The sequence below is a fragment of the Fundidesulfovibrio putealis DSM 16056 genome (assembly GCF_000429325.1).
Taxonomy (GTDB): Bacteria; Desulfobacterota; Desulfovibrionia; order Desulfovibrionales; family Desulfovibrionaceae; genus Fundidesulfovibrio; species Fundidesulfovibrio putealis.
The window spans coordinates 1-56735 of record NZ_AUBQ01000012.1 but is presented as its reverse complement, the minus strand read 5'-3'; the positions used below and the strand labels follow the sequence as shown (position 1 = coordinate 56735).

53 protein-coding genes, 2 tRNA genes and 3 pseudogenes are annotated in these 56735 nt (G+C 62.6%); 38 read left to right on the top strand and 20 right to left on the bottom strand.

Going from position 1 to position 56735, the window contains the following annotated elements:
- Positions 1 to 627 precede the first annotated feature (627 nt).
- The 7 genes from G453_RS0109100 to secD all read left to right on the top strand — a co-directional run bounded on the left by G453_RS0109100 (position 628) and on the right by secD (position 7874).
- The gene (locus G453_RS0109100) at positions 628 to 2151 is read left to right on the top strand and encodes a glutamate synthase-related protein (RefSeq protein WP_027190811.1); all 1524 of its coding nucleotides are present in this window, start codon (positions 628 to 630) and stop codon (positions 2149 to 2151) included.
- Between the two features lie 3 nt (positions 2152 to 2154).
- Positions 2155 to 2607 (top strand): 4Fe-4S dicluster domain-containing protein, encoded by a 453-nt coding sequence (locus tag G453_RS0109095; RefSeq protein ID WP_027190810.1) that lies wholly within the window; start codon positions 2155 to 2157, stop codon positions 2605 to 2607.
- A 13-nt stretch (positions 2608 to 2620) separates the two neighbouring features.
- A complete protein-coding gene (locus G453_RS0109090; protein WP_027190809.1) occupies positions 2621 to 3910 on the top strand; it encodes an NAD(P)/FAD-dependent oxidoreductase in 1290 nt (429 codons plus the stop codon).
- A 16-nt stretch (positions 3911 to 3926) separates the two neighbouring features.
- The gene (locus G453_RS0109085) at positions 3927 to 5024 is read left to right on the top strand and encodes a class II glutamine amidotransferase (RefSeq protein WP_027190808.1); all 1098 of its coding nucleotides are present in this window, start codon (positions 3927 to 3929) and stop codon (positions 5022 to 5024) included.
- An 11-nt stretch (positions 5025 to 5035) separates the two neighbouring features.
- A complete protein-coding gene (locus G453_RS0109080) occupies positions 5036 to 5776 on the top strand; it encodes a GltB/FmdC/FwdC-like GXGXG domain-containing protein (protein ID WP_027190807.1) in 741 nt (246 codons plus the stop codon).
- 36 nt (positions 5777 to 5812) lie between these two features.
- Positions 5813 to 6193: a preprotein translocase subunit YajC gene (yajC, locus tag G453_RS0109075; protein WP_027190806.1), complete on the top strand. Its 381-nt coding sequence runs from the start codon at positions 5813 to 5815 to the stop codon at positions 6191 to 6193.
- A 79-nt stretch (positions 6194 to 6272) separates the two neighbouring features.
- Complete coding sequence (secD, locus tag G453_RS0109070; protein WP_027190805.1) at positions 6273 to 7874, top strand: protein translocase subunit SecD; 1602 nt, start codon at positions 6273 to 6275, stop codon at positions 7872 to 7874.
- Positions 7875 to 8035: 161 nt separating this feature from the next.
- On the opposite strand, the gene nadB is transcribed toward secD, so the two are convergent.
- From nadB to G453_RS0109020, 10 genes are all read right to left on the bottom strand, one after another.
- Entirely contained in the window at positions 8036 to 9616 is a 1581-nt protein-coding gene (nadB, locus tag G453_RS0109065) for an L-aspartate oxidase (RefSeq protein ID WP_027190804.1), read from the bottom strand.
- A gap of 18 nt (positions 9617 to 9634) precedes the next feature.
- Positions 9635 to 10111: an aminoacyl-tRNA deacylase gene (locus G453_RS0109060; protein WP_027190803.1), complete on the bottom strand. Its 477-nt coding sequence runs from the start codon at positions 10109 to 10111 to the stop codon at positions 9635 to 9637.
- Complete coding sequence (nadA, locus tag G453_RS0109055) at positions 10108 to 11145, bottom strand: quinolinate synthase NadA (protein ID WP_027190802.1); 1038 nt, start codon at positions 11143 to 11145, stop codon at positions 10108 to 10110. The genes G453_RS0109060 and nadA overlap by 4 nt, the downstream gene beginning before the upstream one ends.
- Positions 11146 to 11148: 3 nt before the next feature.
- On the bottom strand, positions 11149 to 12042 hold the full coding sequence (nadC, locus tag G453_RS0109050) for a carboxylating nicotinate-nucleotide diphosphorylase (RefSeq protein WP_051272135.1): 894 nt from the start codon (positions 12040 to 12042) through the stop codon (positions 11149 to 11151).
- 53 nt (positions 12043 to 12095) lie between these two features.
- Complete coding sequence (locus tag G453_RS23180; protein ID WP_051272133.1) at positions 12096 to 12914, bottom strand: potassium channel family protein; 819 nt, start codon at positions 12912 to 12914, stop codon at positions 12096 to 12098.
- A 96-nt stretch (positions 12915 to 13010) separates the two neighbouring features.
- The gene (locus G453_RS0109040) at positions 13011 to 14213 is read right to left on the bottom strand and encodes a replication-associated recombination protein A (RefSeq protein WP_027190800.1); all 1203 of its coding nucleotides are present in this window, start codon (positions 14211 to 14213) and stop codon (positions 13011 to 13013) included.
- A 45-nt stretch (positions 14214 to 14258) separates the two neighbouring features.
- Positions 14259 to 15923, bottom strand: coding sequence for a sensor domain-containing diguanylate cyclase (locus G453_RS26205; RefSeq protein WP_051272130.1), 1665 nt, complete (start codon positions 15921 to 15923; stop codon positions 14259 to 14261).
- A 15-nt stretch (positions 15924 to 15938) separates the two neighbouring features.
- Positions 15939 to 16664, bottom strand: a complete 726-nt coding sequence (locus G453_RS0109030) for a 16S rRNA (uracil(1498)-N(3))-methyltransferase (RefSeq protein WP_027190799.1) — start codon at positions 16662 to 16664, stop codon at positions 15939 to 15941.
- A 493-nt stretch (positions 16665 to 17157) separates the two neighbouring features.
- Positions 17158 to 18243 carry a glycine cleavage system aminomethyltransferase GcvT gene (gene gcvT / locus G453_RS0109025; protein ID WP_027190798.1) on the bottom strand — a complete coding sequence of 362 codons (1086 nt, stop codon included), beginning with the start codon at positions 18241 to 18243 and terminating at the stop codon, positions 17158 to 17160.
- Between the two features lie 17 nt (positions 18244 to 18260).
- A complete protein-coding gene (locus G453_RS0109020) occupies positions 18261 to 20000 on the bottom strand; it encodes a hypothetical protein (protein ID WP_027190797.1) in 1740 nt (579 codons plus the stop codon).
- A gap of 229 nt (positions 20001 to 20229) precedes the next feature.
- Here G453_RS0109020 and G453_RS23165 point away from each other — a divergent pair, with 229 nt between their 5' ends.
- The 4 genes from G453_RS23165 to G453_RS0109000 all read left to right on the top strand — a co-directional run bounded on the left by G453_RS23165 (position 20230) and on the right by G453_RS0109000 (position 23300).
- On the top strand, positions 20230 to 20433 hold the full coding sequence (locus G453_RS23165) for a hypothetical protein (protein WP_043645239.1): 204 nt from the start codon (positions 20230 to 20232) through the stop codon (positions 20431 to 20433).
- 1 nt (position 20434) lies between these two features.
- Positions 20435 to 21400: a GAF domain-containing protein gene (locus tag G453_RS0109010; protein WP_027190796.1), complete on the top strand. Its 966-nt coding sequence runs from the start codon at positions 20435 to 20437 to the stop codon at positions 21398 to 21400.
- A 74-nt stretch (positions 21401 to 21474) separates the two neighbouring features.
- A complete protein-coding gene (mreB, locus tag G453_RS0109005) occupies positions 21475 to 22500 on the top strand; it encodes a rod shape-determining protein (protein WP_027190795.1) in 1026 nt (341 codons plus the stop codon).
- Positions 22501 to 22502: 2 nt separating this feature from the next.
- Positions 22503 to 23300 (top strand): inositol monophosphatase family protein, encoded by a 798-nt coding sequence (locus G453_RS0109000; RefSeq protein ID WP_084502206.1) that lies wholly within the window; start codon positions 22503 to 22505, stop codon positions 23298 to 23300.
- A gap of 256 nt (positions 23301 to 23556) precedes the next feature.
- Here the strand turns inward: G453_RS0109000 and G453_RS0108995 are convergent, their stop codons facing one another.
- A complete protein-coding gene (locus G453_RS0108995; RefSeq protein WP_169725310.1) occupies positions 23557 to 24075 on the bottom strand; it encodes an NUDIX domain-containing protein in 519 nt (172 codons plus the stop codon).
- A gap of 101 nt (positions 24076 to 24176) precedes the next feature.
- Between G453_RS0108995 and rimI the strand changes: the two genes are divergently transcribed.
- The 12 genes and pseudogenes from rimI to G453_RS0108935 all read left to right on the top strand — a co-directional run bounded on the left by rimI (position 24177) and on the right by G453_RS0108935 (position 33201).
- Positions 24177 to 24689 (top strand): ribosomal protein S18-alanine N-acetyltransferase, encoded by a 513-nt coding sequence (gene rimI / locus G453_RS0108990; protein WP_043645236.1) that lies wholly within the window; start codon positions 24177 to 24179, stop codon positions 24687 to 24689.
- A gap of 163 nt (positions 24690 to 24852) precedes the next feature.
- The gene (locus G453_RS0108985; protein WP_043645307.1) at positions 24853 to 26055 is read left to right on the top strand and encodes a phosphoglycerate kinase; all 1203 of its coding nucleotides are present in this window, start codon (positions 24853 to 24855) and stop codon (positions 26053 to 26055) included.
- The gene (gene tpiA, locus G453_RS0108980) at positions 26052 to 26807 is read left to right on the top strand and encodes a triose-phosphate isomerase (RefSeq protein WP_027190790.1); all 756 of its coding nucleotides are present in this window, start codon (positions 26052 to 26054) and stop codon (positions 26805 to 26807) included. The genes G453_RS0108985 and tpiA overlap by 4 nt, the downstream gene beginning before the upstream one ends.
- A gap of 33 nt (positions 26808 to 26840) precedes the next feature.
- Positions 26841 to 27191, top strand: a complete 351-nt coding sequence (gene secG, locus G453_RS0108975; protein ID WP_027190789.1) for a preprotein translocase subunit SecG — start codon at positions 26841 to 26843, stop codon at positions 27189 to 27191.
- A 17-nt stretch (positions 27192 to 27208) separates the two neighbouring features.
- A tRNA-Leu gene (locus G453_RS0108970) sits at positions 27209 to 27295 on the top strand.
- 224 nt (positions 27296 to 27519) lie between these two features.
- A pseudogene (locus tag G453_RS27885) lies at positions 27520 to 27651 on the top strand (Arm DNA-binding domain-containing protein); the annotation flags it as partial.
- A 58-nt stretch (positions 27652 to 27709) separates the two neighbouring features.
- Positions 27710 to 27850, top strand: a pseudogene (locus G453_RS27880) (IS1595 family transposase); the annotation flags it as partial.
- A gap of 363 nt (positions 27851 to 28213) precedes the next feature.
- A complete protein-coding gene (locus tag G453_RS27140; protein WP_084502202.1) occupies positions 28214 to 28555 on the top strand; it encodes a primase C-terminal domain-containing protein in 342 nt (113 codons plus the stop codon).
- A gap of 463 nt (positions 28556 to 29018) precedes the next feature.
- Entirely contained in the window at positions 29019 to 30473 is a 1455-nt protein-coding gene (locus tag G453_RS0108950) for a sensor histidine kinase (protein WP_043645234.1), read from the top strand.
- Positions 30470 to 31825 carry a sigma-54-dependent transcriptional regulator gene (locus G453_RS0108945; protein WP_027190786.1) on the top strand — a complete coding sequence of 452 codons (1356 nt, stop codon included), beginning with the start codon at positions 30470 to 30472 and terminating at the stop codon, positions 31823 to 31825. The genes G453_RS0108950 and G453_RS0108945 overlap by 4 nt, the downstream gene beginning before the upstream one ends.
- Positions 31826 to 31939: 114 nt before the next feature.
- Positions 31940 to 32509: a hypothetical protein gene (locus G453_RS0108940; protein ID WP_027190785.1), complete on the top strand. Its 570-nt coding sequence runs from the start codon at positions 31940 to 31942 to the stop codon at positions 32507 to 32509.
- A gap of 239 nt (positions 32510 to 32748) precedes the next feature.
- Positions 32749 to 33201 (top strand): DsrE/DsrF/DrsH-like family protein, encoded by a 453-nt coding sequence (locus G453_RS0108935; RefSeq protein WP_027190784.1) that lies wholly within the window; start codon positions 32749 to 32751, stop codon positions 33199 to 33201.
- Here the strand turns inward: G453_RS0108935 and G453_RS27135 are convergent.
- The gene (locus G453_RS27135; RefSeq protein ID WP_268870774.1) at positions 33160 to 33375 is read right to left on the bottom strand and encodes a type II toxin-antitoxin system HicB family antitoxin; all 216 of its coding nucleotides are present in this window, start codon (positions 33373 to 33375) and stop codon (positions 33160 to 33162) included. The genes G453_RS0108935 and G453_RS27135 overlap by 42 nt on opposite strands.
- A gap of 36 nt (positions 33376 to 33411) precedes the next feature.
- The gene (locus G453_RS0108925; protein ID WP_027190783.1) at positions 33412 to 35421 is read right to left on the bottom strand and encodes a S16 family serine protease; all 2010 of its coding nucleotides are present in this window, start codon (positions 35419 to 35421) and stop codon (positions 33412 to 33414) included.
- A 248-nt stretch (positions 35422 to 35669) separates the two neighbouring features.
- On the opposite strand from G453_RS0108925, the gene G453_RS27875 reads away from it, so the two are divergent.
- The 5 genes from G453_RS27875 to G453_RS0108900 are packed head-to-tail and all read left to right on the top strand — an operon-like array spanning position 35670 to position 38677.
- The gene (locus tag G453_RS27875) at positions 35670 to 35831 is read left to right on the top strand and encodes a hypothetical protein (protein WP_156920862.1); all 162 of its coding nucleotides are present in this window, start codon (positions 35670 to 35672) and stop codon (positions 35829 to 35831) included.
- Positions 35832 to 35837: 6 nt separating this feature from the next.
- Positions 35838 to 36377 (top strand): universal stress protein, encoded by a 540-nt coding sequence (locus G453_RS0108915; RefSeq protein WP_027190782.1) that lies wholly within the window; start codon positions 35838 to 35840, stop codon positions 36375 to 36377.
- A gap of 55 nt (positions 36378 to 36432) precedes the next feature.
- On the top strand, positions 36433 to 36732 hold the full coding sequence (locus tag G453_RS0108910; protein WP_027190781.1) for a hypothetical protein: 300 nt from the start codon (positions 36433 to 36435) through the stop codon (positions 36730 to 36732).
- A 30-nt stretch (positions 36733 to 36762) separates the two neighbouring features.
- Complete coding sequence (locus G453_RS0108905) at positions 36763 to 37824, top strand: sulfite exporter TauE/SafE family protein (protein ID WP_027190780.1); 1062 nt, start codon at positions 36763 to 36765, stop codon at positions 37822 to 37824.
- Position 37825: 1 nt separating this feature from the next.
- A complete protein-coding gene (locus G453_RS0108900) occupies positions 37826 to 38677 on the top strand; it encodes a universal stress protein (RefSeq protein WP_027190779.1) in 852 nt (283 codons plus the stop codon).
- Between the two features lie 547 nt (positions 38678 to 39224).
- Here the strand turns inward: G453_RS0108900 and G453_RS28765 are convergent.
- The 4 genes from G453_RS28765 to G453_RS23150 all read right to left on the bottom strand — a co-directional run bounded on the left by G453_RS28765 (position 39225) and on the right by G453_RS23150 (position 41855).
- Positions 39225 to 40412, bottom strand: a complete 1188-nt coding sequence (locus G453_RS28765) for a cobalamin-independent methionine synthase II family protein (protein WP_268870772.1) — start codon at positions 40410 to 40412, stop codon at positions 39225 to 39227.
- Positions 40413 to 40414: 2 nt separating this feature from the next.
- The gene (locus tag G453_RS0108890) at positions 40415 to 41164 is read right to left on the bottom strand and encodes a sulfurtransferase TusA family protein (RefSeq protein ID WP_027190778.1); all 750 of its coding nucleotides are present in this window, start codon (positions 41162 to 41164) and stop codon (positions 40415 to 40417) included.
- 63 nt (positions 41165 to 41227) lie between these two features.
- Entirely contained in the window at positions 41228 to 41593 is a 366-nt protein-coding gene (locus G453_RS0108885) for a DsrE family protein (RefSeq protein ID WP_027190777.1), read from the bottom strand.
- Between the two features lie 4 nt (positions 41594 to 41597).
- Complete coding sequence (locus G453_RS23150) at positions 41598 to 41855, bottom strand: sulfurtransferase TusA family protein (RefSeq protein WP_043645230.1); 258 nt, start codon at positions 41853 to 41855, stop codon at positions 41598 to 41600.
- A 452-nt stretch (positions 41856 to 42307) separates the two neighbouring features.
- Between G453_RS23150 and G453_RS23145 the strand changes: the two genes are divergently transcribed.
- Both G453_RS23145 and G453_RS0108870 read left to right on the top strand, forming a co-directional pair.
- Complete coding sequence (locus G453_RS23145) at positions 42308 to 44362, top strand: methyl-accepting chemotaxis protein (RefSeq protein WP_084502200.1); 2055 nt, start codon at positions 42308 to 42310, stop codon at positions 44360 to 44362.
- Between the two features lie 166 nt (positions 44363 to 44528).
- A complete protein-coding gene (locus G453_RS0108870) occupies positions 44529 to 44783 on the top strand; it encodes a hypothetical protein (protein ID WP_027190776.1) in 255 nt (84 codons plus the stop codon).
- Between the two features lie 207 nt (positions 44784 to 44990).
- Here G453_RS0108870 and G453_RS0108865 read toward each other — a convergent pair whose 3' ends face one another.
- Both G453_RS0108865 and G453_RS0108860 read right to left on the bottom strand, forming a co-directional pair.
- Positions 44991 to 48596, bottom strand: coding sequence for a TonB-dependent receptor domain-containing protein (locus tag G453_RS0108865; RefSeq protein WP_043645229.1), 3606 nt, complete (start codon positions 48594 to 48596; stop codon positions 44991 to 44993).
- A 149-nt stretch (positions 48597 to 48745) separates the two neighbouring features.
- Entirely contained in the window at positions 48746 to 50659 is a 1914-nt protein-coding gene (locus G453_RS0108860) for an adenylate/guanylate cyclase domain-containing protein (protein ID WP_051272115.1), read from the bottom strand.
- A 487-nt stretch (positions 50660 to 51146) separates the two neighbouring features.
- On the opposite strand from G453_RS0108860, the gene G453_RS0108855 reads away from it, so the two are divergent.
- The 8 genes and pseudogenes from G453_RS0108855 (at position 51147) to G453_RS0108830 (ending at position 55007) form a co-directional block, all read left to right on the top strand.
- A tRNA-Thr gene (locus G453_RS0108855) sits at positions 51147 to 51222 on the top strand.
- A 234-nt stretch (positions 51223 to 51456) separates the two neighbouring features.
- Positions 51457 to 52170 carry a hypothetical protein gene (locus G453_RS0108850; RefSeq protein WP_235731729.1) on the top strand — a complete coding sequence of 238 codons (714 nt, stop codon included), beginning with the start codon at positions 51457 to 51459 and terminating at the stop codon, positions 52168 to 52170.
- A 717-nt stretch (positions 52171 to 52887) separates the two neighbouring features.
- On the top strand, positions 52888 to 53217 hold the full coding sequence (locus G453_RS0108845; protein WP_027190772.1) for a plasmid mobilization protein: 330 nt from the start codon (positions 52888 to 52890) through the stop codon (positions 53215 to 53217).
- A 16-nt stretch (positions 53218 to 53233) separates the two neighbouring features.
- Positions 53234 to 53365, top strand: coding sequence for a hypothetical protein (locus G453_RS29010; RefSeq protein WP_268870771.1), 132 nt, complete (start codon positions 53234 to 53236; stop codon positions 53363 to 53365).
- Positions 53334 to 53414: pseudogene (locus G453_RS29175) on the top strand (TraI/MobA(P) family conjugative relaxase); the annotation flags it as partial. The gene G453_RS29010 and the pseudogene G453_RS29175, both read left to right, overlap by 32 nt.
- A 77-nt stretch (positions 53415 to 53491) precedes the next feature.
- A complete protein-coding gene (locus G453_RS28760) occupies positions 53492 to 53698 on the top strand; it encodes a relaxase/mobilization nuclease domain-containing protein (RefSeq protein ID WP_235731728.1) in 207 nt (68 codons plus the stop codon).
- A gap of 8 nt (positions 53699 to 53706) precedes the next feature.
- On the top strand, positions 53707 to 53865 hold the full coding sequence (locus tag G453_RS28395) for a hypothetical protein (protein WP_169725309.1): 159 nt from the start codon (positions 53707 to 53709) through the stop codon (positions 53863 to 53865).
- A gap of 350 nt (positions 53866 to 54215) precedes the next feature.
- A complete protein-coding gene (locus tag G453_RS0108830) occupies positions 54216 to 55007 on the top strand; it encodes a chemotaxis protein CheB (RefSeq protein WP_205620060.1) in 792 nt (263 codons plus the stop codon).
- 256 nt (positions 55008 to 55263) lie between these two features.
- Here G453_RS0108830 and G453_RS0108825 read toward each other — a convergent pair whose 3' ends face one another.
- Positions 55264 to 56634 carry an IS1182 family transposase gene (locus tag G453_RS0108825; protein ID WP_027189837.1) on the bottom strand — a complete coding sequence of 457 codons (1371 nt, stop codon included), beginning with the start codon at positions 56632 to 56634 and terminating at the stop codon, positions 55264 to 55266.
- Between the last annotated feature and the right edge of the window lie 101 nt (positions 56635 to 56735).

The following is a 56735-nucleotide window of genomic DNA, read 5'->3' as shown; positions in this document are numbered from 1 at the left end:
CCTTGGTCGCCTGGGGACATGCCGGAGACTTGGGAGATTCGCGTCAGGCTGTTGACGGATTCCGGCTGCCGGAGAGCGAGGCAAGATGCAGGCCAACAGGGTGACGCCGGGGCGTTTTGCGCGCTTTGGAGGAATAGATTAATTCGACGCCTGATCGAACTTCGGGTCAAGGCAAATGCCTTGAATTCATACTGACAAAGTATGATATATTTCCTCAATCTTCAAAAACGTAACACTATCCCCCCATTCACCCCAAAACCCCGCCAACCCGCCGCCCAGGCCAGTTCTGCCGGGAATTTCCGCCATCGGCGCACTCTCTCCCAATATGACAACTCTGGTGCGCCCAGAGGAACGCCGCGAAAAAAGTTTCCATAATGTAAATACCCCGGAAGCCGCGAAAAACGCCGGATTCCGTTGACTCGCCTTGTTTCCGGGGCTATTGTGACCCTCTTTTTTGCTTGACGAATCACAATATAATACACATTCTCCATTTCCCACTTTTAAGCCCCGGCCACCCATGCCGCAGGGGCATCTCGGCCCGCCGTCTTGCAGGGGAAGCGGGCCGGGGACGCCGCACCAACGGCCCCCTCATACCCCCGCTAAAACGTTTCGAAAGAGGTGACCGTCTTGGCCTTCGCTCCCATCAACAAGAACTACCACGACTTCTTCGTCGTCCGGGACAAGGACGCCTGCATCAATTGCCAGGTGTGCGTGCGCCAGTGTTCATATGGTGTCCACTTCTGGGATGAAGCCCGGCAGTGCGTCCGCCACGACAACACGAAATGCATCGGTTGCCACCGTTGCGAGGCGCTGTGTCCCACGCAGGCTCTCCTCATCCAGGAGAAGCCCTCAAACTTCAAAGCGAACGCCTTGTGGCGGCCGGTGTTCATCAAGAACATCTACAAGCAGGCCGACACCGGCGGCGTGTTGCTGTCCGGCATGGGTTCCCCGGCGGACATTCCCGTCTACTGGGACAACCTGCTGCTTGACGCCAGCCAGGTGACCAACCCCTCCATCGACCCCCTGCGCGAGCCCATGGAGCTTCGGACCTTCCTCGGTTCCAAGCCCACCCGCCTGGAGTTCGAGGAGACCCCCGAGGGACCCAAGCTCAAAACCAAGTTGAAACCCAACATCGCCCTGAACTTCCCCATCATGTTCTCGGCCATGAGCTTCGGGTCTATCAACTTCAACCTGCACATCGCCATGGCGCGTGCGGCGTCGGAGCTCGGGACCTACTACAACACCGGTGAAGGCGGCTTGCACCAGTCGCTGTACAAATACGGCAAGAACACCATCGTGCAGGTTGCGTCGGGCCGCTTCGGCGTCCACCGCGACTACCTGAACGCTGGCGCCGCCATCGAGATCAAGATCGGCCAGGGCGCCAAGCCCGGCATCGGCGGACACCTGCCCGGCGAGAAGATCAACGCTAAGGTCTCCGAGACGCGCATGGTGCCCATCGGCTCCGACGCCATCTCCCCGGCCCCGCACCACGACATCTACTCCATCGAGGACCTGCACCAGCTGATCTATGCCCTCAAGGAAGCCAGCGAGTACAAGGTTCCCGTGTCGGTGAAGATCGCGGCCGTGCATAACGTCGCGGCCATCGCCTCGGGCGTTGTTCGCGCCGGCGCGGACATCGTGGCCATCGACGGCATGCGCGGCGGCACGGGCGCGGCTCCGGCCATGATCCGCGACAACGTGGGCATCCCCATTGAGCTTGCGCTCGCCGCCGTTGACCAGCGCCTGCGCGACGAGGGCATCCGCAACGACGCCTCCATCGTGGCGGCGGGCGGCACGCGCTGCTCCGCCGACGTGGTCAAGGCCATCGCCCTGGGCGCGGACGCCGTGTACATCGGCACCGCCGCGCTGCTGGCCGTGGGCTGCACCCTGTGCGCCCGCTGCTACACCGGCAAGTGCCCCTGGGGCATCGCCACCAACGACCCTTACCTGGCCAAGCGCCAGAACCCCGATATCGCCGCCAAGAAGATGGCCAACCTGATGAAGGCCTGGGCGCACGAGATCGAGGAAATGCTTGGCGGCATGGGCCTCAACTCCATCGAGAGCCTGCGCGGCAACCGCGACAAGCTGCGCGCCGTGGGCCTGAACCAGATCGAGCTGGACACCCTGGGCGTCAAGGCAGCCGGGAGGTAAGCCATGAAAAAGATATACCCCAACAAGGAAGTCTGCATCGGCTGCCACCTGTGCGAGGTCGCCTGCGTGACGGCCCACTCCAAGACCAAGGACCACATCCTGGCCCACAACGTGGAGAAGGCCCAGGAAGGCCTGGCTCCGCGCCGCAACGTCGCCCAGGAGGGAGCCGTGTGCGTGGCCCTGTCCTGCCGCCACTGCCAGGAACCCATGTGCGTGGCCGCCTGCATCTCGGGCGCGCTCACCAAGAACACGGAGACCGGTCGCTGCGAATACAACGAAGAGCAGTGCGTGGGCTGCTGGTCCTGCCTGATGGCCTGCCCCTTCGGCTCCATCCGCAGGCACCCGTTCAAGGAAAAGATCGTCAAGTGCGACATGTGCGCGGGCCGCGACACGCCCGCCTGCGTGGAAGCCTGTCCCAACGCTGGCCTGGTCTTCGAAGATCGCGGCTCGGACTAAACGGAGAATCACGATGAAATATGTTATCGTGGGCAACGGCGTGGCCAGCGTGGGCGCGATCGAGGGCATCCGCAGGGTTGACCCGGACGGCGAGATCACGGTCATCTCCGAGGAAAGCAGCCCCACTTACGGCCGTCCGCTCATCTCCTACCTGCTGGCCGGGAAGATCGGGCCGGAGCGCATGCAGCTTCGCCCCGTCACCTTCTACGACAAGTTCAAGGTCAAGATGATGCTGGGCACCAAGGTGACCGGCGTCGACGCCAAGGCCAAGACCGTGGCCACGGCGGACGGACACAACTATCCCTACGACAAACTGCTGATCGCCACCGGCGGCGTGCCTTTCATTCCGCCCCTGCCCGGCAAGGACGGCTCTGGCGTGTACAGCTTCACCACCCTGGCGCACGCCGAGACGCTGATCGACGTGGCCAAGAACTGCAAGAACGTGGTGGTGATCGGCGGCGGACTCATCGGCCTGAAGGCTGCGGAGTCCCTGCATGATCGCGGCGTGAAGGTTTCCATCGTGGAACTGGCCCCCCGCGTGCTGTCGGCAGCCTTCGACGACAAGGCCGGAAGCCTCGTGGCCAAGCGCCTGGACGAAGTGGGCATCGCGGTGCACTGCGGCACCCAGGCCACCGAGATCAAGCGCGACGCGGGCGGCGCCGTCCAGGGCGTGACGCTGAAAGACGGCACCTTCCTGCCCGCCCAGGCCGTGGTCATCGCCATCGGCGTGGTCCCGGCGTCCAGCCTTGCCAAGGACGCGGGCATCACCGTGGACCGGGGCATCCTGGTGGACGACTCCCTGGCTTCCTCCGACCCCGACGTGTACGCGGCGGGCGACGTGGCCCAGGCCAAGGACCTCATCCTGGACGAAAACCGCGTGGTGCCCATCTGGCCCAACGCCTTCAACCAGGGCTTCTACGCCGGCAAGAACATGGCCGGAGCGGCCAGCCCCTATTCCGGCGGCCTGGCCATGAACGCCATCGCCTTCTACGGCCTGCCCACGGTCTCCGTCGGCGTGGTCAACCCCGCTCCCGGCGAGCAGGGCATAGAAGTGGCCGACTACCTGGACGAGGAGCACGGCTCCTACCGCAAGCTGGTCTTCAAGGACGGCAAGCTGGTGGGCTACGTGCTCCTGGGCGAGATCGACATCGCCGGTCTGTACACCGGCTTCATCCGCTTCAAATTCCCTCTGGACGCCGAGACCAAGGAAAAGCTCGTCAGCGGCAGGCCCTCCATCCTGCAATGGCCGGAAGGTTTCTTCGACGAGCAGTTCAACCCTGTCGGCGCGCAAGAGATCGTGTAAGGAGACGTGAAAGCCAATGAAGGCTCCAGAAAGATATTACGACTTCCAGAAGGACATTTCGGGCTGCGGCGTCTTCGGTGTCATCAACACCAAGCGTGAGCTGATCCCCGGGTCCATGCCCATCCAGGCCATGTGCACCATGCACGACCGAGGCAACGGCCTGGGCGGCGGCTTTGCGGCGTACGGCATCTACCCCGACCACGCCGACAAGTACGCCTTCCACATCATGTGCGAAACCCAGGAAGGCCTGGACTCCGCCGAGGAGCTCATCAAGAAGTTCTTCGTGATCCACGAGTCCCAGCCTATCCCGACCAAGCCCACCCTGGCCATCAAGAACCCGCCCATCGTGTGGCGCTTCTTCCTGTCGGCCAAGCAGGGCGGCGACCGCCCCACGTGGCGCACCAACGACGAGAAAGACTACGTCGTCAACGTCATCATGCACATCAACAAGAAGACTCCGGCCTTCGTCTTCTCCTCGGGCAAGAACATGGGCGCTTTCAAGGGCGTCGGCTTCCCCGAGGACATCGCCGAGTTCTTCCGCCTGGACGAATACCAGGGCTACATCTGGACCGGGCACAACCGCTTCCCGACCAACACCCCCGGCTGGTGGGGCGGGGCGCACCCGTTCACCCTGCTGGACTGGTCCATCGTGCACAACGGCGAGATCAGCTCCTACGGCATCAACCGCCGCTACCTGTGCGAGCACGACTACGAGTGCACGCTCATGACCGACACCGAGGTCGTGGCCTACGAGATCGACATGCTCATCCGCAAGCACGGGTTGTCCCTGCGCATGGCGAGCTGGGTCTTCGCGCCCCCGTTCTGGGACGAGATCGACCGCATGCCCGAAGAGCAGCGCAAGGCCTTCGAGGCCCTGCGCATGGTGTACGGCCCGGCGCTCCTGAACGGCCCCTTCGCCATCCTGGTCTCCGACGGCACCTGCCTCATGGGCCTGAACGACCGCATCAAACTGCGGCCCCTGATCGTGGCCGAGAGCGGTTCCAACGTGTTCATGTCCAGCGAGGAGTCCTCCATCCGCGACGTCTGCCGCGAGCTGGACACCGTCTGGGCTCCCAAGGCGGGCGAACCCGTCATCGTGAAGCTGGAAGATTAAGAGGAAGCGACATGCTGCTCGATGCCGACAATGTCTATTATCGTGAGTTGAACCAGCAGATCCGCGAACTGGTCGCCAAGGGCGAAACCGAGTTCGAGATCGTGAACGTGCGCGGCCAGCGCTATATCGCCGACGGCCTGGACGGGGACCTCAAGTTCCTCATCCACGGCGTGCCCGGCCAGGACATGGCCGCCTTCATGCGCGGACCCACCATCCGCGTGGAAGGCAACGTCCAGGACGGCGTGGCCAACACAATGGACGAAGGCCTGATCGTCATCAACGGCATGGCCGGCGACGTGGTGGGCTACGCCATGCGCGGCGGCAAGGTGCTGATCAAGGGCGACGTGGGCTACCGCGTGGGCATTCACATGAAGGCCTACAAGGAGAAGTTCCCCGTGCTGGTGGTCGGCGGCAAGGCCGGCGACTTCCTTGGCGAGTACATGGCCGGCGGGGCGATCATCCTGCTCGGCATGATCACCGGGAAACCCGACGCTCCCATCTGCGGCCGCTCCATGGGAACCGGCATGCACGGCGGCGTCATCTACGTGCGCGGCGAGATTCCCGCCGAACAGCTCGGCCCGAACCTGAAGGTCGAGCCTGTCGACGAGGAAGACATGAAGCTCATCACCGAGAACCTTGAGCAGTTCTGCAAGGAATTCGGGGTTGACTTGAAGGCCGTTTTAACAGAACCCTTCCAGCGCGTGAAACCGTTCTCCCATCGTCCCTACGGCAACCTGTACGTTGCCTGCTAGGCTGGAAGAACCCGCAACCTTTCACTGGAGGATTTCATGTTCCTGACCAGCATGGCCTACGCCATGGGCCAGCCGCCCGCAGGCGCCGAAGGCGGAAACCAGTTGATGTCGTTTCTGCCCCTCGTCCTGATGTTCGTGGTCTTCTACTTCCTGCTGATCCGTCCCCAGCAGAAGAAGCAGAAGGAAATGCGTGAGATGCTCAAGAATCTCAAGCGCGGAGACAAAGTCATCACCGGCGGCGGCATCGAAGGCCGCATCGACGCCGTGACCGACGAAAAGGTGAAGGTCGAGATCGCCCCGGGCGTGGTCATCACCGTTCTTCGTGCCTATGTGGCCGGTCTGGCCGACGCGGCCCAGGCCAAGAAGCCCGAAAAGACTGACGAGAAGAAGGCAGACAAGCCGGAAGAAAAGAAGTAAGCCGGTTCTGCCTGACCTTTTGACCATTTGCGAGGGGGAAACCGGCGGTTTCCCCTTTTCGCGCGTGTAAGGAGCGTGCATGTCCAGCTTGTCCTGGCGTTTGATCGTGGTGGCTATCGCCCTGGTTTTGGGGCTTGCGTTCACACTGCCTTCCGTCGAGTCCGTGCGGCAGTCGCCGCTGGGCAAGATGCTGCCTTCGAATCAGGTCGGCCTCGGCCTGGACCTGAAGGGCGGCATCCATCTGACGCTCGGCGTTGATGTGGACAAGGCCATGGGTAACTCCCTGGCCCAGGCCGGGCAGGACATCAAGTCCTTCGCCCAGGAAAAAGAGATGACCATCATCCGGCAGAACCTGCTGGATTCCCGTCGTCTCGAATTCGTGCTGGCCACTCCGGAGAAGCGGGCCGAATTCGAGGAGCTGCTGCGCAAGCAGGCCTCCGGCGTCAAGGTCGGCAAGTCCGAGATCATCGACGACGGCAAGGTCAAATACACCGTCTCCTTCACTCCGGAATACGCCAAGAACCTGGAGACCCTTACCGTCGATCAGGCGGTCAAGACCATCCGCAACCGCATCGACCAGTTCGGCGTGGCCGAGCCCGACATCCGCAAGCAGGCAGGCGACCGCATCCAGATCCAGCTGCCCGGCCTCAAGGACCCCGACCGGGCCATCGCCCTGGTGGGCAAGACCGCGCATCTGGAATTCAAGATCGTGGACGACACCGTGGACATGACCAAGGCCGCCAAGGGGCAGCTGCCCCCGGGCCGCGAACTGGTGATGGAGCGCGTGGCCGGACCCGGCGGCGAGTTCTCCGAGCGCGCCATCGCGGTCAAGTCCGACGCGGTGATGACCGGCGAACACATCGCCGACGCCCGCATCAACTTCGATCCGCAGAACAACCAGCCCTACGTGGGACTGACCTTCACCTCGCGCGGCGGCAGGATCTTCGAGCGCATCACCGGCGAGAACATCAAGAAGCGCATGGCCATCATCCTGGACGGAAAGGCCTATTCCGCGCCGGTCATCCAGGACAAGATCGTGGGCGGAAAGGCCCAGATCACCGGCCGCTACACCGAGAGCGAAGCCCGCGACTTGGCCGTGGTGCTGCGCGCCGGCGCGCTGCCCGCCCCGGTCAACGTGCTGGAACAGCGCACCGTCGGCCCCTCCCTGGGACAGGAATCCATCGACAACGGCATGATGAGCGTCATGGTGGCCTGCGGAGCCATCGCACTGTTCATGCTGGTGTACTACGGCTTCTCCGGCGTGGTGGCCAACATCGCCCTGGTGTTCAACATCGTGCTCATCCTGGCCGGGCTGTCCCTGTTCGGCGCGACGCTGACGCTGCCGGGCATCGCGGGCATCATCCTGACCATGGCGCTGTCGGTGGACGCCAACATCATCATCTTCGAGCGCATCCGCGAGGAGATACGGCGCGGCCTGCCGTCGCGCGCGTCCATCAAGGAAGGCTTCCAGCGCGGAGCGCTGACCATCCTGGACGCCAACGCCACCACCGGCCTTACGGCCATCGTGCTCTACGAGTTCGGCACCGGCCCGATTCGCGGCTTTGCCGTAACCCTGCTGCTGGGCATCGTGGCCTCCATGTTCACGGCCATCTTCGTCAGCCGCACGCTGATGGAGCTGTGGCTGGTGGGCAAGCCCTCCGAGACCAGACTGTCCATCTAGCGAAACGCACGCCTTGATACGCAAAGGGCGCGGCTTCGGTCGCGCCCTTTTTTTTCGTCTGTCCTGCACGTTCAGTCGGGAGCGCTGCCGGGTACAAACGAAGCCCCCGGAGCTGTCGGTCATGAACGGCTCCGGGGGCTTCGAGGCGTGGCAAGGTCAGGCTAGTTTATCCGGTAGTGGCAGCCCAGGCTCTTGGTGTTGCGCATGGCGGACAGGGTGATGATGTAGGCGGCCTGGCAGCCGTGGAACAGGTCCACGATGGGCTTGGAGAGCGGCGTCTCGCGGTAGAAGTCGTGCAGGTGGACGTTCAAGTCCCGCAGGTCCTCGAAGGCCCTCTTCAGGCGCGAGGCCGTGCGGTTGATGCCCACGTAGTTCCACATGGTGCTCTTGATGGTGGACCAGTCCTGACTGATGAGGGCCGGGTCCTCGTTGCGCTCCTGGCCGGGGCTGACCCAGTCCGGTATGGATTCCGCCAGCTTGCGCGTGATGGCGGGCTTGGAACCGAAGCGCGAGCCGATATAGCTGCCAGCGCTCACGCCCCAGACCAGGCATTCCAGAAGCGAGGTGGAGGCCATGCGGTTGGCTCCGTGCACGCCGGTGCAGCTGCACTCGCCCACGGCGTAGAGGCGGTCCACGGTGGTGCGCCCGTGCACGTCCACCAGCACGCCGCCGCAGGAATAGTGCTCGGCGGGCACCACCGGGATGGGCTGTTTTGCGATGTCGATGCCGATCTCGGCGCACTTCTTGGCGATGCCGGGAAAACGGCGGGTCACTTCGTCAACGTTGTTGGCGGCGTCCAGGAAGACGCAGTCCTCGCCGGTCTTCAGGAGCTCTTCCATGATGGCGCGGGTGACGATGTCTCGCGGGGCAAGGTCTGCGCGGGTGTCGTAGCGGGCCATGAAGGCTTCGCCGCTGGTGTTTATGAGTTTCGCTCCCTCGCCGCGCATGGCCTCGGTGATCAGGAAGCGGCGTTCGGCGCGGTGGAAGAGGGCGGTTGGGTGGAACTGGATGAACTCCATGTTCAGGTAGCGCGCGCCGCAGCGGTAGGCCATGGCCACGGCGGAGCCAACACAGGCGCGGGTGTTGGTGGTGTGCAGGTAGACCTGCCCAACGCCGCCCGTGGCCAGGATGGTGTAGTCCGCCAGGATGGTCTCCACCACGCCCCCGGCCTCGTTGAACACGTACGCGCCCATGCACTGGTTCACCAGATTGTACTTGTACTCCAGGAGCGAGGCGTGGTGGTGCGAGGTGAGCACGTCGATGGCCGTGCGCCGGGTGAGCACGGTGATGTTGGGGTGCGCCTCCACGGCCCTGACCATATGCTGCATGATGGAGTAGCCGGTGGAGTCGGCGCAGTGCAGGATGCGCGGCAAACTGTGTCCGCCCTCGCGGGTGAGGTGGAAGTCGCCGCTGGCTGTGCGCTCGAAAGGTACCTCCAGACGGTCGATGAGCATGTCCTTGACCACCTGCGGCCCTTTGCGGGCCAGGTAACGCACGGCGGCCAGGTGGTTGTGCTTCCAGCCGCAGGTGAGGATGTCGCGCTCCAGGAGCTTGGGGTTGTCCTCGGGGCTGGTGTAGACGATGCCGCCCTGGGCCAGGGAGGAGTTGCCGTCGGTGAGGCGCTCTCCGGCGCACAAAAGCACGACCTCGCGCCCCTGGTCGGCCAGGGAGAGGGCGGCTGAGCATCCGGCAGCGCCGGAGCCGATGACCAGGACCTGGGTTTTCGTGCGGTATGGATACATGCGCCTCTCCCTTGAGTCTTATCTTCCCGCAGCGACTTCCGTCACGGGAAGGAGGTCCCGAAGTTTCGCGGGGTCGAGAACGGCCAGGGCTCCGCGCTTGCCCGCGTTGACCAGAATGACGGGCAGATCGAAAATCGTCTTTTCCACGTAGACAGGCAAGGCCTTGCGCGTCCCCAGGGGCGATATTCCCCCCACCTGATAGCCGGTGTGGCGCTGGGCGGCCTCGGGCGTGCAGGGCGCGACCGTCTTGACCCCGATCCCGCGGGCCAGCTCCTTGAGCGACACTTCCCTGTCGCCGTGCATCAGCACCAGAAACGGGCGCTTGGCGTCGTCCTCGAAGACCAGGGTCTTCACCACGGCGTGCTCGTCCACGCCCAGTTCCTGGGCGGCGCGTGCGGTTCCTCCATGGTCCACGTAGTCGTACAGGCGCACCTCCACCGGCACGCCCTTCTGTTTGAGGAGCCGCGTGGCTGCTGTGGCGGGGGCCTTGCTCATTTGGCGCAGGCCTTAAGCATGCGCGTAAGCGCCAGTTTGGCGGGGTCCTTCAGGGCCTCGTCCACCTGAACCGTGGGCGCGTTGTCCAGATTGGCGATCAGCCGGGCCAGATTGGGCTCCGTGACTTTCTCCATGTTGGAGCAGGTGGAGTACTTGAGCGCCCGCACCACCTTGACGCCCTGGTACTTCGCCGCCAGCCGGTTCACAAGGTTGTACTCGGTGCCGATGTAGATGACGGAACCCTCCGGGGCCTCGGCCACGTACTTGATGATGAGCGATGTGGAGCCGCAGGCGTCGGCCAGGGCCACGGTGTTGGGGTGGCACTCGGGGTGCACCACCACCAGACAGCCCGGAGACTCCTGGCGGGCCTTGCGGATGGTCTCGGGCTTGAACCGCGAGTGGATGACGCACTGCCCCGGCCACAAGAGCAGCCGCGCCTTTTTGGCCTTTTCCAGGAGCACCGCCTTGCCGTGGTCGCGCACATCCAGGATGTGGCGCTGCTCCTTGGGGAGGTCGATCCAGTCTGCCGCGTTCAGGCCCAGGCGCACGTCCGGCAGGAAAAGCGTGTGCGGTCCCTGGTCCAAGGCCCAGGTGAGCATGGTCTTGGCGTTGGCCGAGGTGCACACCGAACCGCCGCGCGCGCCCACCAGGGCTTTCACCGCCGCCGAGGAGTTCACGTAGGTCAGCGGCGTGACCGACAGCCCGCCTTCGGCCAGATGGTCCAGGGTGGCCTTCACCAGCCAGTCCGGGGCCATGTCGGACATCACGCAGCGCGAGTTCATCTCCGGGATGAACACCTTCTGGCCGGGCTTGGCCAGGATGGCCGCCGTCTCGGCCATGAAGAACACGCCGCAGAAGATGATGTACTCGGCGTCCAGGTCCGGGATGCGGCGCGACAGCTCCAGGGAGTCGCCGGTGTAGTCCGCATGGCGGGCCACTGCGTCGGACATGTAGTGGTGGGCCAGGATCACCAGCCGTTTGCCCAGTCGGGCGCGTGCTTCCTCTATCGTTCCGAAGTCGTTGGAAATGTTCATATGCTACTCCACTTGGGCCAGCTGCATGCTGAAGTCCGCGTAGGGCGCGGAGTGGGTGATGCGGCCGACCGATATGAAATCCGCTCCGAGCGCGCCCAATGCGGGCAGGGCGTCCAGGGTGACGCCGCCGCTCAGTTCAGTCTCGATGGACGAGGGGATGAGGGCCAGGGCCTCGCGCATCTGGTCCGGGGTCATGTTGTCGAGCATTATGCGCTCGGGCGCTTCGGTCACGGCCTGGCGGACTTCCTCCAGGGTGCGGCATTCCACCTCAAGGGGCGGGCGCGAGTCCGGGAAGGCCCGGCGCACTGCTGCCACGGCCTGGGGGATGCCACCGGCCCTGTCGATGTGGTTGTCTTTGAGCATGAGCATCTCGGCCAGATCGCGCCGGTGATTGCACCCGCCGCCCATGAGCACGGCGTACTTCTCGGGGTAGCGAAGGCCCGGCAGGGTCTTGCGGGTGTCGAGCAGCCGCGTGCGCGAGCCGGACAGTGCCGCCACGTACCGGGCCGTCAGGTTGGCGATGCCCGAGAGATGGCACAGGAAGTTGAGGATGACGCGTTCGGCCTTGAGAAGCCCCACGGCCGGCCCGGTGAACAGGGCGACCACGGCGCCCGGCGCGACGCGCTGGCCGTCTGCGGCGCGGTAGTCGCACTGGGTCACGCTCAGGATGCCCATGCGCTCAAGCACGATGTCCGCGATGGGGAGCCCCGCCACCAGGGTGTCCTCCTTGGCCACGATGCGCGCGGTGAGGCGGTCGCCGCGAACGAAAACCGCTTTGGCCGTAAGGTCCGGGCCGTCCTCTTCCAGGGCCAGGTCCACGGCGCGGACCAGGAAGTCGCGCGCGGGGCCTGTGAAGTATTGCGTGAAGGAAGTCATTGTGGTTGTGGGCAGTACCATCAATTGTTTCGGACATGAAGAGGAGTGAACGAAATCACAAACCTTTTCGCGTCTTAGTTCTCTACAATAACGCTGGCGGCGGGGTTGAAGGGGTTGGTGCGCACCGCCAGATAGAAGAGGTACGGGTAGGATTCCTTCAGGTACAGGGAGTAGGCCAGCCACTGCCTGCTGATGAGCCCGTAGACGCGGGTCATGTCGCCGCCCAGGTGCTTCAGGTCGCTCTCCGGCAGGCTGGAGAGGTCCTCCGGGCGGTTCATGAGCTCGTCGCGCAGGTGGTAGATGGCCCGCAGGGTGTCGGAGAATATCTCGTGCTCGCCGATGCTGGGGTTTTCCAGCAGGCGCAGCAGCAGGTCGGATTTATCGCGCAGCATGGCGCGCATGCCCACCAGGTCGACGCGGGCGGCGTTCAGGGCGAAGGCGTGTCCGTCCAGCAGGCGTTCGGCGGCCTTGAAGCGCTTGCGGTCCCAGGAGGCGGCCACGTCCAGCTTGCCGTAGAGCTCGAGAACGTCCGGGTCCGCCGGGACGACGCGCGCCAAAAGGTCGAGCCCCACGTCCGAGAAGAAAATGCCACGGATCATGTTGCGCTTCTCGCGCTTTGTTTTCTCTTCCTTCACCGACAGCACCGACTCGGCCACGGTCTCCACCACGCCAACGAAGGTGCCGATGCCCGCGAACACCAGGGCGATGGAGATGATTTTACCCGGCACGGTCCAGGGGTGGATGTCGCCATAGCCAACCGTGCCCATGGTGATGATGGTAAAATAGAAGGAATCGAACAGGCCGAGGCCCTCGACCAAGTGGAATCCGATGGTTCCCCCGGCCAGGGACAGCAGGAAGAGGCTTCCGAAAAATATCAGGCGGGTGTTTTTCATTGCTTCGTGCTTCCGAAGGGGACGCTGGCCGGGTCAGGGCAGGACCACGTTGAATGGTTGCGGTTCGGTTTAACGATCCCTGTCGCCAACCGATACTCAGTGTTTCTTCTTGAGTCCCTTCAGGCGTGCGGCCAGCTTGGGCTCCTCGCCCTGGTCCTTCTCCTGGTAGAAGCGCACGCCCACGAGTTCGGGGGGCATGTAGTCCTGCTCCACCCAGGAGCCGGGGTAGGCGTGGGGGTACTTGTACCCTTCGCCGAAACCCCACTGTCGCTGGAGTTTGGCCGAGGGGTTTCGCAGGTGCATGGGCACCGGCTTAAGCCCCTGCGTGGCGATCTCCTTGCGGGCGGCCAGATAGGCGGCATAGGCCGAGTTGCTCTTGGGCGCCAGGGCCAGATAGACCGTGGTCTCGGCCAGCGGGATGAACCCTTCGGGCATGCCCACCATCTCCACGGCCTGCTGGCAGGCCACGGCCAGGGGCAGGGCGCGGGGATCGGCCAGCCCCACGTCCTCGGACGCTGAAAGAATCAGGCGGCGGCACACGAAGCGCGGGTCCTCGCCGGATTCCAGCATCCCGGCCAGATAATACAGGGCGGCGTCCGGGTCCGAGCCGCGTATGGATTTGATGAAGGCCGAGGCCAGCTCGTAGTGCTGGTCCGCGTCGCGGTCGCCGCGCATCACCTGCTCGGGCAGGTTCTGCTTCAGCTCCTTGGCCTCGCGTTTTTCGGGCGCGAGCTGGGCCGTGTATTCCAGCAGGTTCAGGAAGGTGCGGGCGTCGCCGCCGGACATGAAGCACAGCATGTCCAGGCTTTCCGGGGAGAGCGTCAGGTTCAGCGTCGCCAGGGCGCGCTTGGACACCTGGAGCATCTCCGCGTGGGACAGGGCGCGCAGGCGCATGACGTGCAGCCTGGAGAGCAACTGCTTGGTCACGGAGAAGGACGGATTCTCGGTGGTGGTGGCCAGCAGGGTGATGTCGCCGTGCTCCAGAAGCGGCAGGAAGAAATCCTGCTGGGCCTTGGAGAAGCGGTGCAACTCGTCCAGGATCAGGATTTCCTTTCCCTCGATGAGGGTGCGCAGCGTGGCCAGCCCCGCTTCCGGCGCGCTCACCCGGACATAGGGGACGTTCTTGGTCTGGGCCAGCAGCAGGGCCAGGGTGGATTTTCCGCAGCCGGGCGGGCCGTAAAACAGCAGGCTCGGCAGGCGCTTGGCCTTGAGCATGGCTTGAAGCCGGGTGATGACGTGGCCCTGGCCGGTGAAATCCTCGAAGGTTTCCGGTCTGATGGCATGTGCTAGGGGTGGCATGGATAAATCCTAAGTGCTTGGCGTCGCCTTGTCACGCCCGGCGTTTCAGGCGGACCGGATCTGGTTCTTCCCCTGGCGTTTGGCATCCAAGAGGGCCTTGTCCGCCCTGTGCAGCAGGTCAAGCGGAGACAGGGGTTCGCCGTACGGGGCGTGCGCGATGCCGATGCTCACTGTGGCCAGCGTGTGGATGCCGGTGATGGTTTCGCACGTGGCGGCGACGCTTTGCAGAATGCGCCGGGACACGGCCTCGGCCTCCGCGTTGTCAGCGCCCGCCAGCAGCACGGCGAACTCGTCGCCGCCCATCCGCCCGATGACGTCACCCTCGCGCACGTGGGAGCGGATGGCCGTCGCCACGGACTGCAGGACCATGTCGCCCGCCAGATGGCCGTGGGTGTCGTTGATCTCCTTGAACTGGTCCACATCCAGGTACAGCATGCAGCAGTCGCGCCCCTGGCGGTGCATGTGCTCGGCCAGAGCCTCGAAGCGTTCGGTGAAGCCACGGCGGTTGAGCACGCGGGTCAGTTCGTCGCTGTTGGCCTCGGCGATGAGCCTGCGCTCCACGCAGAGCCGCGCGGTGTTGTCGTGCAGGAAGGCCAGGATTGCTCCGGCTCCGTCCCAGTCGATGCCCACCACGTTGGCCTGGATGTCGATGACGCCCCCTTCGGCGGTAACACCCCGAAACTCCAGCGAGTGGGGTACGCCGTTCTCTCGCCCGGCCTCGTCCAACATGCGGTCCACGGTGTCGCGGTCAGCGGGATGCACGAAGTCTGAGAAACTTGCGGCCTGGATATCGGTTTCGTTCAGGCCGGTCAGCTCCAGGAACTGCGCGTTGTGCAGCAGATACAGGCCGTTTTTCACGACGGCTATGGGCTCGCTGGCGTTCAGCACCAGTTGGCGGTAGCGCTGTTCGCTTCGTTGGAGCAGCGCCTCGGCCACCTTGCGCCGCTGGATTTCCTCCTGGGCGGTCTGAAGCTCCACCCGCAGCTCGGAGAGCTCCTGCAGGATGGCGAATACCGGGCGGTGGGGCATGTCCACGCCTTTTATGCTGCGCTGCCAGCTCAGGTATCCCCAGAGGATCGGCGCGGCGAAGGCCGTGATGATCAGGCGGCTCAGCAGGGTGCCGCTCATGATGGAAAGGTAGTCGGGCTGGCCCAGGAACGCGCCGGTGTTGAACAGCACAACGTCCAGCCACATGACCCCGAGAAACGTCAGGAACGCCTTTGCGAGCAGCGGCACGCTGCGCAGCCTGCCGTGCAGGTACTCCCAGGAGATTGCCAGGAACAGGAGGTCTGCAAGCGTGGTGAGCACCGAGGCGATGTTTATGCGCAGGCTCGGTATGGGCACATAGGACAGTGGGGTGGTGCTGGAGAGGTGCATCTGGAGGTGCAGCACCACCGAGACCAGCGGCACCAGGGCCGAGACGCCCACGATGGTCAGTATGGCCACCCGCGTGGCGCGCGGGCCATCGAACACGTACACCACGAACACGCCCAGCAACAGCGACGTATAGAAGACCGTGGAGCCCACCAGGAACGTGGTTTCTCCAAGTTTTACGGCTACTCCCGCGTCCGTGACCCAGGACATGATGGCCGTGAGGCAGCCGATGAGCGAATAGAAAAAAGCCAGCCCGTATTTGTGGCGAAGAGAGTGCGACCACAGCACAAGGCCGTATGTCGTGAAGGCTTCAGCAGCGAGAATCCAGGCTTTCATACAACTCCACCCGGTTCAGTTGGTATCGGCTCCAAGCCAGGCCAAGCCCAGGCACAGGAGCGCGGCAGTTTCCCAGCGCAGGGGCCTGGACCCCAGGGTAGCCGCAGGATAGCCAGCGTTTTGGAACAATCCGGCCTCGGAATCGGTCAGCCCGCCTTCCGGGCCGACGACAAAAACACGCCGCCCCGTTGGGGTCAAGTCTCTGGCGGTCAGCGACCGCTTCACGTCACGCGATTCCCACAAAAGCCAGCGCTGTTCGAAATCCGCGCAGCGGGCAATGACGCCCGCCGCTCCACCCGAGACCATCTCGATCACCGGCAGCCACGGGTTGCCGCATTGCTTGGCCCCCGCCACCAGCTGCGCCTGCCAGGTCTCCTTGGGGACGCCGGGCATGCCTCCCTGGCTGCGGGAGGCCTCCCAGAACAGGATGCCCGCCGCGCCAAGCTCCACGGCCTTCTCCAGCAGCCAGCCGCGCCGCGTGGACTTGTTCCAGCCAAGCGCCAGCCAGGTCTCGCTGGCCGGTGGCTCGTGGATGGTCTCCGAGTCCAGGCGAAGCGTCACGCCGCCTTTGGCCGACTCCACGGTGAACAGGCCCTCGCGCCCCTGGCCGTCGAAGCAGCGCACGACAGCCCCCGGCCCCAGGCGCAGGACCTTTGAGAGATGGCGGGCCTCGTCGCCCTCCAGCCGGAACGGGGCGTGCCAGGACTGGGGCGGAAGATAGAAAGAGTCGAGTCGTGCCATATGGGGTGTCTCCGAGGGGCAGGGGAGGGGGAAGAGATGCCTCCGGCGGCCAGAGAGGAAACTTTTTGGAATAAAGATTGACTCGGGCCGTCCTGGCCCTCGCCCTTCGGGCGCTGCTTCGCAGCGTCCAACTTTTCTTCCTGAAAAGTTGTCCTCTCTGGACTCTCCTTCAAAAACTTTTACTGGGCTTCGCGGTCTAGCGCGGCAGGGTGTCGTTTGGGCAGGGGATGGGGGCTGCCACGTTCACGCCATGCGCGGCGGGCTCGAACCGATTGGAAGACGATTCGTCGCCCGCCGCGCATGGCGCGTCCGTTACAACCCCCACCCCCTGCCAGAAGGTCCAGGCACTCAGGCGGCCCAAGCAAGAGCACGCCTGCGTTTCTCGAGAATGTCAGAGCCTGCGCGCACCCACGCGAAGCCCACTGAGGGTCCAGGGGGATCATCCCCCTGGCGGGTCTGGGCGGAGCCCAGCTCTTTTCTTCTCTCTCTTCTCTTACGACAGCTTGGTACGCGCCGTGCCGCCAGCGTAGAAGGGCAGGTCGACCTTCCTGGCGGGCAGGTCCACCTTGGCGGCCTTGACCACGAACTCGGCGGCGTCGGCGGCGTCGGCCTTCACGTAGGCCAGCGCGACGCTGTGACCCAGCGTGGGTGAGAACGATCCACTGGTGACCATGCCGACCTCTTCGCCGCCGGGCAGGCAGACCTTGTCGTAATGGCGGGCGCTGCGGCGGCCTTCGATGGAGAGGGCCACCAGCTTCTCGCGCACGTCGGCCACATGGGCCTTGCCCACGTAGTCGGCTGCGGAGGTGAGCATCCCGGCGTATCCGGCCTCGGTGGGGGTGTGCTCGGTGTCCAGGTCCTGGCCGTAGAGGGGGTAGCCCATCTCCAGGCGCAGGGTGTCGCGCGCGCCGAGCCCGGCGGGGATCACTTCGGGGTCGGCGGCCAGCTTCTCCCACAGGGCCTGGGCCTTGTCCGCCGGGAGGTAGAACTCGTAGCCCAGCTCGCCGGTGTAGCCGGTGCGGCTGACGATGATGTCCACGCCCTCGAAGGCGGCTTTGACGAAGCTGAAGTAGCCGAGCTTGGTCCAGTCGCCGGGCAGGGCGCGGGTGAGAACCTCGAAGGACTTGGGGCCTTGCAGGTCGATCTTGGCGGTCTGCTCGGAGATGTCGGTGAAAGAGAGGGCTTCGGGCAGGCGGCTCTTGATGGCTGCGAAGTCGGTCTCGACGCACGCGCCGTTGACCACCAGCATGAACTCGTCCTCGGCCACGCGGTAGACGATCAGGTCGTCCATTACTCCGCCAGCGGGGTTGAGCAGGAAGCCGTAGCGGCACTTGCCGGGGGCCAGGGTCTCCAGATTCTGGGTGACGGCTTTGGCCAGCGCGTCCTTGGAACCGGGGCCTTTCAGGCTGAACTCACCCATGTGGCAGATGTCGAAGATGCAGGCCTTGGTGCGGCAGTGCTGGTGCTCGGCCAGGATGCCGGAATATTGGACGGGCATTTCCCAGCCCGCGAAAGGAACCATTTTGGCCCCGTGGGCCTTGTGCCAGGCGTTGAGGGGCGTGATGAGGAGCTTTTCCACGAATCGTCTCCGTCTGATTAGAGTGTGGCGGGCGGTTGGGGCCTGGGCTGCTCGCTGCGCAGCTTGCGGATGCGGGTGAACTCGTCGAAGAGCGAGACGAGCCTGCCGTACATCTTCTTGAGCGCGAGGCCGTATTCGGAGAGTTCCTCGTCTTTGCGGCCCACGAAATTCTTGTGCAGGTAGCGGTCCTGGAGGATAGTCTCGGTCATCTTGATGACGCGTTCCACCAGCTCCTCGAAATAGTTGACCATCTCGAACTTCAGGTCGGAGACGATCTCCGTGAAGCTTGCGAGCATGGACAGATAGGAGAGCTTCTTGCCCTTCTGCTGGCGGTTCAACAGGTCTTCCAGGGTCTTCACCTTGCGGGCCTGCTGTATGTAGCTGTATTTGCTCCATACTTCCTGGTGCAGGCCGCGCATGGGCGTGAAACGCTCGTAGTTGTCGGGCGAGAGCAGGTAGCTGTCCAGCACCTTGACCACGTTGGCGTAGAAGTCTTCGGAATAGCTGATGATCCTGCGTTGGTGCTTGGTGAGCCAGCTGTGCAGGAACTTGAGGCGCTTGTCGTCGGTCTCGGTGCCCTGCACGATCTCGTGGCGCTTGAACACGATGCGGCCATGGAACTCCCCGCGCACGATGTCGTTCAAGCGCAGGAACATGGAGTAGGAGTCCTTGATGATGTTCAAGCCCGAGAGCGCCTTGCCGGTGAGGGGGTGGATGACCTCCTGGCGCACCACGGAGAGGGCGCGGTCCTGGCGGACGTTGTCCGGGTCGTACTTGTGCTGGAGGTAGCCCACGCGAAGGATCACCACGCGCCTGGCCGGGTCCACGAAGTAGCCGCCCTCGGTGAGGAGCTTCACTGTGTCCTTGAAGTGTTCGTGCACGCTCACCAGGGCCAGCTTCTCCACGCGGGGATAGTGCTTGGCGTCTGGGTGCGAGAAGATGCTGGTGATGGTGCGGTCGGATTGGCCCAGAACGCGCACCATGAAATGCTCGCCGGAGCGGAACAGACGGCGTCCGAACATGGCCGCCGAGGTGCGCCGCTCGCTGACTATGGGGAAGCCGTAGAGCTCCATGAGGAACTGGTACACGAAGAGGCGGTTCTTCTCGTACTTCTGGTCGTCGCCAGCGCTGAACTTGCCGATGCGCAGGCCGAACTGCTTGAGTTCGGTGTCCAGGTAGGACGGGAACGAGCTGTACACCCCGGACAGGTGGAACTTGCCGCGCGAGTTGAGCGACAGCACGTGGGCGCGCTCCATGTGCAAAAGTGTGCCGAGCAGCTCCGGATAGTTGGCCAGGGCGGTGATGTCCGTGGCGGAGAAACGCTGGCGGAGCTGGTCCTGGCTGTGCTTGGGGATGCGCAGCGTCAGGGAGTTCAGGTTGGCCTGGCGGATGCGCTCGGTCAGCGTCGGGTTGGCCTTGCGGTCCGTTATGGAGACGTCCTCGGGGGAGTGCAGGATGTCGTACTGGAAGATCTCCTGGAAGTACGAGAGCCTGCGCGGAAGCACCACCATGGAGAAGCCCGGCAGTTCCTTGTGCTCGAACAGGTCCATCTCGAACGACGGGAGCAGCTCGCGGTTTTCCACCACGGGGTAATTGGCTGTCTCGAAGTAGGGCTGGAGCAGGGCGTACTTGATGTGCGCGAGATCCAGGAATTCCTTGAGGGCGGGCAGGCCGCCGTCCTTCACCGCCCGAGCCCGAGCGGCCAGACCGCGAGGTCCGGCGGCTTTGCTGAAGGCTTGTTCCCAGGTGAAAGACATGTGGACCGGCTCCGGATGCTTGAGGCTTGGTGCGCCGGGAGGGCCTTGGATCCATCCCTGGCTGCTTTCCAAACGGGGTTGTTTGGGCTAATAGGGAAAAACGGTGGTCAGGACAGCACTTTTCTGTCCGAGGTTCCCGTCCCCAAAGTCCTCTATCAAAAGAGCATTTCCCCTGTTCTGTCAAGGTAGGAAAACCCGACGCAACAGGGCCATAACGGAGCCGAGAACAATGAGCGAAGCCTGCGCCCGCCAATCCTCAGGAGCGGGAGACTGCCCCTGCACCTATCCCGGCTGTTCGCGGCACGGCAACTGCTGCCAGTGCGTGAGCCATCACTGCGCCAAAGACCAGTTGCCCGCCTGCTATTTCACGCCCGAGCAGGAGAAGAGCTACGACCGTTCCGTCGCCTATTTCATCTCCTGCCGCAACGGATGACATGACCCGTCCCGACGTGTTCGACAGGGTCCTACAGCTGGTCTGCAACGTCTTCGACAGCTATTCGGCCGTTTTGTTCCTGCCTGCGCCAAACGGCGACGGCTGCCGCCTCGCCGCGTCCTTCAGCCTGGGCGACGACGTGCGTCAGGGCATGACGCTGGCTCCGGGCCAGGGGCTGGCCGGGTGGATAGTCCGCGAGAAAAAGCCGCTTCTTATCAGCAACTTCGACCAGAAACGCGGCGTGCTGGGATATTATTCCGGCAGGGCCGAGGACGAGATACGGGCCTTCCTGGGCGTTCCCCTGGACGGCGTGGCCGGTGTCCTGTGCCTGGATTCCAAGAAGGTGCACAGCTTCGCGGACAAGGACCAGAAGATCCTGGGCGAGTTCGCGCGGCTGGTGTCCGCGCTGTATTGCGAGCGCGACTCCCTGGCCGAAGGCCACCTGGAGACACGGCTCTGCCAATGCCTGCGCGTCACTTCGCTGCTGCCCCGCCAGCATCCCAAGTGGAACGCCTATCTCTCGGAGCTTCTGGGGCATGTGTCGCGGTCCATGGCCTTTGGCCACTGCTTCCTGGCCGTTCGCGACGATTCGGCCTGCGTGTTCACCGTGGAGGGCGCAAGCCAGGTGCTCTTCTCGCCCAACCAGTCGAGCCCCGGCAGCTTCCCTCTGGGCGGCGGTATGATCGGCTGGGTGTTCAAGAACGACGCCCCGGTCTATTCCGTTGACGGAGACACCACCGCGCTCAGGCTGTTCGGCGCGCAGGCCAGCTCTCCGGTGTTCAAGACCGTCATCTGCCAGCCGGTCCATTTCTCCAAGCGGACCCGGGCGGTGCTGGTGCTTGCCAGCCAGGACCAGGACGTGCTCTACGACATCCACAAGGACTTCGCCCGCACCGTGGCGGACCAGCTGGCCTTGTTCTTGGAAAACCTGCATCTGAAATCCCGGCTGGCCAAACGCAAAGCATAGACTTTTTTGCGGCCTGCTCGTAGACAAAAGCGGTTTTGACAAGAACCAACCTTAAATCAAAACGGGCCGCGCACATGATATTCGACAGACTCTTCCGCTTTCTGGGCAAGGACCTGGCCATGGACCTGGGCACCGCGAACACCCTGCTGTACACGCCGGGCGAGGGCATCGTGCTGAACGAACCCTCGGTGGTGGCCATCGAGACCCGCACGGGCCAGCTGGTGGCCGTGGGCAAGGAGGCCAAGGAATTCCTGGGGCGCACCCCCGAGCGCATCCGGGCCATCCGCCCCATGAAGGACGGCGTCATCGCCGATTTCGAGATCACCAAGGAAATGATCGCGTTCTTCATCCGCAAGGTCATCACCGGCTTCAGGCTGGTGAAGCCCAAGATCGTCATCTGCGTGCCCACCGGCATCACCCAGGTGGAGAAGCGCGCCGTGATCGAGAGCGCCCAGCAGGCCGGAGCCCGCGAGGTCCGCCTGGTTGAAGAGCCCATGGCGGCGGCCATCGGAGCGGGCCTTCCCATCGAGGAGCCCGTGGGCAACATGGTGGTGGACATCGGCGGCGGCACCACCGAGGTGGCCGTCATCTCGCTTTCCGCCGTGGCTTACGCCGAGAGCGTGCGCGTGGCGGGCGACGAACTGAACGAGGCCATCCAGCGCTACATGCAGGACCAGTTCCAGCTGCTCATCGGCGAGAACATGGCCGAACAGATCAAGATCAAGGTCGGCAGCGCCGTGCCCCTGAAAGAGACCCTGACCCTGGAAGTGGCGGGCAAGAATATGGTCACCGGCACGCCGGGCCATGTGGAAGTGACCGACGCCCATATCCGCGAGGCCATCAAGGACCCCGTGGCCATCATCGTGGGAGCCGTGCGCAAGGCGCTGGAAAAGACTCCTCCCGAACTGGTGGCGGACATCGCCTCGCGCGGCCTGCTGCTGGCTGGCGGCGGGTCGCTCTTGCGCGGGCTGGACAAGCTCATCGCCGAGGAAACCCAGCTGCACGTCATGCTGGACGACGACCCGCTGACCACCGTGGTGCGCGGTACCGGCAAGACCATCGAGTACCGGAACAGCTACCAGCAGGTTTTCATAAACTAGCCATGCGTCTGAACACCAATGACTTGGCCGGACTGGCCGCCGAGGCCCTCAAGGCTGTGGCCAGCGCCGGGGACATCATCCGCGACCACTGGGACAGGCCCAGCCAGGTGACCCGCAAGGGCCGCATCGATCTGGTCACCGAGACGGACCTGGCCGTGGAGGCCGCCCTCAAGGAGAGTCTGTCGCGCGTGCTGCCGGGCTCCACGTTCCTGGCCGAGGAATCAGCCGAAACGCTCGATCCGGGCGATCTCACCTGGATCATCGACCCTGTGGACGGCACCACCAACTTCGCGCACCGCGTGCCCTTCGTGGCTACGTCCGTGGCCTTGTGGAGCGGCGGGCGAAGCGTCCTGGGGTTCGTGAACGTGCCCGTGATGGGCGAGATGTTCCATGCGGTGCTGGGTGGCGGGGCCTTCCTGAACGGCAAGCCCATTGCCGTTTCCGCCATTGATTCTCTTGAAGAATCCCTCGTGGCCACGGGCTTTCCCTACACCGTGCGCGAGGACATGCGCAGCCTCATGGCCGACCTTGAGAACATGCTGGCCAGCACACAGGGTGTGCGCAGGCCCGGCGCGGCCTCGGTGGATCTGGCCTATACTGCGGCGGGGCGGTTCGACGCCTTCTACGAGATCGGGCTCAAGCCCTGGGACACGGCGGCGGGGTGGCTGCTGGTCACTGAGGCCGGGGGCCGCGTGACGCAGTACGATCCGGCTGCGCCCTATCACCTGCGCTCGCGCTCCATCCTGGCCTCCAACGGCCTTCTGCACGACGCCACAGCCGGGCTCCTGGGGCCGATCTAGTTATTGCCGCGCCCCCATAAGGGGCGCTTCTCTACACGTCAGGCAAGAACCGCTGCACCTATACGGGATTCCAAAGGGCGCAGCCCTTTGGCCGCCGGAGGCTTCTCCCCCGCCCGAAACCACAGCGCTCTACCAAATGAACAGGGTTCAGCCATTCCCCTGATTGTTCTCCGCCCGCACCATCGTGCTCGACCAAACGAACTGGGTCCAGCCAGCCGACGGAGCTTCTCCAGCGGCAGGCGACCGCCGCGCCCATTCAGGCGAACAGAATCCCGGCCTCGAAGGCCTGCACCACCGAAGGGGTGAGCAGTTCCCGGAAGTCGGCCGCCAGCACGGCCAGTTCCTCGTGGCTGACGGCCAAAATGTTGCGCTCTGACGGATCATTGTGGAACCCCACGGGATAGCGGTACACCGCCAGGGCCTCGAAGTCCGACCGCTCGGTTGGGGACAGGCGCGCCTGGAAGGCGGGCAGGCCGCCCTGTGCAGGAAAGAGCGAGTCCGCCAGACGCCGGGCCGCGTCGAAGTGGGCCTCGCCCGGCTGAAGATGCCCGCGCGCGGGCAGGTCCCAGCGGGAGGGGAACACGGGGGCATCCTTGGGGCGCTTGGCCAGGAGGATTTTCTGCTCGCGGTCCACGAACAGCACCAGCACCGAGCGGTGCGGCAGCGATTGACGATGGGCCTCTCCGGCGGATACCACGGCCAGCAGGCGTCCCCTGTCGTCCACGATCTCCACCGGTTGCGCGTCCGCAGACGGAGCGTTTTTTTCCTGACTCACAAACAACACCTTGAAATTATGAACATGGTTTCCTTCTTGCTATGACCAGCCTGCCAGAAAATCCAGAAGCCGCCCCCGTCGGCGACACATCGGAGCAGGATATGCCGCGCGTTTCAGGCTGGGCCGAGGCCAAACAATGCATGCCCGTCGCGGCGGGCATGCCCGTGGAACTGGGCAAAAGCGATATCCCGGCCCTGGTGGCCCTGGAGCGCCTGTGCTTCTCCGTTCCCTGGTCCGCAAAACAATACGAGACCGTGATCGGCAACGAGCCCTTCCACCTGTTCGGCATCCGCGAGGGCCAGGAACTCGTCGGATATCTGACGCTGTTCGCCGCCGCCTGGGAGATGGAAATCCTCAATATCGCTGTGCATCCCTCCTGGCGTCGTCAGGGCCACGGCCAGCGCATGCTCTCCCACGTCTTGCATCTTTGTCGCAAGATGGGCATAAAACGCGGGTATTTGGAAGTGCGGCGGTCCAATATCCCTGCCCAGGGCCTGTACACGGCTTTCGGCTTCGAGGAAGTGGGCGTGCGCAGGCGCTATTACCCGGATAACCGGGAAGACGCCATCATCATGCGCCTGGACCTGGAAACGGCCCCCTCCCGGACGGACTGAACGCCGCCTCCCGTTCCGGTCTTCGCTTGCGGCGGACCGGCGACACCGGAATCTATCTGACTTGCGCGCGCCGCGCCACGGTGCGCCGGTTGCTCCCATGGCCAGACGCCGTGAGGCGTCCGCGTGTTTTATTCACCAAATGATCCTGGGAAAGGAGCGTTCCATGCCCATGCGTTTTTTGGACGAGATGGATATCACTGGCAAGCGCCTTGTCATCCGCGTGGATTACAACGTCCCCATGAACGGCAGCGAGATCACCGACGACACCCGCATCGCCGCCAGCCTGCCCACCCTCGAGCTTGCGCTCTCCAAGGGAGCGTCGCTGGTGCTGTGTTCGCACCTGGGCAAGGCCAAGGGCGCGCCCGACCCCAAATTCAGCCTGGCCCCCGCCGCCAAGCGCCTCTCCGAGCTGCTGGGCCGCCCTGTGGCCTTCGCCCCGGACTGCATAGGCCCCGAGGTCGAAGCCATGGCCGCCGCGCTCAAGCCCGGCGAAGTGCTCCTGCTTGAGAACCTGCGCTTCCATCCGGGCGAGTCCAAGGGCGACCCGGAGTTTGCCAAAGCCCTGTCCAAGATGGGCGAGGTCTATGTCAACGACGCCTTCGGCACGGCCCACCGCCCGCACGCCTCGGTGTCGGGCCTGCCTGCCGAGATGGCGGCCTGCTGCGGCGGGCTCCTGCTCAAGCGCGAGTGGGAGTTCCTGGGCAAGGCCCTGGAGAACCCCGTGCGCCCTTACGTGGCCGTGACGGGCGGGGCCAAGGTGTCCTCCAAGCTCGCGGTGCTGGAGCATCTGCTGGGCAAAGTGGACGAATTGATCATCGGCGGAGCCATGGCCAACACCTTCCTGAAGGCCCAAGGCCTGGAAGTGGGCAAGTCCCTGGTGGAGGACGACCTCCTGGACGAAGCCCGGCGCATCATTGAAATAGCCGCACAAAAGGGCGTACGCATCGCCCTGCCTGTTGATTTCGTGGTGAGCCTGGATGCGGGCAAGCCTCTGAACGAGATGACCGCCAGCGCCACCGTGGACGCCAAGGCCATCCCCAAGGACGCCATGGCCCTGGACATCGGTCCCGCCTCCGTGCAACTGTTCGGCAAGTCCCTTGCTGCGGCCAAGACCGTGGTCTGGAATGGTCCCATGGGCGCATTCGAGAACCCGCACTTCGCTGCCGGAACCATGGGCGTGGCCAAGATCCTCGCCGGGCTCGACGCCGTGACCGTGATAGGCGGCGGCGACACCGACGCGGCCGTTCATGCCTCGGGCCTCTCCGACAAGATGAGCTTCATCTCCACCGGGGGCGGCGCGTCCCTGGAATTCATGGAAGGCAAGGAACTGCCGGCATTCAAAGCCCTGAGGGAGTGCGGAAAATGAAAAAACTGATGGCCGCCAACTGGAAGATGTACAAGCTTCACTCTGAAGCGCGCGACACCGCCGAAGCCCTGGTGAAGGCCATGAAGGGCGTTCTGCCCGAGGACCGCGAGGTGCTGATCGTTCCGCCGTTCACGGCCCTGCGCAGCGTGCGCAAGGCCATCAAGAAGGTTCCTGGCTTCGCCCTGGGCGGCCAGAACTTCTTCCCCTCCATGCAGGGAGCCTTCACGGGCGAGATCGCCCCGGATATGCTCACGGACATGGGGTGCACGTATGCGCTGGCCGGGCATTCGGAGCGCAGGCACATCCTGGGCGAGTCTGACGAGTTCGTGGGCAAGAAGGTCGTTTGCGGATTGGAACGCGGCCTGGGCATGATTCTGTGCGTGGGAGAGACCATCGACGAGCGCAAGGAAGGCAGGCTCGATGAAGTGGTGCGCCGCCAGATGGAACTCGGTCTGGCCGAGGTTCCCCTGGATGTGGCCCCCGAGCGCCTGACCGTGGCCTACGAGCCCGTCTGGGCCATCGGAACCGGACTTACCGCAGGGCCCAAGGAGATTCTCGCCGCGCACGCCCTGGTGCGCTCCATATTGTTGGAGAAATTCGGTCAGGCAGCCCAGCAGATGCGCATTCTCTACGGCGGTTCCGTGAAGCCGGAGAACGCTTCTGAAATTTTGTTGCTTGACAATGTCGACGGTGTCTTGGTAGGAGGCTCATCCCTGAGCGCGGACAGCTTTTCAAAGATTGTCACGGCTTAAAACCGGCGCTCGTACAAAGTATCGGAGACAGTGTTGGACACTCTTATCGCTACGATTCATATCATCGCCTGTGTCATGCTCGTCGTGCTGGTTCTTCTTCAGTCCGGCAAGGAAGGCATGGGAGTGATCTTCGGCGGCGGCAGCGGGTCGGTTTTCGGCAGCTCCGGTGCAGGGGGACTTCTGGTGAAGCTGACCGCCGTGTTCGGCGCGGTTTTCCTGATCACCTCCCTGGCGTACAACTCCTACACCGGCAGGGGTGCAAAGCCTGATACTTCCGTAATGGAAGGCGCTCCCATCGAGCAGAAGGCCGCTCCCGCCGAGAACAAGAAGCCTGGGCAGAACCTCTTCGAGGAACAGAAGACCCCGGCTGAACAGAAGCAGTAAGACCTTTGACGATATTTGCCGAAGTGGTGGAACTGGTAGACACACCATCTTGAGGGGGTGGCGGGCGAAAGCCCATGGGGGTTCGAGTCCCCCCTTCGGCACCATCCGTTAGTCCAGGGAAGGCCATACAAAGCCTTAAACTCCTGGAAAATCACAGAAGCCGGGCTGGAAACAGTCCGGCTTCATCTTTTTTGGTCCGTTTACATCCGCCGTTTTAGGGGTACTTTTAGGGGTACGTTTTGTGGCGTCCTGGTTTTTGGGGGTTCTGACGAGATGATGATACCCCTACGGGCCAGATGGCGTAAAAATACCCCTACGAGGCAACCCGATGCCACGGCATACTCTTCCCCTTACTGACGTCCAAATCAGAAACGCCAAGCCTCAAGCCAAACCGTTGAAGCTCACGGACGGCGGCGGCTTGCATCTTTTGATAATCCCCTCGGGCGGCAAGCTCTGGCGGCTGAAGTATCGATATGGCGGGAAAGAGAAGCTTCTGTCCTTCGGGGAATGGCCTAACATATATAAGACGGTTCAACGGCATCCCCAGGTACAGCTTTTTCTTGTTCCTCAAGGAATGCGAATGGCGGTTCAATACTGGAGACCACAGAGAGCTCCTCAACCAACTGAAAATATGGGTTAAACAAAGGGCATCAAGCTAGTTGGCTAGGACATCCCCTAATGAAAAGCCGGATTCCGTAGTAGGGGGCCGGCTTTTCTAATGTTGGCCGTCTCCGTGCTCGGACGTTGCCTGTGAATCTTTCCCCGGCGTGATGGAACCAAGCGTGTCTTTCCCCCTCGACTCCTGGCCCTTTTTATGTCCGGACTAAACCTCGGCCCCGGCCTTGATCAGCGCGGAACTCCAGCCCCACTTTCCCATGTCGTTCACCGGCCCCAAGAGTCGGAAGTGAGTGGCCGCCTAGGTTGCCAGCAGCCCCCCGTTCTCAACCCCTCGCCGCCTCGATCGGAAAACACGACTTATCCAGTGTTTAAGTCTTAAAAATAGCTCCCTATAGGTCAAACCTATCGTCGGGTATGCCAAGACGGGTCAGGATGCGTTTAAGGTCGATCTACCACAGCATATCGGGGGTATTCAGCGTGGTCCTCTGGACGAGAGGGCCATCGAGAGCGGAGAGCGCAACGACGAGCTTACCCGGTGGGCGGGCAAATGGGCCAGTGAAGGAAACGACATCGACACCGTCATCAAGCTCACCATGGGCCACAACGTCCTCCACTGCCGGGAGCCTCTCCCCCAGAAGGACACCGAGGTCATCGCCTGCAGCGTTTTCAAGCGCGAGCCCGAGAAGCTGGCGGAACTGGGCATCGACCCTGGCAAGGAAATATTAGTGTCACTAATAATCGGGTAAGGCGGACACCTTGCGGACAACCTTGCGGACACACTGACCTGCCTAGCCATATGTCGGGCATGTGGACAGAGTGGACTCTTGTGGCCACCGAGTTGACACCTCGTGGATGCTCCTGTGGACAAAGTGATGGTTTTTCCACCCTGGTCACAACCGACTGAAGAAGTGGGGCCGGACAGCCTCCCTTGGCCCGACCTTGGAGACGTCCAGCCGAATACTCTCTCCCTTGGAAAGCATTGGCCAGCCCACCCAGATTTTCGTATCAGAGCCCCCCATGAGCAAAGTCCGGCTGACAACCGCCCGACGCACCCTCATCTGCTGTGGATTTCCTTTGTTTGATGGGGGTGTAAGGGCAACATGGTCTCCGACTTGATCTCTTGAATGATGACAAATCACTTTCCGGGGTCTATCCTGAGGTCCGTTGCCATATGACGCATTCCGACATTGTTAGGCCGCAAGACACCCCATGAAGCAAACCGCCTCTCTTCTCTCACGCCTGCCGCACCTGACCATCCGTCAGAAGGTGGTGGCGGGCGTGATTATTCCGGTGCTCATCTTCACCGTGGTGGGCGTAGTCTCCTTCAACTATCTGATTCGGCTGGAAGGCACCCTCACGCTGATGGAGGCGGCGGACGATCTTTCCAACACCATCCTGGAAGTGCGCCGCTATGAGAAGAACTATCTGCTCTACGGCCACACCGAGGACTTTGACGAGTCGCAGCGCTACATCGACCAGGCCCGCGTCACCCTGTCCGCCATGGCGCTCGCCGCGCGCGACACCCATGCCCGCAGGACCATCGCCAGGCTCACCCCGGTGCTGGACACGTACCAAGCCAAAAGTCGCAGCTTGCGCCTGACCGTGTCGGACTCGGCTGCCGCCCAGGACCGCGAGGACCTGCGTCAGGCAGGCAAGGACATGGTGGACCTGTCCCTGGACCTCAAGAACACCGAACGCGAACGCACGCTCCTATTGGTGGCAAACCTCAAGCGCCAACTGCTCATCTCAGGCGTGTTCATCGCCGCATCCGGCATCGTGCTGGCCCTGCTGCTGGCCCGAAAAATCCTGCGGGCGCTTGGCACCATCACCAAGGCCACCTCGGAGATCGGCCAGGGCAACTTCAAGACCTTGGAGGTCCCCCGCGCCAACGACGAGACCCGGCGCGTGCTGGAGGCCTTCAACCGCATGACCCGCGAACTGGAGCGCCGCCAGGACCAGCTGATCCAGGAGAAGAAGCTCTCCTCGCTTGGCGTGCTCACCTCGGGCATAGCACACCAGCTGAACAACCCCCTGAACAACATCTCCACCTCCTGCCAGATCCTCATCGAGGAGCACAAAGAGTGCGACCCGGCCTTTTCCGACCGCATGCTCGGCAACATCCAGCAGGAAGTGCTGCGCGCCCGGGACATCGTGAAGGGGCTTCTGGAGTTCTCCCGCGCCAAGGACTTCAGCCTGAAGCCCGTTTCCCTGGAGGACGTGGTGACCAAGGCCTTCCGGCTGGTGTCCAGCCAGATTCCCGCCGGGATAACCCTGACCCACTCCATCCCTGCCGGACTGGTGCTGGAGCTGGACGCGGCCCGCATGCAGGAGGTGTTCATCAACCTGCTGCTGAACGCGGCCCAGGGCATCGAGGAAATCCCCGGCGCGATCACCGTATCCGCCGAGTCTGACGTCGATTCCGGCACAGCCGTGATCGTCGTGGAGGACACGGGCATGGGCATCCCCGAGGAGGCCCTGGGCAAGGTGTTCGATCCCTTCTACACCACCAAGGAGGTGGGCAAGGGGACCGGGCTCGGCTTGTCCATCGTGTTCGGCATCATCGAAAAGCACAACGGCTCCATCGCGGCTGAGAAGACCGACGGCAAAGGCGCGCGCTTCGTAATCCGCATGCCTCTGCCCGTCTCCTCCGAGAGGCTCACGTGAGAGGCGGCACCGTCCTCATCGTGGACGACGAGTCCATCGCCGTGGACAACCTCGCCCACATCCTGGGCCGCGAGGGCTACGCCACGGCCACGGCCTCCAGCGGCGAGGAGGCCATCGAACTGCTGGGCTCGCGCGAGTTCGACCTTGTGCTCACCGATCTTCGCATGACCGGCCTGGACGGGCTCGGGGTGCTGGCGGAATCCAAGCGCCTCTGGCCAGACACCGAAGTCGTGGTCATGACCGGGCACGCCACGGTGTCCACCGCCGTGGAGGCCATGCGCTTGGGGGCCTGCCACTACCTGACCAAGCCCTACGGGCTGGCAGAGGTGCGCGCCACCGTGGCCGAGGCCATGGACAAGCGGCGACTTCGCCAGGAGGTGGCCCGGCTGTCGCGCCAGGTTGCCGGGCTGGCCTGCGGGCCGCTCATCATCGGCGAGAGCCCGGCCATCCAGGCGCTGCGCGACAACATCCACCACATCGCGCCCACCGACTCCACCGTGCTCATCCTTGGCGAAACCGGAACCGGCAAGGAGCTGGTGGCGCGTGCCATTCACCAGTCGAGCCTGCGAAAGGACAACCGCTTCCTGGCCATCAACTGCGGAGCCTTCAACGAGGACCTCCTGGCCAACGAGCTGTTCGGCCACGAAAAGGGCGCGTTCTCGGGCGCATCCACCCAGAAGAAGGGACTCCTGGAAGTGGCCGGGGAAGGCACGCTCTTCCTGGACGAAATCGGGGAGATGTCGTTGTCCATGCAGGTGCGCCTGCTGCGCGTGCTGCAGGAGCGGCTGTTCTTCCGGGTGGGCGGCACGCAGGAGATTCCAGTGTCGGCGCGCATCCTGGCCGCCACAAACAAGGACCTGAAGGCCGAGGTGGACCTGGGGCTTTTCCGGGCCGACCTGTACTACCGCCTGAACGTGATCACGCTTCGCGTGCCGCCGCTCAGCGAGCGCAGGCAGGACATCCCGCTGCTGGCCGGGTACTTCATAGCCAAGTACGCGCCCGCCATGGGCAAGACCGTGTCCGGGGTGTCCTCGGAGGCGGTGCGGCACCTGATGGCTTACGATTATCCCGGCAACATCCGGGAGCTTGAGAACATCGTGCAGCGGGCCGTGATCATGGCCAAGGGGGAGCTTATCGTACCGGGCGACCTGCCCCTGGACCTACGCGGCGATGCTCCGGCCCTCGTGAAGCATGAGGGGCCGGAGCTGATTACTCTTGATGAGCTGGAACGCAGGCACATCGAGGCCGTGCTGGCGCACGAGGGCGGCAACAAGACCAAGGCCGCCGAGATTCTGGGGATTGATCGGGTGTCGCTGTGGCGCAAGCTGAAGAGGTATGGATTGGGTGAGTGAGGGGCGCACCCTGCGGTTACGGCGCTCATGGCATCAACCTGCAACATCATCCCCCGGCAAGGGTGAGCACGATTCGAAGCATTTCCGGTCGAATAGCTCTTGAGGACCGTTCCTATGAATTTGTTTGGCGGCAACATCTACGCATCGCTCAAGTCGTATGTTCAGTCGATCACCGACAAGGCCAAGTCAGCCATCGGAGTCTACAAGCAGAAATTGGTGGGTCAGCAAAGCGAACTAGCGATCAAGCGAGCCCAGGTGCTGAAGCTTGAAGATGAAGTGCTCGTCGTGAAAGGGATAAATCAGGCGCTCGAGAACGAAAATGACGGTCTGAAGCATAAGCTGAAGACATACGAGCTGATAACTGGTGACTCAACTAAGATTCAGCGGCTGATCATCGCATTCAAGCAGATGAAGTTCGAGCTTCTGCATCTGAGACGATACGCCGACACGAAGATGATAGAAAATGAGGAACTCCAGCGCAAAAATACAAAACTGGAGCTCTTGCTGAAAAATGCGACGGAAAGCGCACCGGTGGACATCAACAAGCTGCACAAAATCATGGTCCACCTGAAGAAAGAGAACAGCAACTACAAAATGAAGTGCTGCCAGATGGAGACCACCATCAAGAATTTTGCCAGCAAAGAGCAACGGCGCAAGGCCAAGACCAGCCTGAAATATCAGTAAGTGAGGGGTGGGGCGCCGGGGCGCGACTGGCATGGAGGCGGCATGGGATCGCAGGCCTGCCATAAGGGAAAAGGTACCGGGATTCCTGGATTTGACCGGGTGCCGCTGTGACGCAAACTGAAACTGCATGAGGATGGGGAGTAGACTGGCAGCTGTTGTTTGACTTCATTTCCTGCAAACGGCATACGAGGGTGGGATATAACCTCCAACCAGTACTCTTGCCGAGAGGAGAAGGTCACATGGAAACCGTGAATGAAGACAAACAGCGCTACACATTCATATGTTCAAAAGGTACTTTGGACGGAGCATACCCATCCCTCGTGTTGGCGCTTAACGCACGACGGCTCGGCCATGATGTTTCTCTATTCTACACATTTATGGGCATAAACGTAGTCCGCAAGGGGTACATGTCCAAACTCAAATTCCACCCGCCAGGATTCCTGGGAGCAATTCCAGGCATGTCGAACATCGCCACCAGCATGATGGAAAAACAAATTGAGGATGCGAACATCCCGAGTCTCGAAGAGATTTTTGAGATGGCGCAACTTGAAGGCGTAAATATTTATGCCTGCAAGATGACGCTGGATATGATGAAAATACCGGAAGACGAACTGATCGAGGGCGTTGAGATCATGAACGCGGAGCAGTATTTAAAACTTGCAGGAACCTGCTCTATTAACATGTTCACATAATGCCGCCCGATCGGAGGGAGGTGACGCCCTCCCTCCGGGAATTAACAGATACGCCTCCACCGCCCCTTGGACGTTTGAAAGCGCCTCCTCCAGTGTCTCGCCGGACGTGAAACAGCCGGGGAAATCCGGCACAGTCACGCCGCAGCTCACGCCGTCCTCTGTATGAAGAATCACAGGATAATGCCTTAGCACTTCAGAACCTCCAGATAATCACGCCACCACCAGCCCCAGCGCCTCGAACATCGTTTTCACGAACACCACTTCGACCCCGGCGGTCTCGTCGCCCGACATGGCCTGCACCTCCGGCCTGTTGCCGTCCGGCAGGATCACTCTCCTGGCTCCGGCGCGCGCCGCAGCCAGTATTTTTTCCCGAATTCCTCCCACAGGCAGCACCTGCCCGGTCAGCGTGATCTCCCCGGTCATGGCCACGTCGCGCCGCAGCGCCTTTCCCGTATAGAGCGAAGCCAAGGCCATGGCCAAGGTCAGCCCGGCAGAGCTTCCTTCTTTGGGGATGGACCCTGCCGGGATGTGTACGTGCAGGTCCTCCAGCATGAACGCGTCGGGGTCGATGCCAAGCTCCGCCGCACGCGAGCGCACCAGGCTGAGCGCGGTCTTGCCCGACTCGCACAACACCTCCCCCAGTGAACCGGTCATGGTGATGTTGCCGGTCCCCTTCATGCGGATAGCCTCCACGAAGATGATCTCCCCACCGTGGTCCGCGTAGACCAAGCCCGTAGCCACGCCAACGCGCGGCTCGCCCCCGGCGGCTTCGCGCACAAAGCGGCGCGGCCCAAGAAGCGCAGGAACCAGCGCCTCGTCGACCGTAATTGGTGACGGCGGCTGCTCGCCCTCCAGGCGAAGTTTGGCGAGCTTGCGGCAGGCCCGGCCAAGCTCGCGGTCCAGGTTCCGCACCCCGGCCTCGCGGGTGTAGCCGTCCACCACGGCGTTCACCGCTGGCGGCGTGAAGTCCGGGTAGGGGTGGGTCAGGCCGTGCTCGCGCAGTTGGCGCGGCAGCAGATGCCTGAGCGCGATCTGCACCTTCTCGGCTGCCGTGTACCCCTGGAAGGGGACGACCTCCAGGCGGTCCAGCAGCGGGCCGGACAGCTCGCGCACGTCGTTGACCGTGGCGATGAACAGCACCTGGGAGAGATCGAAGGGGACCTCCAGGTAGTTGTCCACGAACTGGCTGTTCTGCTCCGGGTCCAGCATCTCCAGGAACACGGCTGCCGGGTCGCCCCGGAAGTCCTTGCCGATCTTGTCCATCTCGTCCAGCATGAACACCGGGTTTCGCACGCCCAGGCGATGCACGGACTGGAGCACCCGGCCCGGCAGCGCGCCTACATAGGTGCGCCGGTGGCCGCGAAGCTCGGCCTCGTCCCGCAGCCCTGCCAGGGACATGCGGTGGAATTTGCGCCCCAGGGCCTCGGCGATGGCCTGTCCCACGGAGGTCTTGCCCGTTCCGGGAGGGCCGGTGAAGCACAGCACCGGGCTTCGAAACACCGTAGGCGCGGCCTTGCCGCGCGCCAACTGGGCCACGGTGGCGCGCAGCTCGTCCAGGTTCACGGGCTTGGCCAGATAGTACACCGCGCCCTGGCGCATGGCCTGCACGGCGGTGTCCACGGTGGCGAATCCCGTGACCATCATCACCTGGGTGGACGGCGAGAGCTTGCGGGCCTCTTCCAAAAGCTGCATGCCGTCCATCTTGTCCATCTTGAGGTCGGTGACGATCAGGTCGAACTCCCAGCGCCGCACCTCTTCCAGGGCCTCCAGCCCGTTGCACGCGCCGCGCACCCGGTAGCCCTCCTTCTTCAGGACGTACTCCAGGTTGGTGCGGGCGATGTCCTCGTCGTCCACCACCAGGATGTGGAAGTCGGACGAGGCCCGAAGCGCGCGTGAGGCCAGATACTCCAGCACCCGCTCCTTCACCTGCCCCAGCCCGAAGTGCCGCCCGGACAGGACCTCCCCCGCGCTGGCCAGGTCGAGCCGATCCTGGGTGGCCGCGCTCCAGGGCAGGCCCAGCAGGAAATCCAGATACCCGATGCCCACGGAGTACTCGGCCACGGACGGGTCGGTCTTGGAGAGCCGGTCCAGCTCGCGCAGGGCGGCCTCCCTGGCGTGGGGCGGCAGATCCGGGCTCTTGGCGCGTTCAGTCAGAACGTCCAGGTCGCTGCTGGGCGACGGGGGGGCTTTTCCCTCGGTGCGCTTCTGGAAGAAGATCATGTTCACCTCTGTGATTTCTCCCCTCGTACGTGTTTTCCAAGCCTGGGCGCAACCACCCGAAGTGCCTCTGTGGCGTTTTGCAACGCCTGTTGTGATGCGCAACGCGCTCTACGCCTCCCTTGCGGCTCCAAGCGTTGCACTCCGCAACGCATTTATTTTTAAAGTCAGATAATAGTCAATAAATTCAGTATATTAATTCTGGCATGCTTCTTGGTTAAGGGGGGCAAAGCGACGAGGAGGACACAGACATGGCCAGCATCAGGGAACACATCGAAACCACATTCGCAGCCCTGGCTTTCGCCGAGCGGGACCAGCTCCAGGAGGCTCGCGACCTCCGGGACGAACCCCGTGAGATGAAAGCGACAGCCACCGTCAAGCGCCCGGACAACCGTCCGAGGGTCAGGGTCTAGGCTGCCATGGCGTCACGGTTCGGCCTGAAGCCAGACCCCTTGGTCCAGGCACGGCGGCCTGCCCGCCTCCGGGAATTCCTGGAGGACACAGGGTGGGTCGCCGGACTGGCGGAGCATGACCTGCCCGTGTCCGAATTGGGGCTCAGCGCACCGGGAAGAGAGGGCAGGAAGATCGTGGCGGTGTCCACCGAGTCGGACTTTCCTCCCGCGCTCATCCGCCATGCCCTGGGCGTGGCCGGGCGGCTGGGCACGGAAGTAGTGGCCTTGAGCGTGTCCAAGCCCGAAGCAGACGCTTCGCAGGCACATGCGCAGAAGGCCAGAGAGATTTTCGAGCAGAGGGCGGAGAAGTCCGCCGAGCAATTTTCACGCGAGGCCAGGGAAGCGGGAGTGACTTTTCGCCACCTCATGCGGTTCGGGCGTGTGGCCGAGGTGGTCGAGCAGGAGTGCGCACGGCTCAGGCGGGTGGAGTTCGTGCTCGCGGTCAAAGAGCAGCGTGGCAGGGACGGCTTCCATGTGAGCATGCCCCTGTTTGAGGTGATCGGGTAGGGGGGCCTTGGTCCGCCCTTGTTTGTGAAATTTTTAGCAACGAGGAGAGTCCAAAATGCACGCGTCCAAGAAAAAGCCTGTGGTCAAGCTCATGGCATACGGCATCGGCAGCTGCGCCATCTACACAGCCGTGTACCTGTTCCAGGACATCATCATGGCCAACTTCGCCAAGGGCGGGGTGTACACCGTGCTGCCTATCGCAACCGTATTCCTGTTCTCCTGGATTCACGGCACCTTCGCGGGCACCCTCTGGGAAGTGCTCGGCATCGACGCGGTGAAGAAGGCTCCGGCACAGACCGCCGCGCAGGCCCCCGCCCGCAAGGATTCCCGTCCCCGCGCCACCGTCAGCGCCTAACACGCCAAGCACATTAAGGAGAACATGCAAATGGATATGCTCAACGAGGCCACTAAGTTCATCCAGCTGGACCCCACCGGGATCGGCTTTCTGTTCATCGTGGGATTCATCGGCGGACTGGTCAGCGGCTTCATCGGATCGGGCGGCGCGTTCGTGCTCACCCCCGGCATGATGAGCCTGGGCGTCCCCGGCACCGTGGCTGTGGCTTCCAACATGTGCCACAAGTTCCCCAAGGCCCTGGTAGGCTCCATCAAGCGCTATCGCTACGGCCAGGTGGACATCAAGCTGGGCCTGTTCATGGCCGCTTTCGCAGGCGTGGGCGTGCAGATCGGCATCAAGATCCAGAACGCCATCCTGGCCGCCTGGGGCCAAGCCGGTTCCAACCTGTACGTCAGCGTGTCCTTCGTGGTGGTGCTGGTCGTGGTGGGCGGCATAGTCATGGCCGACGCCCTGAAGTCCTCCAAGAATTCCTGCGGCGTGGAGCAGACCTGTTCCATCGCTCTGCGCCTGCAGAAGCTCGAAATCTGGCCCATGGTCACCTTCAAGCGCGCCAACCTGCGCATCTCCCTGTGGTTCCTTCTGCCCGTAGGCTTGGCCACTGGCCTTCTGGCTGCCACCATCGCCGTGGGCGGATTCGTTGGCGTTCCGGGCATGATCTACATCCTGGGCGCGACCAGCCTGGTGGCCTCCGCCACCGAGCTGGTGATCGCCTTCGTGATGGGCCTGGCCGGGTCCGTCAACTGGGCCATGCAGGGCATGATCGACATCCGCCTGACGCTCATCATCCTGGCCGGATCGCTCCTGGGCGTGCAGCTCGGGGCCATCGGCACCACCTACGTGAAGGAGCACATGATCAAGATCGTCATGGGCACCATCATGCTCATCGTGGCCGTGTCGCGCGCTCTGGCCATGCCCGAATACCTGGGCCAGTTGGGCATGATGGACGTGAGCGAGGCCACCCTGGCGCTGCTCAGCAAGGCCAGTTTCGTGTTCATGGTCATCTCCCTGCTGGTGGGCGCGGTCATCATCCTGGGCAGCATGCTCAAGGCCAAGCGGGCCATGTCGCCCTCCACCCAACAGCAAGAGGCGTAACATGTCCTTAAAGCGCCTGCTCGTCAGCGTCGATGATTCCGAGTCCAGCCTTCACGCCCTGAGGGCCGCCCTGGATCTGGCCGGAACGCACGGAGCATCCCTGACCGCCGTGGCGGTGGCTCCGCCCTACCAGGGCGACCTGAGGCTGGTCGGCGTGGGCGACATCGCCCGCGTGCTGCGCCAGCCCTGCGAGCAGGCCCTGGATAACGCCAAAAGGGAGGCCGCCCTGCGCGGCCTCCCGCTCACGACCGTGTGTGAGGAGGGCGAGCCAGGCCAGATGATCGCCGATCTGGCCGACTCCATGCGCGCGGACCTGGTGGTCATGGGCAGGCGTAACACTTCCACCATGGGGCGGCTGCTCCTGGGGAGCGTCACGGCGCGGACCATAGGGTTCTCCAATACGGACGTGCTCATCGTGCCCGACGGAGCCGTGGTGAACCTGCGCAGGCTGGTCCTGGCTACGGACGGGTCGCGATTCTCCCAGCACGCTGCTCAAAAGGCCCTGGCCCTGGGCAGGGAGCTCGACTCCATGGTGGAGGTGGTGTCGGTGATGGATGTGCCTAACGAGTATCTGGCGCTGGCCCCACAAGCCGCGCAGGAGCTGGCCGCGTCCACCAAGGGGTTCATCGCCGAGGTCATGGACATGGCCAGGGCGGCTGGCGTGGCCGCCAAGAGCAGGCTTCTGGAGGGCAACGCCCCGGAGGAAATCCTGAGGTTCGCCGAAGAAGGCGGCAACGGGACAATCGTCATTGCCTCGCACGGACGTACGGGCCTGCGCAGGCTGCTCATGGGCGGCGTGGTGGAATGGATCGTGGCCCACTCCACCCTGCCAGTGTGGGTGACCAAGGGATAGGCCAACATAGGAGAACGATCATTCCGCCGCGAACCGTTTGAGGAATAAGTGAATCCATCAAGCAACACAGTGCAACACAGGCCAGAATAGCGTTTCTGGCTTGCTTTACCTACGTTAGACCCCGGCCAGGGAGATAGACGCAGAAATTTGCCTGTCTGCTCTGGATAATCTGTAGTTGTTTTTGCCTCCCCCTGCGGACGTTCCACCTGAACCTTTACTGGGTGGATGGAACCTATGAACGGGGGCGGGGGAGGGGTCCCCCCCCCTCTTTCACCAGGGATGCCCCTCATTGAGTGTGTGGGTCATCCAGACAAACAGGTTGCAGCGTTGGGGCAGGGTATGATTTTAGAGGTATTAATTGTTTATGAAATAGTATTGCAGCGTGATTACAGGTACTTATCGTGCATGTTTGGTGCCCCCCTTCGGCGCCATCCGTCAGTCCAGACCGAACCGCATACAAACGGAACAGACTGGCAAGATTGAAGAGGCCGGGTCAGCGATGACCCGGCCTCTTCTCTTTTCAGCATTATTCCCTTCGACCACGAGCTCAGCCGTGGCGTTCCCTCAGTATTCGGGCGGCCTGAACGATGCTTCGTATCTTGGCGGCAGCTACCTCTTCCACGTTGACGCAGCGGTTGGCGAAGCAGCCGAAGCCGCAATCGGTGTTCAGGAACAATTGCTCAGGGCGGTAGTGGGCCAGGGCCAGCTCCGCCTTGGCCACGATCTCCTCCGGGGTCTCCACGGTCACGGTGCGCGGATTGACCACGCCAAGGCCGAGTTCCCTGGGGACGTCCGTGCCCGGCACGTTCCCGGAGAGCGCTTCCCCCACCACCCGGATTTCGCCAGCCCTGGGCGTGGCGTATTCCAGCACGAACTGCCTCACGCGCATCTTCGTGAGCGCGGGCAGGAGTGGCGTGTAGTCGCCGGTGAGCAGCACGTCCTCACGGGTGCTCCAGTTGCCCCGGCAGATGTGTAGGCCCACGCGCGGTCCGCCCTCGACGTCGCCAATGCCTTCGATGACCCTGTTGATAAGCTCTGCCGCGTAGCCAAGTTCTTCACCCACGTCACGGCGGGTGGCCAGGGTTGCTCACATGAACGTTCGGCGACCGCACTCCGCGCTCATGACCACTTCGGTCAGCACCGGTTCGTCGAACTGCACGAACTCGCAGCCAGCGCGCGCCAGTTCGCCGAGTTCCTCCCGCAGGATGTTCACAACGTCGTCGCCCATGGCGCGCTGGTTGGCGTAGGCCTTGTTGGTGTGTCCGCCCACCCACATGGCCCGGCTGAGGAGATAGGGGCCGGGCAGGGTGATCTTCACCGGTTTGTCCGTGAGCGATTTGACGAAGTGGAAGTCGTCCAGGGCCAGGGGCTCGCGCCGTGAAAGCCTGCCCACGCAGGTGGGGTTGCTGATGGCCGAGGCGGGCACGTCCAGGGTGGAGAGGATCTCCTCGAAGCCGGATTTGTCCTCCACGTCGTCAAGCATCTCGGCCAGGGTCATGATGCGCGTGCCATCCACCTTGTCCGAGATGAAGGAGTAGAAGTTGTCCCTGCGGTGCTCGCCGTCCACCACCACGTCCAGGCCAGCGTCTTCCTGGATGCGCACCGTGGTGCGAACCGCGTCGTCGGCCACGCGGTCGAACTCCTTGCGGGTCATCCTGCCCATGCGCCTGTCGCGAAGGGCCTTCAGCATCTGCCTGGAGCGGGGCCAGCTGCCCACCTGGGTTGTGACGAACATGATCACACCACCGCGAATTTGAAGGTTATGTCCACGGCCTTGGCCAGCGTGGCCGCCACGGGCGAGCGGGCTACGGCGCGCTCCCAGGCTTTGCGGGCGCCGTCCTCGTCATCCATGGTGGAGGCGAAGCATTTGACCTCAATGGCCGAGAAAGATGGGTCGCCGTCTTCCAGGCCCATGTGGGCCAGGATGTTGCCTAACTTGCCGCGCACGGTAAGCTCGATGTCGTCGATTTCCAGGCCCGAGCGCGCGCACTCGGTGGCGTACCCGGAGCAGAGCGCGCCGCCCAGCGCCCCGAGCAGCGCTTCCACGGCGCAGGGGTGCGTGTCCTTTTCCTCGAAGCTGGCGGGCTGGCCCAGGTCCCAGCCGAAGTTGCGGCAGTAGACCTTGGTGTGCTGGTGCCCGGCGTGGCGCACCCGCAGCCGCCATTCGTACTGCCTGGCCTTCTCCTTGTCCTCGGCCAGTTGCCTGGCCTCGGATGCGTCCGAATCAGCGGCAACCTCTCCCCTGCGAACAAAATAACGGGCGTATCCGTCGCCCTCGGCGCTGCCCAGGTATTCGTGCCCTGCCATGCGGCACCAGGGGGGCAGGTCGCTCGCCACCGTAGGTTCGCGGCTGCGCATCTCCAGCACGCCGCCCACGGGCACTGCCAGCATGTTTTCCCGGATGAGCAGGATGAGGCCGGAACCGCAGTCCAGGTCGCCGCCGTCGAAGACCTGATCCGGAAGGGAAGGGGGGACGTAGCCGGGCATGGAGGCTCCTCGCGCGGGGCCGCCCTGGGGCGGCCCGTTCATGAAAGTGTTTCGCGAACCGGGCTAGTACGTCACGCAAGGCGAGCCGTTGCAAAGCCATTCCACCAGGGCGGCTCCGCCTGCGGGGGTGGTCCCCTCTATCAGGTCCGCCTCGGAAAGACCGCGCTTCTTCAGGCAAGGGGTGCACACGTAGACTTTCCCGCCAGCGCCCAGGAACTTGTTGATGAGCTCCTTCAGGGGGGCAAACGGCGCGCCTTCGTCGATCTTCTCGGCCTCGCCCTTGACGGCGCAGTACACGCCGTCGGTGCTCAGGAACACCAGAGTCTCCTTCTCGCTGCCCTGGGCGGCGTTGGCTACCACGAAGCCCAGGGTGGCTTTGTCGCCGTCGGTGCGGCAGTGGGTGATGCTTACGCAGAAGGTGTTGGCCATGGGATCACTCCTGTATCTGTTCTGGTTTATAGTGGATGAGATAGAACGGGTGGGCAATTTCCAGGAGCGGGTTGCCGGTCATGCGGCACCAAGCCGGGAACTCGATGGGCGCGGCCGGGTCCCTGGAGATAAGCAGCACCTTGATGCCGCGCGGCTGGGGCAGCAGGTAGGTGTACAGGTTGATGATGACCCGTCCGCAGGTCTCCTCACCGCCGTCGAACTCGTCGTCGAACTGCCAGTGTTCGGGATAGCGTTCCCGCATGCTTGCCCTCATGATGGGAAATACCGTGCATTGTTTGAGAGATATGACTCTTGTGCACATCACATTGATATGCGTGATAGGTCAAATTAGAAATGTAGATAGAATAGCGGGTGAAAGACGCGATGCGGTCTATCTCAGAGGGAATCGGGAGGTTTTTCGGCGTAAGCGGATCACATGTGTTCGAAGAATTTTGTAATCTCATTCACTCCAGCCACCGGGATGGTGGCCCAGGTTTGCGGACTGATTGTTCTTGCGTGCAGGAACAGCGGAACTCATTCACGCATGCCACGCTGCCTGGAGCAGTGAGCACGCAACGCGCCGATGGGTAAGAATACTCCACCCCGACAGTAGCATATTCTGCTTGTCGAGCAAGTATCGTGAGGGTATGACCCGGCGGTCACGTTTTATCGATTGTGTCGATTCGGACGAGTTTGGGATTTCAGGGGGCGGGTATGACAATTGTTCGAAATTTGAGCATTTTCTTCAAACTTGCTGCATGTTTCCTTCTCATTTTGCTCTTGACGGTCGCGCTTGGCGCGGGGTGTTATTTCATGCTCGTGCAGGTTCACGAGACATCCGGTGAAGTGGCGGACGTCTGGCTGCCGTCCATGGGCGCGTCCACGCGCATGGTCCAGGCGGCCAACGATTTCCGCCGGGCCGAGTTCCGGCACATCCTCGCGGCCACGTCTGCCGAACGCAAGCAGGCCGAGGAGCGCATGGACAAGGCCAAGAAGATTTTGGCCGAAGGCGAGGCGGAACTCGCCAAACTGAAGCTACCCCAGGAGTTCAAGGCGAAACTCCAGGCCTATTCGGACGCCTGGAAGACGTTTCTTCCGGTGAACCAGAAAGTCCTTGAGTATTCCAACGACAATCTGGGGCGAGACGCCACCCTGCTGGTGCGCGGCGAATCCTCGAAGCTTTTCAACGAGGCCATTGGCGCGCTGGACGCGATCAGCGACATGTCCCAGGAGCGCGGAAACAAGGGCGGCGAAGCCGTGGATGAAACGGTCCATCTGGCTCAGAACCGCATCGTCATGATCGGCATCGTGGTGCTGGTGCTGGGCCTTGGGGCCACCATCGCCCTGCCCAGGCTCATCACCGCGCGCCTGCGCACCACGCAGAAGCTGGCCGAAGACGTGGCGGCGGGGAAGCTCGACAGCTGCCTGGAGGCCGACTCCACCGACGAGATAGGCCGCCTCCAGCACGCGCTGATGGACATGCTCTGCAAGCTCAAGGAGCAGCTCGCCTTCTCGGACGGCGTGCTCAAAGGCTTTTCGGTGCCCTGTTCGGTGTTCTCTCCGCAGGACAAGACCATCTTCACCAACCAGCTCATGCTCGACCTCATTGAGCGCGGCGGCAAGCCGGAAGACTATTACGGCCAGACCTCCGGAGGCTACATCTGGGGCGATGCCGCCAGGGAGACCATCTCCACAAAAGCACTGCGCGAGAACCGCGAGATTATCAGCGAGATCGAATTCGCCACGCACAAGGGGAAGAAGCGCCACGCCCGCGTCTCCTCGTCACCCTTTTTTGATGCGGGCGGAAACCTGCTGGGGACCCTCTCCGTGTGGGTCGATCTGACTTCCATCAAGGAGCAGGAAGCGCTCATCGCCGCGCAAAACCAGAAGATCATGGAGGTGGCGGCACAGGCTGAACAGGTCGCCGAGGCCGTTTCAGCAGCCAGCGAGCAGTTGTCCGCCCAGATTGAGCAGGCGTCCAGGGGCGCTGAAATCCAGCGCGACCGCGCCGCCGAAACCGCAACAGCCATGGAGCAGATGAACGCCACTGTGCTGGAGGTGGCCCAGAACGCTCACACGGCCGCCAGCAGCTCGGACCAGGCGCGCGGCAAGGCGCAGGAAGGACGCGGGGTCGTGGGCAGCGTGATGCATTCCATGGAGGACGTCAGGGGGCAGGCTATCGCCCTGCTGGAGCGCATGTCGTCATTGGAAGGGCGTGCCCAGAACATCGGGCGGATCATGAACGTGATCTCCGACATCGCGGACCAGACCAACCTGCTGGCGTTGAACGCCGCCATCGAGGCCGCCCGCGCGGGCGAGGCCGGTCGCGGCTTCGCCGTGGTGGCCGACGAGGTGCGCAAGCTGGCCGAGAAGACCATGGCCGCGACCCACGAAGTGGACGACGCCATCACCGGCATCCAGCGCGAAGCCAAGGACAACATGAGCAGCGTGGACCGCACCGCCAAGGCCATCGAATCGCTCAGCGTACTGGCGGGCGAGTCCGGAGGGGCGCTTGAGGCCATCGTTGCGCTGTCGGATTCCGCCACCATGGAGGTTCACGCCATCGCCACGGCCTCCGAGGAGCAGTCCGCCGCCAGCGAGGAAATCAACCGGGCCGTGGCCGAGATTAACAGGATATCCATGGAGACGGCCCAGGTAATGTCCCACTCCTCCGAGGCCGTGGGCGATCTGGCCAGGCAGGCCGGAGCGCTGCAGCAGATCATCGGCGGCATGCGCTCGGACGGGTCCGGGCGGGCTTTGAGCATGTAGTTACTCCGGCTTGGCTGCATTGAAAAACGAAAGCCTGGGCAATGCCCAGGCTTTTTTTATAAGTATAGTGAACTTGCAATGCTATATTTAAGCGCCTACTCTTGACATGCTATAAAACATTGCATATGGTCCCGCCCTAGTTGTTCGATGTACTTAGGAGGGGCCGATGGTTGTGCAGCGAGACGTTTCATATGTAAGCAAGCTGGCGCCTGTGGCGCAGCTTCTGGAGATGCTGGGACACCTCGACCAGCCAGTCGTGCGTTCCCCGGAGGTTTTCCTGGCAATGGCCAAGGAAGTGTGGGTCACCTACCGCTACTTGAGCGCGCGCCTGAACGACGAGATGCTGAGCGCCCCGGACGACAAGCGCGACGACCATTACTTCGACGACGTTGAACGCCGCGCTCACCGCACCATGGACTGAAACGAGGCATGACGAACGGCCTGCCCGGCATGCAGGCGTGGAGAATCCGTGCTGCCCGCGTGGCGGCTTTCCGGGCTTCGCCCTGGATATCCGGAGCGATTCTTGTCCTGCTGCCGGGCAGGCCAGAGCCTCATTCCTGTCCAGGGCCGACAGCACCTCATACCCGGAATTCCTGGTGCGCTTCGGCCTTGCACCTTCCCAAGTCGATTAGAAGTTGAATCCCAGCCTGAAGAGAATCTGCCGGGACGGCACGAAGGCGTCCAGGGCCACGGGTTCTCGCTGATAGGAGAACTTCACGTCCAGGAGGTTTCGTCCTTCCAGTGAGACGAAGCCAGCCTTGCCGGGAAATTCGTACGAGATCCCGGCGTTGAGCAGTCCGAAGACGCTCTCGTCCCGATGTCGGCCCAGCAGGTCGCGCGCCGCCGTATCCGGGAAGGTCTGTTTCACCAGAAGCCCGGACACGCTGGCCCCGATGCCGTTCTTGTACAGGAAGTTCAATCCGCCTCCGGCCGCGAATTCAGCGAAGTGCGTTTCAGGAAAACGCTTCGCAGCCGCGTCGCCGCGCTCCAGCCATTTGGCCTGCGCGATGAGGTTCGCGCCCAGATACGGCGTGAGCACACGGTTGACCGAGGCCGAAACCAAATAGCGGTCGGTGATCAGCCAGATCTTGCGGTCATAGCTTTGCAACGGGTCAAACTGAGGGTTCTCGATATGATGGAAGTCCCCGCGCAGCACGGTGAAGGTTTTGTCGTCCCACTGGCGTTCCCAGCTGATTCCGGCTTCCACCACCCGCGAGCCGTCGTCGGCGTTCACGCGCGTGGGGAAACCGGCCACCTCGGCGGGCTGGAGCATGGGCTGCAGGGTTATGTGCGTGTTCAGGTAGCGCTGCACGCCCAGCCGGAGCATGTCCTTTGGGGTGGCCTCCCAGTTCAACCCGAAGCGGAAGCCGGGGATGGCGTCCTCGATCTGCGTGGCGAACCCGAAGCGCGGCGTGGTCGCAAACTCGCCGGAAACCCCCAGCTCCAGGATCAGGTTGGGCTTAATGTGCCAGTAGTCCATGGCGTAGACGGTTATCGAGCGTTCCCAGTGGTCCATGTTGTTGGTGCTGATCGAGGCCAGGGACGGCAGCAGCGGGACGATGAAGTGCTGGTTCATGCGGTAGCGCAGGATGGAACTGAATACGTCGCCCCCGATTACCAGCGAGTGGTCCCCCAGCGTAACCTGCTGTTGCAACTGGATGTTGCCCATACTGCGCGGGGAGTCGCGGTGGGTGATGCTCAGGTAGTCCAGGGGCAGGGTGTCCAGCATGAAGGCGAAGGGGGTGTATAAGCGGTCCGAGAAGGACCACTCGTTGGCCTTGTAACTGCCGTAGGCCATGAAGGTCCAACCGGGGGCCTGGCGGCGCACATAGCCCAGTTCCAGGTCGGTGCTGGAGAACTCGTTGGTCTGCCAGAGCGAGGGACGGTACTCCCAGGCGTTCTGATTGGAGACGTCGCCGGTGTGGGTACGCGAGAATGTGCCCGCCGCGTAGAGCGAATCCCTGAAGGTGGGCTCCCACTTGAACTGCCCGAAGGCGAAACCGTTGCGCGAGAGGCCGTTCAGCCGCCGCAAGCCCTCGTCCTGAGTGAATGAGGCCTGCACCTCTGCGGCCACGCCGGGCACGCCGCCGTAGGAGTCCAGGCTGCCCTGGACGCTTGGCTTTCCGTTGGCCCAGACTCCGGCTCCGCCCGCCAGTTGCGTGCGCAGGTACGGCGCTTCGAACATGGGCGTGTAGTCGTTGTAGAGGGTGAAGGTGTTCTGGTTGGCGGGCGAGAGCAGCCGGTAGAGCAGCAGCTCGGACCCTGCCGCCGAGACACGCTGTCGCGTGGCGGCGAATGCCCTGCTCAGGAACAGGTGGGCGGAGGAATCGAACGGGTCCTTCTTCACGGCGGTCAGGGCCTTGGCAAAGGCCCACTCGCCAAGACCCAGCTGGTTGTAGGACTTGGCCAGGTCGAAGTTGCGCACGGCCAGATCGCGATCAAGGAGCAATCTTGACCGGAACATGCCCCGGTTGTCGTTCAGCTCGATGGAGCGGTTCAGCGCGGCCACGGCCTCGCCGGGCTGGTTCAGGTCGGTGTAGGCGATGCCCTTGTACAGGTGCGGGGTGGGATCAGCCGGGTCGAGGCGGGCGGCCTGATCGTAGCTCTCCATCGCCTTGTCGAAGGCCCGCGAGGCATAATACGCCTTGCCCAGACTGGTCTGGTACAGCGAGACCCTCGGGTCCAGGAGCGTGGCGGTGAGCATGTCCGAGAGTCCGGTGAATCGCTCGTTGCGCGAGAAGGCCACCAGCGCGAGCCCGAGCCTGGGTTCCGGCAGGCCGGGGTCGGCCAGGACGGCGCGGTCGAAGAGCTCCTGGGCCTGCGCGAATCGGCGCATGCCGAGCTTCGCGAACCCGCCCAGGGTGAGGGCCAGCGGGTCGCCTGGGGCGATGGCCAGGGCCTTCTGGACGATCACCCAGGCCTTGTCCGGAGAGTCCATGCCCAGGGCCAGGCGTGCCTTGTAGGCGTAGGCTGTCACGCTGGCCGGGTCCAGTTCCAGGGCCTTGTCCAGGGAGCGGTCAGCGGCGGGCAGGTCGAAGCGCGACAGCTGCGCCAGGGCCAGGGAGATGTGCGCGGTGGGGGAATCCGGGTTGTCGGCTACGGCCTGCGCCGACAGGCTCAGGGCCACGTCCTTGCGGTTCTGGGCCAGGTCGATCTGGGCAAGCAGCGACCGGCAGAACGCGTTGGACGGCTCCATGGAGAGCGCTTGCTCCAGGTATATCCTGGCCTGGGCCGGATGCCCCGCGCCAAGCGCCAGATATGCCGCCACGCCCAAGAGTCCCGGCGTTGCCTTGAGCGACGGGAGCTGGGCCCTGCACGCCTCCCACGCCTGCACGGCCTGCCCGGCCTGGGCCATGGCCAGCCATTCGCCAGCCAGAACCCTGCCGCTCGGGGCGGCCATGCCTGCGCGCGCCTTGGCAAAGGCCTCAAGCGCCTCGGCGGACCGGTGTTCCCGCAGGGCCGCGAAGCCCTGGACCGTCCAGTCGGCGTTCGCCTGGGCCATCCCGCCGCTGTCCCAGGCTGTCTCCGCCGGAGTCAGGGCCGGGCCGGGCAGGCTGGAGAGGGGGATGTCCCGCCAACTGAGGGCTGTCGGGTAGTAGAGCACCCATTGGACGGCGTCCTCGGGGTTGACCAGCATCTGTTTGGTGGGGGCCTGTCCAGGTCTGGCCTGTCCCAGTTCCCCCTTGTTCAGGTCGAGTGAGCCTTGCGGGTTGGAGAGCAGCAGCCTGCCGTCCAGGAGGGCGATGGAGGTCGAGCCGTCCCGGCCTACGCTGGCCGTGAATTCGGTGCCGCGAACCGCTGCGGTCAGGGCCGGGGTCTTGAGCTGGAACTTGGACGTGTCGTTGTTGTTGCGAAGCCAGGCCTCGCCGCCTTGCAGTTCGTAGAGGCTGCTTCGGCCCTGTGCTGCCGCCGGAGAAGCAGGCCCTGTGCCCAGGCGGGCCGATCCCGTCACGTCTTTCAGGGTGATGAGCGTGTTGGCGCCGAGCTTGATCTGTGTTTCGTCGGCGCAGAGTATGGCTGCCCTGGCCTCGGGGCCGGTGCGCACGGAGTCGCCGGGGGCGAGGTCGCGCCCGATGGCCGCCGGTTCCCACGCTCCGTTCGGGGCGGAGGTGAAGACCTGCCCTTGTGAGAAAATCAGCCGCCCTGCCACGTCAGCGGCTGCTCGTGCCTGAAGCGGCAGCATCAGCAGCGCCGCCGCCATCAGGCAGAGGACGGCGCCTCTCTGGGGGCGCATCGCTGAACGGCACAGGGACGCTTTATATGGGTAAAATAGGCTTGCATGAACGCCAGTGTGTTTTGATATCGGCTTCACGTCTCTCTCCGTGGATGCAGTTGTCTTTTCAAGGTACTCCATTCCTGAGAACGCGACGTTCAAAACAACTTCTATTTCGACTCCATGACGTGGATCGCATCCCACTGTGCGTCCGGAGGAGACTCGAGCAACGTGCGGCAGCGCCTGAGCAGCAAGGCGGCAGGGCCGTCTCCAGGCTTCATGTCCAGGACGCTTGCGAACATGTCCGCAGCCCCGGTGAAATCCCGCGCCGCATACGCCGCCAGACCCGATTCGTGCAGGGCAACCCATGGGGGAGGGCTGTCGCCCAGGTCGAGCAGTTCATGAATCTCCACTGGCCTGGCCCGTCCCTTCACACGGATGGCGTCCACCTTGCGCGTGATGAAGCCGGGGCCGAGCTGGGCGCGCGTCTCGCCGCTCAGGAGTATCCCGGTGCCGTAATACTTGTTCACGGACTCCAGGCGCGACGCGAGGTTCACCGTGTCACCCAGGCAGGTGTAGTTCATCTGCTCGCGCGAACCCACGTTTCCCGCCACGACCTTGCCGGAATGGATGCCGATGCGGGCATGCAGCATGGGGTAGCCCTGGTCCTTCCACCGGTTCCGCAGGTCGTCCATGGCCCGGCCCATGGCCAGGGCGGCGCGACAGGCGTTCTGCGCATGGTGCTCGTCGCGCAGCGGAGCGCCCCAGAAGGCCATGATGGCGTCTCCGATGAACTTGTCCAGGGTACCGGAGTTCTCCTTGATGACGGCAGTCATGGGGGCGAAATATTCGCTCAGGACTTTCATGAGCTCTTCCGGCTGCATGCGCTCGGAAAAGGACGTGAATCCGGCCAGATCCGAAAACAATACCGTGGCTTCGACCTCCTGGCCCCCCGGTTCAAGGAGTTCGGGCCTGGACAGCAGCATGTCCACGACGCCAGGGGACACGTAACGGGAGAAGGCCATGCGGATACGGCGCTTGTCCTTGGCGGAGCGCATGTACCCCTCCAGGAGCAGGACCGTTTCTACCGTCAGGAGCCCCGAACCCAGGAGCAGGGAGGGGAACCAGGTGAAGGTCGCGATGAACAGGAGATACGAGGCTCCCAGGACGCCGCCAGCCGCAGCCAGGCTGGCCAGCGCGCCGGAAAGGGGCGACAGGCGCGAGAGAAGCAGAGCCCCGAGGGGGAGGAGGAAGAACGCGGCCGCGGCGCTGGCCCATGCCGGAGCCTGGACGCCGATGTTGCCAGATTGCAGCGTTGCCAGCGCCGTGGCGTGCAATTCCACGCCAGCGGTTGGGATTCCGTTTGTGCGGCTGAACGGGGTGCGGAACGCGTCAGCCTGTTCGCCGAGTTCTGGCGGGGCGGCCAGCGAGCGCCCCACGAATACCACTGCGTTGCGCAGCAGCGGTGCGGGCAGGGGGTGCGCATCGTCCAGCACCTGGGTGTAGGATACGGTGCGGATGGTGCGGGGTGGACCAAGGTGATCCAACAGGCCGCCGTCGATGTCTGGGGGGGGCGCAGCCGCCAGGGCGCCGAACGCGGCTGCCGCCAGGGTCGGCACGCCCGCCATCCGGGTGGAGAAGCGGCGGATGGAGCCGTCAGGGTCCGGAGAGAAGAGCGCGCTGCCCGTGCCGAGCGCTGCCTGTCTGAAACCGGCCAGCGGTTCCACAAGCATGATCCTGCTGAAGGCCGGGTCCTCGACCTTGTCCACAGTGGAAGCGAGGATCACCCGCCCGTTTTCCGCAAGAGACTGCTCGAAGGCCTGGTCCTGCGCAGGGACGGTCTTTTCCGCGAAGACCACGTCCATGACCACGAGCCGGGCTCCTGCCTTGTCCAGCTTGCGCAGCAGCGCTGCATGAAGGGAGCGGGGCCAGGGCCAGGGAAGCCCCAATTCCTGGATGGAGGGCTCGTCGATGGCGACGATGACGATTTCGGAAGGTGCCGGGCGCGCGCCGCGAAGAAGAAAGAAGACGTCCAGCGCCTGGGCCTCGATTTCGCTCCCGAGCGGAGTCGATTGAACGAACACTAGAAGCAAGGCGATCAGAAAACCGGCCAGGAGAGGTGCAAGGCAGGCAGGCTTGCCAGGTAAAGCCTGCGCAACGGAGGAATTTGCGTGCAATCTTATACTGGAACTGGCTGGCTGCGGCAATATCCTTCTCCATCGGACAGACCGGGACGACGACCAGTGACGCTGAACGACATGATTCCAGTAGGCGGGCTCAGTTGAGCAATTTTCGAATTGAAAGCACAGGCACGCTACAAGGTCAAGGTTGAAGTACGATGCGCAGGCAAGGCCTGCCTTAACGCCGGGCCTGCATGAAGCAGTAAGGCTGCAGGACGCGCGTGAATATTCAGGGCGCAGGCGCTGGGGATGGTTCCAGGGGGTAATCGTAAATTATTCCTGGTAAATGCCAGGCCTGTGAGCACGGTACGGCCATCTCCATCGGAGCGCTTTGCTGATTTGAACCTTGACCGGCAGAATCCCATTGTGTATCAACTCTGCTCTTCGATTGGCCAGCGTAGCTCAGTTGGTAGAGCAGCTGATTCGTAATCAGCAGGTCTGGGGTTCAATTCCCCACGCTGGCTCCACTAGGAAAATCAATGGGTTGCATGCAGTTTTTACCACCGCATGCAACCCATTATTTTTGCCAAAAAACCGATCTGGTCCCGGAATAGTCCCGGAAAGGAAAATTTTCTTCGAGTTTTCCTGAGGGACGGCTGTTGTCTATTGGCACTGCCGCCCCGTCCGGGGTCCCCTTTCTCGCCGGTCTGCTCTGCGGGAACCGTTGCGGTCATGATCCGAGGAATCCTCGGCTTGATCCCGTGCGTCCCATCCGCAAGGGAAAGGGCGGCCTGCCGCGCATCCTGTCCCTGGCCGCTGAACAGGCCAAGGCATGGTATGACCACCCAAAGAAATGTCCAACGCTATTGGCCCCGGCTAATCGAAAGACGCGAAGTGAGCGCCGCGAGGCGTGTCTTGTCGTTTTGGAAACACTTCTGTCGCACCTTGAGCTGGCATCCCTGGCCCTTGGCGTACCGACGCTGGCCAACGGTTTCATCGACATCGACATGAAGACCATCGTCAGAGGCTCGGGTCTCGGTAAACGCCGGTGCGAGCGTGCCATTGGGCAGTTGAAGCAGGCTGGGTTCATGCAGGTGAGCCAGCCAAGAAGCAGAAGCGACGAAGGGAAATATTTCGGATGCAGGGCCATTCGCGTCGTAACTTCAGCTTTCTTCGAATGGCTTGGCCTTGGACCGATGCTACGGCGTGAACGGGCCAGAGCATCGGAGGCGCTTCGCCGCAAGGCTCAAAAGGCCAATCGCAAGCTGGCAGACTTCATGAGGCGCGTTGTGTCCGGCGCAAAGCCCATGTTCAAACGCTACCAGGATGGGAAATCCAGGGCGCAGCGTGCCGCCCTGTGGAACTCCACCTGGACAGGCAATGTCCGAACTGGCCTGGACGCTCGGGAAGCCCAACGGCGAACGAACGAAGCTTTGGGCTATCCACCGGAATACAGTCCAGGCCAAGAACAGTAGCAAGGCATCGTTGTTTGAAGCGTTGCAAGCCGTAAGGGCTCGCAGTCTAGACTTGTCTTCTCCTTCCGACTTTTCACCCTAAATACCTACTCAGAAGCGCCAAGGGCCAAGCTGAAACCGCCTTGGGCATACTTCGTATAGCGTCTACTTCGTTTTGCGCTTTCGTTTGTCCAAATAAGTGTCGCATGGTTGGCCTGTAGGTGTCGCTCATAAATCCCAAGAGGCAAGAATACAAGAAGAGTGATCAGCAGCCCCTTCGGCATCGGGAGCTTTTTCGTTTTCATCCTCCCCCCTCAGCAGGACCGCCTGAAACCTTAGGATGGGCTTGGAAATCCAAACAAAATCGAACTTCGCACGGAGTCTGCCCACATTCCCTCCACGTTGACCTCAATATTCGTCGTACGCACCTTCAAAATCAGACAAATTGAACATTCATGCCATTGTATTGAACGCTATTGCTGAAAGTTAGTCCGATGTGTGAATCATATTGCTTGAAATGACATGTTTGCTGGTCCATATTGTTTTATGTTGTTGTGAATTGAAATATTCTCAATGTTGTTCAAATCAGTCTGGCTGCTCTCGTAAAATACAAAACGATGGAATAAGGAACAAAGGGGTCTGAAGGCAGGACAGGTGAGGTACTAGTACCTCACGCCTGCCCTGCGGGGCAGAATTGCTTATTCGCCTTCGGCTCAACGCTAATCGGAGAGATCGATCATGCCGACCAAGAAGCTGGCGCTTTGGTGCTACGTCAACACGGAGGAGCACTCGCTGATCTCCACCAGCGCCGAGCGGGCGGGTCTATCCCGGTCCACCTACATCAAGCGTGTTTGCCTCGGGCAGCCGACACCGAGCCTGGAGAAGCAACACGCCAGGCGCGAATTGCTCAAGGTCAATGCCGACCTTGGAAGGCTTGGTGGCCTCTTCAAACTGTGTCTGTCAGAAAAGGACACTCCGATTCAGGAATTGCACACAGAGGTGCGGCGTATGCTCAAGCAAATTGAGGCTCGGCAACAAGAGCTTAAGGCTGCCATCGCCCGTATCTGATTACATGGCGTAAAACATGATCAGTCGACGTGTCCTCCAGAAGCCGGAGAATGACGACTACCGGCGCTTGGCCCGCTATATCGCCGCAGCAGACCATCCAGGCGAGAAAATCCTTACTGCGCTGGTGCACTGGATGTCTGGCCGGTGACGATTACGCCCTGGGCATCCAGGAGGCGGTCGACACCCAGGCCATGAACACACGAACCAGCAAGGAGAAGACATACCACCTCATCGTGAGCTTTCGACCAGAGGATGAGGCACGGCTGACCCAGAGATGTTCATTGCCATCGAGGAAGAATTCGCCAAGACCATTGGGTTATCCGAGCACCAGCGCCATTGCGGCGTTCACAAGAATACGAACAACCTCCACATGCACGTGGCCTACAACATGATCCACCCTGAGCGATTGCCCCGCCATGATTCACCAGCTCGATCGACGCCAGTGGGATTGTGTTCATCCACTTGGCCAACGGCGGTATGATCCGGGACATGGCCAAGGAGATCGCGTTCACTGCGCATGACGAGACGACTCAGGAAGCTGCCATGCTCTTTGCCCGAGCGAAGTGGGGCAAGGCTGTTAGGCTTAAGGGCAACGTCCTCCGGCTTCAGCCGAGGGATCGAAGCAAAGAGATTGGGCTGGAGCTATAGACGTCCGCTCGCTGGGATCTGTGCGGGGGGCCACCCGAAAGGGTGGTCTCTACCGCGACAGAAGGTCGTAACATTCAGTTATGATTTAAATTGTTCCAGAGTCCCTACTACGGTCATGCACTCAACAATGAGGCCACAAGAAGCATGGCCAGCCTGTCCGGTCTAAAAGGGGGCTACTCCACCTGGCCATCCACTTGGAAGGACACATGTGTTCTGTATATCACCATTTCAATGCTTGCCCACTATCGCCAGAAGTGAGACATGATATGTCTTGCAAGCTAGGTTCTGCTGGAAAGACATCAACTCTCTCAGTGCATGCGAGCCTGCCGACAAGATATGGAGATATTAAAATGGCCAAGAAACAGGCACCGCCGAAGTCTAAACCCAAGACGAGCCCTGAACCTTCGGCAGAAACGCCCACCAGAGAGCCTGTGAAGGCCCCTGTGCCATCTTTCCCCGTCGTCGGGATCGGCGCTTCCGCAGGAGGACTGGCGGCTTTTGAGGCATTCTTCTCTGGCATGCCCACCGATACCGATCCAGGAATGGCCTTTGTGCTGGTGCAACATCTGGCCCCAGACCACAAGAGCATCCTCACGGATATTATTCAGCGCTATACCACCATGAAGGTCTACGAAGTGGCGGACGGAATGGTGGTCAAGCCCAACTGCATCTACATCATCCCGCCCAACCGCGACATGGCCTTCATAGATGGCGCGCTCCAATTGCTTGAGCCGTCTTCCCCCCGAGGCCAACGTCTGCCTATTGACTTCTTCTTCCGCTCCCTGGCCCAGGACCAAGGTGACAAGGCCATTGGCATCGTGCTCTCTGGCACAGGGAATGACGGCACCCTGGGAATTCGGGCCATCAAGGGGGAAGGGGGCCTGATTTTGGTCCAGAACCCAGAATCCACCGAGTATGATGGGATGCCCCGCAGCGCCCTCGGGACTGGATTGGTTGACTATGAATTGCCGCCAACTGAGATGGCTGGCCAATTAATTCTCTACGCAAAGCACATGCTTGATAAGCACGGGGGGCACAAGCCGCACATCACGATCAAACCAGATAACGAATTAAAAAAGATTTTCATCCTGTTGCGCGGTCAAACTAGTGTCACGACCTCAAAATTCGTCTATACTTATTAGCGGGCAGAATTTACGAATTGCTCTGGTATCACCGTGCCAAGCATATCGACGAAAAACGCGGACGCAACACTAGTCACGATTTCTCTCAGTACAAGAGCCTGTCCCCCAAACATTTTCCCCGTGCGGGGCGGCACGGCCTTGATTGCCGCTTTTCGCCCGTCGAAATCGCCACAAAACGTCTCTGCGCAGCCCGTCGAGGCGATTTGAGCTACTCATTGCCCTGAAACTGCGCTGATATGCCTGTCAGTTGGCCATCTTACCCACTTGTCGCACCATGCCGGTAGAGTTTGAGCAGATTATGCGTCAGACTCCAGAGTTCAAACTCGCCTTTCACCTTGTCCAGGCCGCGTAGCAGGAAGCGGGTAAGCTTCCGGCAGTCCTTGATCTGGCCGAACACCGCCTCCACGATCTGACCGCGCAGTTTGTAGAGGGCTTTCCCTGCCTTGGTCCTGAGCTTGCGCTCCATCCGTTGCCGCTGGGTCAGGTTCTTCGGCATCCGCCCTCTGGGCGCGGATTCGTCGTCCCCGCGCTGTTTATGGTCCTTCTTCACGGCCACATAGGGGTCAGGAGCGCCGGGCCGGGCCATGTATTCCAGGTTGTTTTCGCTGCAATAGCCCGCATCCGCCAGCAGCTTTCCGGGTTCTTCGCCGATCTCGTACAGGTTGGCCTCGGCCAGTTCCACCATTGGCTTCAATTGCGCAAAATCATTGCAGTCTTGCACCACGTCGCACGCAACTATTATCTGATCCTCGCTCACGGTCGCCTGCGCGTTGTACCCCTGGACGTACCCTTTGCGGGTCTTCATGATCCGGCTTTCCGGGTCCGTCAGGTTGGCTTTGGCCTCCGCTTCGACCTCCGCGCTGACCGGCTTCGGCTTGCGGCCACGCTTGCTTTTGCCGGATTCCTTCTCTTCCCGCTCCCGTTCCTTGAGGGCGTCTTCCTGTTCCCTGGCGGCCTCCCTGGCCTGGGCCTCAAGCTCCGCTTTGGCTCGCCGGATCAGGGCCAGCCGCTCATGTGCGGTGGACACCTTCGGCAGGCCGTCACCGGAGTCGTCGCCGAAACGGGCATCCTCGTCTCTGTCGGTGGATTCAGCCCGCTTGAGCATCGATTCCACCTCGGCGAGCAAGGCCTGCTCCTTGGCCGTGAGCTTTTCCCAGGTCCGGTTCCTGTCCAGAGCGGCATTGGCCGCGACCTTGGTTCCGTCCAAAGCCACGATTCCGACCTTGACCAAGCCAGCTTGTTTGCAAAGAAGGAGAACCTGCAAAAACAGTGGTTTGAGGCATTTGAGGTGCTGGCGGCGGAAAGTGGCAATGGTCCTGAAATCGGGGCGGTTGCCAGCGGCCAGCCAGCGGAAAGCGACATCATCAATCAGGGCCTGGGCGATTTTGCGGCTGGAAGGCACGCCCACGCAGTACGCGTAGAGCAAAACCCGGAGCATCATCTCCGGGCTGAACGCCGCGCCCCCTTGCCCGCTGGGTCTGTAACGGCGCAGGAGGGGCTTGAGGTCCAGATTCGAAACGACATCGGCGAGAAAACGAGCCAGATGCTGCTGGGGGAGCCAGTCGTCAAGATTGGGCGGCAGAAGAAGGAGCTGGTGAGGATCAAACTTGCGGAAGTTGTAGGGCATGCCTCGCTAACCTCATCTTAATGCACCAGGATGATTGGGTTTGTACCAAGATACCGGTTTCGCGGCAAGCGTATTTAATGGCCATTCACGGGACAGGCTCA

Bases quoted from the DNA above. Each gene is read 5' to 3' on its own strand.
- tpiA (WP_027190790.1), top strand. From the start codon at position 26,052: ATGAAAAAACTGATGGCCGCCAACTGGAAGATGTACAAGCTTCACTCT.
- G453_RS0109010 (WP_027190796.1), top strand. From the start codon at position 20,435: ATGACCCGTCCCGACGTGTTCGACAGGGTCCTACAGCTGGTCTGCAAC.
- G453_RS0108900 (WP_027190779.1), top strand. From the start codon at position 37,826: ATGTCCTTAAAGCGCCTGCTCGTCAGCGTCGATGATTCCGAGTCCAGC.
- G453_RS0108890 (WP_027190778.1), bottom strand. From the start codon at position 41,164: ATGCCCGGCTACGTCCCCCCTTCCCTTCCGGATCAGGTCTTCGACGGC.
- nadB (WP_027190804.1), bottom strand. From the start codon at position 9,616: ATGTATCCATACCGCACGAAAACCCAGGTCCTGGTCATCGGCTCCGGC.
- G453_RS28395 (WP_169725309.1), top strand. From the start codon at position 53,707: ATGGCCAAGGAGATCGCGTTCACTGCGCATGACGAGACGACTCAGGAA.
- G453_RS0108870 (WP_027190776.1), top strand. From the start codon at position 44,529: ATGGTTGTGCAGCGAGACGTTTCATATGTAAGCAAGCTGGCGCCTGTG.
- yajC (WP_027190806.1), top strand. From the start codon at position 5,813: ATGTTCCTGACCAGCATGGCCTACGCCATGGGCCAGCCGCCCGCAGGC.
- G453_RS0109060 (WP_027190803.1), bottom strand. From the start codon at position 10,111: ATGAGCAAGGCCCCCGCCACAGCAGCCACGCGGCTCCTCAAACAGAAG.
- G453_RS0108915 (WP_027190782.1), top strand. From the start codon at position 35,838: ATGGCGTCACGGTTCGGCCTGAAGCCAGACCCCTTGGTCCAGGCACGG.
- G453_RS27875 (WP_156920862.1), top strand. From the start codon at position 35,670: ATGGCCAGCATCAGGGAACACATCGAAACCACATTCGCAGCCCTGGCT.
- G453_RS23180 (WP_051272133.1), bottom strand. From the start codon at position 12,914: ATGAAAAACACCCGCCTGATATTTTTCGGAAGCCTCTTCCTGCTGTCC.
- mreB (WP_027190795.1), top strand. From the start codon at position 21,475: ATGATATTCGACAGACTCTTCCGCTTTCTGGGCAAGGACCTGGCCATG.
- G453_RS23145 (WP_084502200.1), top strand. From the start codon at position 42,308: ATGACAATTGTTCGAAATTTGAGCATTTTCTTCAAACTTGCTGCATGT.
- rimI (WP_043645236.1), top strand. From the start codon at position 24,177: ATGCCGCGCGTTTCAGGCTGGGCCGAGGCCAAACAATGCATGCCCGTC.
- G453_RS0108885 (WP_027190777.1), bottom strand. From the start codon at position 41,593: ATGGCCAACACCTTCTGCGTAAGCATCACCCACTGCCGCACCGACGGC.
- G453_RS0108845 (WP_027190772.1), top strand. From the start codon at position 52,888: ATGCCGACCAAGAAGCTGGCGCTTTGGTGCTACGTCAACACGGAGGAG.
- G453_RS0108830 (WP_205620060.1), top strand. From the start codon at position 54,216: ATGGCCAAGAAACAGGCACCGCCGAAGTCTAAACCCAAGACGAGCCCT.
- G453_RS0108950 (WP_043645234.1), top strand. From the start codon at position 29,019: ATGAAGCAAACCGCCTCTCTTCTCTCACGCCTGCCGCACCTGACCATC.
- G453_RS0108825 (WP_027189837.1), bottom strand. From the start codon at position 56,634: ATGCCCTACAACTTCCGCAAGTTTGATCCTCACCAGCTCCTTCTTCTG.
- nadA (WP_027190802.1), bottom strand. From the start codon at position 11,145: ATGAACATTTCCAACGACTTCGGAACGATAGAGGAAGCACGCGCCCGA.
- G453_RS23165 (WP_043645239.1), top strand. From the start codon at position 20,230: ATGAGCGAAGCCTGCGCCCGCCAATCCTCAGGAGCGGGAGACTGCCCC.
- G453_RS0109085 (WP_027190808.1), top strand. From the start codon at position 3,927: ATGAAGGCTCCAGAAAGATATTACGACTTCCAGAAGGACATTTCGGGC.
- nadC (WP_051272135.1), bottom strand. From the start codon at position 12,042: ATGGTACTGCCCACAACCACAATGACTTCCTTCACGCAATACTTCACA.
- G453_RS28760 (WP_235731728.1), top strand. From the start codon at position 53,492: ATGTTCATTGCCATCGAGGAAGAATTCGCCAAGACCATTGGGTTATCC.
- G453_RS0108865 (WP_043645229.1), bottom strand. From the start codon at position 48,596: ATGCGCCCCCAGAGAGGCGCCGTCCTCTGCCTGATGGCGGCGGCGCTG.
- G453_RS0109000 (WP_084502206.1), top strand. From the start codon at position 22,503: ATGCGTCTGAACACCAATGACTTGGCCGGACTGGCCGCCGAGGCCCTC.
- G453_RS0108925 (WP_027190783.1), bottom strand. From the start codon at position 35,421: ATGATCTTCTTCCAGAAGCGCACCGAGGGAAAAGCCCCCCCGTCGCCC.
- G453_RS0109090 (WP_027190809.1), top strand. From the start codon at position 2,621: ATGAAATATGTTATCGTGGGCAACGGCGTGGCCAGCGTGGGCGCGATC.
- G453_RS0108935 (WP_027190784.1), top strand. From the start codon at position 32,749: ATGGAAACCGTGAATGAAGACAAACAGCGCTACACATTCATATGTTCA.
- G453_RS0109095 (WP_027190810.1), top strand. From the start codon at position 2,155: ATGAAAAAGATATACCCCAACAAGGAAGTCTGCATCGGCTGCCACCTG.
- G453_RS0109030 (WP_027190799.1), bottom strand. From the start codon at position 16,664: ATGGCACGACTCGACTCTTTCTATCTTCCGCCCCAGTCCTGGCACGCC.
- secD (WP_027190805.1), top strand. From the start codon at position 6,273: ATGTCCAGCTTGTCCTGGCGTTTGATCGTGGTGGCTATCGCCCTGGTT.
- G453_RS0108910 (WP_027190781.1), top strand. From the start codon at position 36,433: ATGCACGCGTCCAAGAAAAAGCCTGTGGTCAAGCTCATGGCATACGGC.
- G453_RS0109020 (WP_027190797.1), bottom strand. From the start codon at position 20,000: ATGTCTTTCACCTGGGAACAAGCCTTCAGCAAAGCCGCCGGACCTCGC.
- G453_RS0109040 (WP_027190800.1), bottom strand. From the start codon at position 14,213: ATGCCACCCCTAGCACATGCCATCAGACCGGAAACCTTCGAGGATTTC.
- G453_RS26205 (WP_051272130.1), bottom strand. From the start codon at position 15,923: ATGAAAGCCTGGATTCTCGCTGCTGAAGCCTTCACGACATACGGCCTT.
- G453_RS0108985 (WP_043645307.1), top strand. From the start codon at position 24,853: ATGCCCATGCGTTTTTTGGACGAGATGGATATCACTGGCAAGCGCCTT.
- G453_RS23150 (WP_043645230.1), bottom strand. From the start codon at position 41,855: ATGCGGGAACGCTATCCCGAACACTGGCAGTTCGACGACGAGTTCGAC.
- G453_RS0108940 (WP_027190785.1), top strand. From the start codon at position 31,940: ATGAATTTGTTTGGCGGCAACATCTACGCATCGCTCAAGTCGTATGTT.
- G453_RS0108905 (WP_027190780.1), top strand. From the start codon at position 36,763: ATGGATATGCTCAACGAGGCCACTAAGTTCATCCAGCTGGACCCCACC.
- G453_RS29010 (WP_268870771.1), top strand. From the start codon at position 53,234: ATGATCAGTCGACGTGTCCTCCAGAAGCCGGAGAATGACGACTACCGG.
- G453_RS0109080 (WP_027190807.1), top strand. From the start codon at position 5,036: ATGCTGCTCGATGCCGACAATGTCTATTATCGTGAGTTGAACCAGCAG.